The sequence below is a fragment of the uncultured Psychrobacter sp. genome (assembly GCF_947500265.1).
In the GTDB taxonomy this organism is placed as follows: domain Bacteria; phylum Pseudomonadota; class Gammaproteobacteria; order Pseudomonadales; family Moraxellaceae; genus Psychrobacter.
On record NZ_CANMRN010000006.1, the window covers coordinates 1 to 57,671 of the forward strand.

A 57,671-nucleotide genomic window follows, 5' to 3' on the forward strand; every position below is an offset into this window, starting at 1 on the left:
CCCGAACTCAGAAGTGAAACATCGTAGCGCCAATGGTAGTGTGGTTCGCCCATGTGAGAGTAGGTCATCGTCAGCTCCTTATACTTAAAAAGAGTCATCCTTAATTGGGTGGCTCTTTTTTTTATCTTTTATTCCTAGTGACCTACGTAGCAAATCCTATTTAAAGGTGAGTAAGGAGTAACGGTTGTCTGGGAGACAGTCGTCTGCAGCGCAAGACGAAAGGCTATGCCTGTAGATAGCTCTTGCGCTGTCTAGCAAAGTAATGCTTTTCCTTAACGGTGCTCTTCTCGTTCGTCAGCTCTCTATTCTAGATAAAGCCCCCAACGCTCATGCGATGGAGGCTTTTCTTTGTGTGCGGTTTGGTGACGGATCTACTGATTTCAGTCTAATTTATTCTAGCAAGCGTATTGCAGTATTGATTATAGAAAAACTTGAAGGTATGCTATTTTCTATTAGAAGCGCTTATAACTTGTAGAAAGCACTACATTAAAGACAAAGCCGTCATTAGACTAATAAGGAAGTATGCGTGTCGATTTGGTTGCTAGTTCTAATATCATTTTTGCATATTACTATTGGCGGGGCTTTTGCTTTTGGGTTTCTTTTTTATATATGTGCAGAGGGAAGCCCAAGCTTAACCAAAATTGAGAATAATATTCTTTTTACCTTGCTGATCGGATATGCAGCTTCGCTTGTAATCAGTGTTGGAATGGCTGTTTATTTTTACGTATTTATTACTAGCGATTTATATTATTGGTGTTTTGCCATACCGTGGGGACTACTGATCCTACTATTAGGTTATTGGGCATATATTTTAGCGAAATTTAATGCATTCTGAGGATACTATTGGTATGTCTGGCCTGATTCATTACTTTTCAAAATAATTCACCTATCTCAGGTATCTCTTCAAAATCGAATCCTAACTGTTCATCTTTACGCTGTCTCATTTGTTCTATACGCAGCTTACGTCCTGCGATAAGCCTTAGCACCTCGCGTTGCTGCTCTGTCGTCATGTCATGCCATAGCTGGCGCTCAGTTCGACTACGCAGGCAACCAAAGCAATAACCCTTCTTATTGCTTTGACAAAGACCAATACATGGATTGGCAATCTCGAACAGCTCAAACTGTTGATTCATGACTCCTCCATAATGACTACCGTCATTCCTTTGACCTGCATAAAATCACTGTACAACCTTATTATGTCGCAAATACTGACTAATAGTGTGCCATTTAGTGTGCCATTTTATTATTATTATTTCCGTCTAGCGGGTGCTATGCTTAGCTTTGATAGCCTTTATAAGATAATCATAACAAAATTAATAAGTGAGATGATACGTGAACTTGATTTATATCCATGGATTGGACAGTGATGCTAATTCGACCAAAGGGGTGTTGTTAGAAAAATATTGCCAGCTTCATTATCCTGATATTAATGTGCTGCGTCCTGATTTAAATAAAACCCCCGCTCAAGTGTGTGAGCAACTACTGTCTTTGATCGAAGTGCTAAGTAATGGTGAAGATAGAAAATCAGCAGATAAGCAGACTGAGTTATCAAATACAGTATTAATCGGCAGCTCGCTAGGTGGGTATTTTTCCACTTTGATAAGCAATCAGATAGGTTGCCCAGTTTTATTGCTTAACCCTAGTGTCCAGCCCCATATCACCTTACAGCGTTTCTCTAATCAATCAGTATCAAGTCAAGATAACTTAAATGAGTCATCTACTAGCAAAGTCCTGCATACGACAGCGGGTGGCTGGAGTATTACGCCTGCAGATTTACAGTGGTTTGCAGATCATCAGCTGTTATCAGTAAATTATCCCGATAAAGTTGCTGTGCTATTAAAAGAAGGCGACGAGTTGTTGAATTCTGAATTGTCTAAATGTTTTTATCAAAGTCATGGCGCATCGGTAACGGTGCAAGTAGGTGGCGATCATCGCTTCAGTGACTTTGATGAGCAGTTGCCCATGGTGATGAATATCTTACAGAATTTAGTTCAACCTTAAATAGACGACATTATATGACGTAAGCGATGGAGTATTAACGTTAACGTCGCCATTTTTCGTTATAATGGTTTAATAGAATTAAACGCACGCGAACAGTTAAGGATGCATTTGTGAGTCAATATAATGCGCAATCATTAGAAGTTTTAGAAGGTCTTGAGCCAGTCCGTCGTCGTCCAGGTATGTATACCGATACCACGCGCCCGAATCATTTGGCGCAAGAGGTTATTGATAACTCAGTTGATGAGGCGTTGGCTGGTTATGCTAAAACCATCAAGGTGCAATTGCATAGTGATGGATCGTTGTCTGTCGAAGATGATGGGCGCGGTATGCCAACTGATATTCACCCTGAGTTTGGTCAATCTGGTATTGAGCTGATTTTGACCCGATTACATGCAGGTGGGAAGTTTTCGACCTCTAATTATGAGGTGTCAGGTGGTCTACATGGAGTGGGTATCTCTGTCGTCAATGCGCTATCAACTCGCGTTGAAGTTACGGTATGGCGTGATAGCACACAGTTCGACATGGCATTTGAAAATGGTGCACCAGTTACGCCATTAACGGAAGCGGTCAGCTCAAATAAGCGTAAACGTGGCACTAGAGTACACTTTTGGGCAGATGGTAGTTTCTTCGATACGCCCAAATTTAATGTAAAACAGCTCAAGCACAATCTAAAAGCAAAGGCTGTTTTGGCCGCTGGACTGACGATTGAATTCACTGACGATATCAATGATGAAAAGGTCGTTTGGCAGTTTACGGATGGGGTGGTCGAGTATCTAAACGAACAATTAGATGGTTTGGAAACATTGCCTGAAGCACCGTTTTATTATAATTATGATGCGAAAGCGGGCGAACGAGCTGCTATTACTTTTGCCTTGTCTTGGTTGCCTGATGGTGGCACGCCGATTCAAGAAAGCTATGTGAACCTGATTCCAACAGCTCAAGGCGGTACGCACGTCAACGGACTGCGTACGGGCATCTTAGAAGCACTGCGTGAGTTCTGTGATATTCATAGTTTGCTACCACGTAGTGTGAAGCTAACCGCAGAAGATGTCTGGGACGGAGTGAACTATATCCTGTCTCTGAAGTTCTCTGAGCCACAGTTTTCTGGACAGACCAAAGAGCGTTTATCTAGCCGTGAAGCGGCGGGCGCTGTACAGACATTGGCAAAAGATGCCTTTAGCCTATGGTTAAACCAGCATGCGGACATGGGTACGCAAATCGCTGAATTGGCAATTAATAAAGCAGGTCGTCGTCTAAAGTCTGCCAAAAAAGTTGCCCGTAAAAAGATTACTCAGGGACCAGCATTGCCTGGTAAGTTGGCCGATTGCCGTGGTGATTTACGTGATGGTGCTGAGCTGTTCTTAGTAGAGGGTGACTCTGCGGGTGGTAGTGCTAAGCAAGCAAGAGATCGTCATTATCAGGCGATATTACCTCTGCGCGGTAAAATCCTAAATACATGGGAAGTATCATCAGATACGGTGTTATCAAGTCAAGAGATTCATGATATTGCCATTGCTATCGGTGTCGATCCTGCCTCTGATGATTTGTCTGAGCTGCGTTACGACAAGATATGTATCTTAGCGGATGCTGACTCTGATGGACTACATATTGCGACATTGATCTGCGCACTGTTTGTGAAGCATTTCCCTGCGCTAGTGGATGCGGGTCATTTGTTTGTGGCCATGCCGCCATTGTACCGAGTGGATGTGGGTAAAGAAGTTCACTATGCACTGGATGAGCCGGAGCTTGCACATATCTTGGCTAACGTACCGGGCAATAAAAAAGCTCAGATTACACGCTTTAAAGGACTTGGTGAAATGAGCGCTGAGCAACTACGTGAGACGACGATGAGCCGTGATACACGCCGCCTAGTACAGTTAGATATGGATGACATGGTACTGACCAATAGCGTAATGGATATGCTACTGGCTAAGAAGCGTGCCTCTGATCGCAAGTCATGGCTTGAGAGTAAAGGTGATTTGGCCAATATTTCTTAACACTTAGCAATAAATTTAGAGAAGTATGTGTATAGAATATCGGGATAGGTCATTACTTATATTTATGGCTAAACGATCTATCACATAATAAAAGCACGCAAAATTTAGCCTAGCCACAAAGGCTTAATGGTATTATGTCAGTACCTTTCATTATATTGTGCTGTCATGATACCGAAGATTTTTAACCGCTCTAAGTCTGTTGCTTCTCAACCTGTGCGCTCCAAAGTACTCCCAAAACTTAGCAAAAAGCATTTGGGAGACAAGGTTCCAAAGCGTGGTAATAAGTTTGCGCCTGTTATTGCATCTGCGCTGTTAAAGGCAGCAGGTTGGCGTACGGTAGGCGAGATTCCAAATATCTCACAAGCTGTAGTGCTTGCTCTGCCCCATACTTCTAATGTGGATGGTATTTATGCGATTCCAAGTCTGTTTGCATTAGATATCAAAATCAGCATTATGGGCAAGCACACGCTATTTAAAGTGCCTGTATTTGCGCAATTATTAAATTGGATAGGGGTCATTCCTATCGATCGTGGTAATAAAGGCTCTGTGCTGCAAGCCAGTATTGATAAGTTCAAAACTGGTGAACCCTTATTTTTGGGATTATCACCAGAGGGGACACGGCAATATACTGAGTCGTGGAAGACAGGTTTTTATTATTTAGCGGTGGGTGCTGGTGTACCGATTTTGCCAGTAGCGATGGACTACAATACTAAAGAAATACGGTTTATGTCGCTGGTTTATCCTACAGGTGATATCGAAGCAGACTTACCAAAAATATATTCTCAATATAAAGGGGTGTTACCAAGACACCTTGAGCGTTTGTCGCAGCCACTACAAGATATCAATAATGCAGCTGAATAAGCTAAATGGTATAAATATTAGTTCCATTAGTTAAGTTAAAATCATTGGTTGTATGACAGGTGCGAAAACTCAAAGTTGTCTACAACTAAGTTCTAATAATTAATTTTGAAAAAGCCCCTGATATGATGGTATCAGGGGCTTTTTTTGAATAATATTTGGATGTTTATCAGTGCAAAAGTCTAAAACTGTGGTTGGCCGTTAGAAGCGCTAACACCACCGTCGACAGGTAGATTGACACCAGTAATCATGGAGGCATCATCACTTGCTAAAAAGGTAATGGCAGCGGCGATATCTTCTGGGGTTGCCAAACGTCCAAGCGGACAGCGGGCTAAGAACTTATCCGTTTTAGACTCGTTATCTTGGATAGCCGTGGTCATATCGGTTTTAGTGACGCTTGGATTAACCGCGTTGACGCGAACACCATCTGAACCATGATCCAATGCTAATGTACGGGTTAAATTGGTTACACCCGCTTTAGCGGCATTGTAAGCAGCCATATTCCAGTCACCACCTACGCCGGAGAGCGATGAAATATTGACGATATTACCCTTTGATGCAATCAAATGAGGCATAGCCGCTTGAGAGACGTAGAAGGTCCCGTTTAGATTTACATCGATAGCAGAGCGCCAATCATCAGCAGACAATTCTGTGATCTTACCTTGAGTTGCTTTGCCAGCATTGTTTACCAAGATATCAATCTTGCCGAATTTGTCGATAGCGCGCTCAACCATCTCTTGTACTTGGCTTTGGACACTGATGTCGCATGTAATAATGAGATAATTATCGGTATGAATCCAGGTACGATCTTGCGGCAACTCTTTGGCAGTTTCTTCTAGTGTTGCTGCCGTACGTCCTACTAAAACCACACTAGCGCCTTCCTCGGCAAAGCGAATGGCAGTTGCACGGCCAATACCAGAACCTGCACCCGTTACGACGACGGTCTTTTCTTTAAAACGCTTCATAATGTTTAATCCTTATTATTATATAATAGTCATTAAAAATTCGATAATTAAAATTTCAATGACTACGGTTTCGATAAATATAACTAAGTACAGTTCGTCATCTATAAACTTGCACGCAAGCAATACTGCTTTGATATCATCATAACAAGTGATCGCTTTGAAAGCGACTGTCTCTGATAGTGCTTATGTAGCATAATTTTGCATCATTCAAATATTTGTAATACGCGATAATGATGTTGTTATTATTACGAGCTGGCATGTGCGATATTCACCATACGATAATAGAAGGTTGGAATTTGTGTCCCATTCGATTACTACTATGCCCGACTGGGGCTATCTGACGACTGAGCTAGTCAGTTATTTACAAGCAGATGCTATGGCAGTGACTTTAGCAGGCATGCATACGATTGAGCATGAATATAATGCTCAGTACATCGCTCGTCACTATCAATATCAGTTACCACTTGGCAAATTACAGCTGTTGGAGCTGACACTATATCTACCCTATGATACAGAATCAGCTGATATTGAGGCTGTACGTATGACTGCGGTCAAGTCAGCACTTACGTGGTACAGGTCATTATCGACTCAAAATGAAGACAATACTTCAGTTGGTTATGAAGCTATGATTTTTGACATTCAGCTTGTCGGAGGAAGTATCCGTCTTAATCAAGGTGATAACGGTGACAGTGCAAATAATTCAAACAGTGCTCTACAACGACTTAAACACAATTTTGGGGTCCGTTACTTTTTAGAAGACTTAGTTGTCGACATGAGCGAAAGCATGCAGCAGCTGCAAGTCTTTAGCTGGGATGATTGGTACTTGATAGCAGCAGCGGTACGAACCCCATGTGAGTTGTGGCGTTTCTTGGCTTATCATTTAGAACAGCTGAGGCAGTCGGCTGTAAACCATATTCCAAGTTTTGAGTCAGAAGACGCTTTGGTTGAGCGCTTTTTACAAAGCCCAGATTTGTTTGCCCCTGCCATTGTAGTCGACAATGCGCTCATCAAAAATGAAGTACAAGACGAACCTAACTCAGCATTGGTCGCCATTACGCTTGCCTACAAGAACCAAAGTTCAACTGCTCAGATGTACCATCAGCATATGATACAAGCGGCCACGATATGGTCTCAGCTAAGTATGCAGATGATAGATACGTATGGTAAAAAGCACGCAGCTAATAACGACGACCAAACAGCAATACCACTCGCTCACTGGCAACGACAATTGCTAGATGAATCTTTGTTTTCACGTCACGAGCTTATTCGTACGCTATATAGACACCCTAAACAGAGCGCAGCACTGCAAAAAGACGGCTATGTGGTACATCAACATTCTTATGAAAGTTTGGGACGACATTATGTACTGGTGTTTTATGGTCAAGAGCCAAAAGGACCCAATAGCAAATCCGCTGTCCAACCAAAGCTAGCGAAGATCGCACAGGACGTTGCCACGCGTTTGCCAATTATTGAACTACATCATGTAGTCGTGCTTGGTATTGAGTTTATCACTGAGAATAATGAGAATTTTTTCGATATTGATTTGTGGATTCAGCCAGTCGATGCGATGACTCAAAGGGAGCGCCAACTTACTAAGCAAATGCAAAAGCTAAAGCAACAGGAGTTAGATAAGCAAAATATGCCACCTGCTAGTAGCGTGGAAGATGGTAAACCTGCGAAGGCGCAAAAAGAAAAATTACCTCAAGTACAGATGAGCTTGACGATTCCAGCGCGAAAAGATAAGCAGTAGATTGTAGCGTGAAATTGTTTGAATGAACTTTTATACTAAGAGCTTCGATAACAATAACCACAGATTTATTAATATAATTAATGACATAAAAAAAGACAGCCTAGGCTGTCTTTTTCGTATCTAAACTAAACAATCAAAAATACTTATTTATTGATATCGTCATTGAGACCGCTACCAGGAAGTACGTCATCACTGTTGTAGATGTCATTAGTATCAACACGTGGTGTATCAACTACATCGGTACGTAAATCAGTGGTAGGTGTACTAGCAGCAGACGGCGTGTTTTCACGAACTGAATCAGCAACCTTTTCTTGAGTTGATGAACTTGGCTGTAGCGCAGATTTTGCTTTCGCTTCAGTACGTTCATGGTCCATCTTGTCCTGCATTTTACGTAGGAAGCGAGCTGCAGCTTCTTGACCACCAAGACCAAATGATAGAGCAAAGGCAACGGCTACCGCGCCTAGTGTTAGACCAAATGCTAGGTTAACGATTGAATCGGCAATACCCATCGCTTTTAGACCCATTGCTAATACTAGGCCCATGATTAATACACGTACGATGTTTGCTAGGAATTGTGAACCTTGCTCAGAACGTTCAACCACACCTGCAATGATATTGGCAAGCCAGAACCCGATGAATAGGATAATTGCGCCTAGGATGATGTTTGCACCGAATGCGATAAACATCGTAATAATAGCTGAGATAGGCTCGAAACCTAACAAGTCAGCAGCTGCAATAGCGGCGAATAGCATAGCGAAGAAGATAATCGCATAACCAACTAGGTCAGAGACTTTCTTATCGCCCATGGTTTCTTGTAGACCAACTTTCGCAGGTAATTGATTGATTTGAGTGTTCTCAATCAGACCTTTGATGATGTTGGCAACCATGCGTACAACATAGAAAGTTACTACTAGGATCGCGACTGCCATAAAGATGTTTGGCAATGCTTCCATGATTTTGTTAAGCATATTGGTCGCAGGGCGAGCAATTACTTCGATTTTTAGTGCGTTTAGAGCAGCAATAATGGTTGGAATGATAACCACAAGAAATGCTAATGAACCAGCAATGTTAGGTAAGCTGTTTTGCTCACTTAAACCTGCTTTTGATGCCAATTCTTGTACATTAAAAGTAGAAACAAGATTGGTTACGATGCCGCGTACGACTTTGGCAATAATATAACCAACGACGAAGACTACACCAGCGATCAAGATATTAGGGATGAAGCTAAAGATTTTGTCGACCATATTAGTTAATGGAGCGAACAAGCCATCAAGCTCTAATTGACCAAGTACCATGGTCAATACAACCAATAAGATGAACCAGTAAACCATATCAGCAATCGTGCTGCTCATTGGTTTTACACCAGCTTGTGCACTTAAACGCTCATCCATAGAGGTTTTCGCAAGAGCTGCGTTGATCGCTGTGCGTGCAACAGTAGCCACGACCCAACCAATCACACCAAGTGCGATAGCGCCGATAAGATTAGGGATAAATGCCAATACTTGATTAACCATATTTGCGAATGGTGCTGAGATAGAGTTTAAGTTTAATTGGCTAAGTGCGCCTGAGATAGCAATGATGAAAATAAACCAGAAAACAATTTTGGAGATGATACCTTCAAGGTCGTAGGTCTTACCAGTTGAAGAGTTCATACGTTGATTGAGATTAACTTTAGAGAGTACGCCGCGTACCAATGCTGCGATACCAAGGGCTACTAGCCAACCAATAACGAATATCAAAATAGCACCAATGATGGAACCGATAGGTCCACCGAGATAGCCGTTAAAAGATGTGTACATTGGGTTCATCTTATCCTCCTTGAAGCATCTTATATAACTCGCCAAAAACAATGTTCATACAGCGATTAGTGAGCAAGACATACAGATGGTTGTCATAAATAGTATTTTTAGAATCAGTTATATAGAGATATTATCGTTTTTGAGCATAAATTATTATCAGCAGTATCTCTTATTTATATTACAGTGACTTCGCTATGGATATCTGCTTATTTTTGATAAAAATTAACGCTCGGTTACTTATCTCCTTAACTAATTCAGCTTAGCTGATGTACTGATGGATTTAAAGACAGAAAGCTTTACCTGTTACTATATTTGTGTGATAACTTGTTATTATGATAGAAGATATTAACATAGACTATACATTGACCCGATAATTTCGTGCAAAGCGTGGTTCCCAAAACTAAGATTTGTTATTATAGAGGAATGTGACATCTCGCCACTATTCTTACAATTAGAGAGTACTTTATGAAAAAAATCACTACTTTAGGCGTCAGTGCACTTGCTAGCGCTATGTTGTTAGTAACAGGCTGTAGCACCAACAATGGCAATCAAGAAACAGCCGCTCAAAGCGTTTCCATTACTGAACAAAGCTCAGCTAGTGAAAAAGTAGGTTATAGCTTAGGTTTCATGATGGCAGAAGGCAACAAAGACGCTGTCAAAGATCTAGACCTAAATACTTTTGAAAAAGGCTTCCGTGATGGCTACGAAGGCAATGAATCAGCATTGACCCAAGAGCAAATGCAACAAGTATTGATGGACTATCAAAAAGAGCAAGAAGAGCAGTTTGTTAAAGACATGGAAACCAAAGCGACAGAAAACAAAGCCGCTGGTACTGCATTCTTAGCAGAAAACGCTAAAAAAGAAGGCGTGAAGCAAACAGAGTCTGGTCTACAGTATAAAGTTATCAAAGCAGGTACTGGTAAATCACCAAAAGCAACTGACGTGGTGGAAGTAAACTACGAAGGTAAATTGCTTGATGGTACAGTATTTGACAGCTCTTATGAGCGCGGTGAGCCAATTGAGTTCCCACTAAACCAAGTAATCGCTGGCTGGACTGAAGGTTTACAGTTGATGAAAGAAGGCGGAAAATACGAGTTCTATATCCCTTCAGACATCGCGTATGGCGAAGCGGGTAACGCTGGTATCGAGCCTAACAGCACGCTTATCTTTACTGTTGAGCTATTAAAAGTAAAATAAGTATCTAAAGCAAATATTGTTTAATTTAGGTACTTAGCCTACAAAAAAGCCTTCATATAGTTATGAAGGCTTTTTTACGACTAATATTTTACCTTAGATTGATATAGACCTTACAAAGACGATATCAAGTTGGCGATAAATTATAGATTCTTTTGAAAGACTTTAGAGTTACGGCCATTATGGTACTTCTCTAAACGTGCTTCAGGCAAAGCGCTGGCTTCAACCTCAGCGAAGCCTTGCTCGACGAACCAATGCGCGGTACGAGTGGTCAAAACAAATAGCTTGTACAAACCATGGCTACGCGCTTGCTGTTCTAGAAACGCTAGTAAATCTGCGCCGCGGCTACCACTACGATACTCAGGGCGCACGGCAACACAGGCAACTTCCGCTGACTCTGAATCTAGCGTATGCAATGCTGCACAGCCCAAAATCATACCATCACGCTCAATCACACTATAGTTATCAATCTCTTGCTCCAAGCGCTCGCGTGAACGACTGACCAAGATGCCTTGTTCTTCTAGAGGTGACAGTAGCTCAATAAGACCAACCACGTCATCGATATTTGCACGGCGAATTTCTTCATAAGGATCATGGCTAATCAGCGTGCCAGAACCATCACGTGTGAATAGTTCTTCTAGTAATGCGCCGTTTTTGGCATACGAGATAATATGCGTGCGATGGACGCCTTGACGACAGGCCAAGCTTGCACAGTTCAAGAAATAATTGATTTCGCAATTTAAATCACGATCACGTAAGAAGCGATCAACTTCATTAGGAATCATTTCACGTAATAAACGATCATCGTCGTTGATACCCGCTTCTTCACCTAAGAATATAAGCTTGTCAGCACCGAGTGCTACAGCAGCGCTTAGGGCCACATCTTCCGCCAATAAGTTAAATACTTCGCCAGTTGCAGAATAGCCCATCGAGCCTAGTACAACGATATGGTCATGAAGTAGGTTGTTTTTGATGGCTTCCACATCGATAGAACGCACTTCACCCGTCATTTGGTAATCAATACCTTCACGGATACCGTATGGGCGCGCTGTCACAAAATTACCAGATATCGCATCGATACGCGAACCATACATCGGAGAGTTGGCCAGCCCCATTGATAGCTGAGCTTCAATCTGTAAACGAATAGCACCAACGGCTTGTAAGATAGATGGCATCGCTGCACGTGGCGTAATACGGATGTCTTGATGTAGCGGCGATTCAATGTTAGCGTCTTTTAAGTTCTTTTCGATTTGCGGTCGTGCCCCGTGTACCAGTACTAGCTTGATACCCAAGCTATGCAACAAGGCAAAATCATGAATAAGTGTGCTGAAGTTCGCATGATTGACCGCTTCACCACCAAACATGATCACGAAAGTTTTGCCGCGATGGGTATTAATGTAGGGTGCAGAGTTACGGAACCAATGGACGTATTCAGGGTTAATCTGGGGCATGGAGCTAGTAGTCATAATGGGAGCAGTAGTCGTTAGAATAAGAAAAGGGGCGCAGCAAAAAAATGCCTAACGCTAAAGATTTACCATAGCAAAAAACGCGGTTATGAGCTATCTTTTATTTCAGCTGTATTCAAGCATCCTGATTGCCAATCGCTGATATACACAACCTCAACACTGGGTTAATGTACGTACAAATGCTTTTTGTTATGCTAAGCGCTATTGCTTTACAGATGCTGAGCGAAGATAATCAGGTTAGATAAGTGAGTTCATGTGTTTCATAGATTGCATGAACTATTTCACAGCGATATCTTATATACATCGTAATGCTTTTTATCTGTTGAACAAATTATAAAAATAACTTAAGTTGCACCATCTGTGTTTTACCGATATATCAACCAGGGATAATGAAAATCATGAAAAAAAGTAACCAGTTTGCTAGCCCGTTCAGTGCTTGGAGCGGCCACCGCTTATTTCACGTTGTTGCCGGTACGCTCATCGGTGCAATGGTAGTTACACAAGCCTCAGCGATGCTACCAACACCAGAGCAAGCGGTTGATAGCTCAATGGCTATTCACACAAATGCCAACAAGAGCAGCAATTCAAGTGCTCAAGCGGTCAACAGCAGAATTACGGCGTCGTTGGTCAGCGTTGATGCCAATGGTCAAGAAGTACTCGTCCCTGTAGATACAAACACGCGTTTACAGTCAGGTAATGTATTGGAATATCAAGGGTACTTTACCAATACCAATGCAGATCGCGTACGTAAAATGACCGTTACGATGAGTATCCCAGAGCAGGTAGAACTATTAAAAACGGTTGCTCCTGAATTCCCGTATGGCAGTGTAGATGGCAATAACTTTGCTCGTATGCCATTACGTACCAAAGTTGATAATCAATTACAAGACGTCGCGCTTAAATACTATAAAGCGGTACGTTGGGACTTAGAAGGTGTAGGTCTAAATGATACCGTCGCTGTAAAATACCGCGCGCGCGTTAAATAGTCCTGAATTTTGGGACTAGAATTTAGCTAGCATTGATGTAGTTAGCACTGAAAACTATCCATTTAGTACTGAAAGCTATCAATAAAAAAGCACCACAGTTTATAGCTGCGGTGCTTTTTTATGGTGTGTCAGGGCGTTTGATGATTTTACTGATAAGTAATTGATGATAATCAATTACAGCGTGGCATATTTGCTACCAGATTTCTCTTGGATAAGTTGTTTAATAGCATTGATTTGTGGCGTTGTTGCTTGAGCGCCTGCTTGTATTAAATTGCGGCGCTGCCTAGTATCTATCGAACTGTTACGACCGACATTGGGAGTAATAACAATATCCGCTCGATCCCGCTCATTCTGACTTGATGCGGAGCGCTTAGCAGGCAGGTTGGTAGCTAGAATATTGGTTTCTAGAAAGCCCCAAAAGTCACTCAATGAGTTCATAGTCGGTATTTGATTATTAGTACTACCATTGCCTTGAGCTCCCGTCACATCTACAGCAATGACAATATCAGCACCCAAGTCATAGGCGCTATCTACGGGTACTAAACTGACCACACCGCCATCGATATATTTTTTACCAACCTTTTCAGGAATGCGCGGGGCAATAAAAATATTGGGTACGCTACAGGACGCTTGTACGGCAAGCCCAGCATTGCCAGTGGTAAAGACTGTTTTCTTTAGTGTGTGTTTCTCTGCTGCGATTGCCGCAAAAGCAATGGGGAAATCTTCTATGGCACGCGCATTCACTTTACTATTGATAAAGTTTTTTAACTTAATACCTTCGATAAAACCTTGATTGGACAAGGTAAAGTCTGTGAGCTGGCTATCTGTAGTGGTCAGTGCCAATTGCTCAAGCTGTGCAGGTGTGTAACCACTGGCGTATAAGCTACCGATCAAGCTACCTACACTCGTACCGACCACCAATGTTGGTTTGATACCGTTTTCCTCTAGAGCTTTGATGACGCCCACATGGGCAAACCCTTTTGCACCGCCACCACCCAATACCAGTGCGACAGTAGGGGCCTTAATAACTGGCTCTGGTGTGGCAGGAATAGTCGATGGCAACGTGCTACACGCATTAATATACAAACCGAGAATTGGTATTAAGCTCAACCTCAGTAATTTTAGATTATGACGAATTAGGTTGTGACGAAACTGACGAGGCAAAATAGAAATAAGCATAGAAAAACACCTTATGAAATTGCCAGAATTCAAAAAATTAGACATCAGTTATTGGTATGATGAGAAGAAGCGGTTTGTCTATAGTAGATGGACTGTATAGATGCTATTTTACTAAATAGCCTAGCATAAGCAATTGTATTGTCAGCTATAATGAAATGAGTCGAATTTTTATATGTACTATCGTTATCGCTACTCTGTGGTACAAGTCATCATGTACAGCCTATTAAAAATGCTCGATTTAGCATACGAAAATTAAAAATAATATTGTTAGGATCTTTAATGCCAATATCGGAGAGTCATGCCTCAGCCAACTCGTCAGATCACTTTAGATCTGACATACCGCTATCAGCACTAGATATGCCAGTATCTGCACTAGCAGGTGTAGGGGTAAAAGTCGCAGAGCAGTTGGCGCAATTGAATATCAAGCGGATATTCGATTTGCTATTACATTTGCCTCGTGATTATGAGGATCGTAGTCGACTGGTATCAATCGCCGATGTAGAGCATGGACAGTCAGCGCTAATTACCGGTCATATCGTCCATGTCGATACTAAGCGCAGTGGGATGACTGTGACGGTGGACGATGATACGGGTACGATATCGTTACGGTTTTTTAAGGTCTATCGTGGTCTGGTACAGACCATGAATTTGGGAACGCGCTTACAGCTATTTGGTGAGGTCAAAGTCAGCCGCTACGGTAAGCAGATACATCATCCTGAATATCAAATTATCACTGATAATACAGTCATGACCGATACGGGATTGCAGCCTATTTATCCTACTGTCAAAGGCTTACATCAAAACAAGCTGCGCACTTTAATTAAACTGGCATTGCAAACGGTTCGGAGCCAAGGTCTGCCGATGACATTGTTTACGGCTGAAGATTTTGCAGTTGTATCTGATTTGCCATTAGTGCCTTTTGAGCCATCCAAATCAGCGGTGTCAGAGGCCGAATATACCGAAGATATTTTTTCGACGTTAGCACGCAGTGTGCCTGATAATGCGATTGGCAATAGCGTATACAAGCCCAATCCTTCTACCTATCAGGCAGATAATGACATACATAATGTCGCTGCCAGTATTGCTCAGCACAATGTCTATAATTTAACGATATTTGAAGCATTGGTACTGCTGCATACGCCGCCTACTTATACCAGTGCGTCTCAGCAATACAAACTATTCACTCAACTCAGTGCTCGTACGCATGCTGCCTGCCAGCGCTTGATTATTGAAGAATTGACTGCGCATCAACTCAGTTTGCTATATCGTCGCCAGCAGCTACATCAGCATAAAGCACCCAAATGCACTACCAATAGTCCTCTTGCTGATAAGCTATTTTCTGCATTGCCTTTTGATTTAACGGGTGCGCAAAAAAGAGTGATGAAAGACATTACTGCGGATATGGCGACCTCAATTCCGATGCTACGACTGGTACAGGGAGATGTGGGTGCTGGCAAGACGTTGGTGGCAGCAGGGGCGGCAGGTTATGCGCTCGATAGTGGCTGGCAGGTAGCGGTAATGGCACCGACCGAGATTTTGGCAGAGCAGCATCTACTGAATTTTAAGCAATGGTTTGAACCATTGGGCATTGGTGTCGGTTGGCTCGCAGGTAAGCAAACGGCCAAACAGCGCCGCGAAGCTTTGGAAGCGGTTGCAGAAAATACCGTGCAAGTGGTGGTCGGTACTCATGCACTGTTTCAGGAGCAAGTTCAGTTCGCTAAGTTAGGTTTGGTTATCATTGATGAGCAGCATCGATTCGGTGTTGAGCAACGCATGGCATTGACCAATAAAGGCGTGGCTAATAGCACCCCGCACCAGCTAATCATGACCGCAACACCGATTCCAAGAACCTTAGCAATGAGTGTCTATGGCGATATGGATACCTCAATCATTGATGAGTTGCCACCGGGGCGTACGCCAATTACGACGGTAACTATCGATCGCAATCGACGCGATGAAGTCATAGAACGTATTGCGATCAATTGCGAAGCGGGCAGGCAAGCGTACTGGGTATGCTCACTAGTAGAGGCATCTAGCGTATTGGATGCGCAGGCAGCTGAAGCTACTTATGAGGACTTAAATGAACGTCTAGATATTCGTATTGGACTGGTACATGGCAAGATGAAGTCTGCCGATAAGCAAGCCATCATGCAAGAGTTCAAAGCAGGTAATTTGGACTTATTGATTGCGACGACTGTCATCGAGGTAGGGGTTGATGTGCCCAATGCGTCATTGATGGTTATCGAAAATGCGGAGCGTTTAGGGCTATCACAATTGCATCAGCTGCGCGGGCGAGTCGGACGTGGCTCGACTAAAAGCTTCTGTGTACTGTTATATCAAAAGCCGCTATCAGAGACAGGTACTGAGCGACTAAATGTCCTACGCGATAGTACCGATGGTTTTGTCATTGCTCAAAAAGACTTAGAGCTACGTGGGCCAGGAGAGCTGTTAGGTAAACGTCAAACGGGTAACGTTGGTTACTATCTGGCTGATCTGATCCGTGATGAGCAATTATTTGCTATTGCTCAGCGGTTAGCTAAGCATTTGATAGCAGACCCTGCGCGAAAAACAGATGTCAGTCAATTGATTCATCGCTGGATGCCTGAGGCAAGTCGCTATACCAATGCCTAGCGTTTAGTACCCAGTGTCTAGTAATCAGTGCTTAGTATCGGTATCGGCAAGTAGGTTCAGTATGTCATCGAACCTAGCTCTGGATATAATCAAACAGTATGGCCGCAAGGTTAAAATTATTTATAGACAACACTCCATCCATAGTCAGCCGTTGAATACATCAGAGATTCAGCGATTGACTACATGCGCTCTTATTTCTTTAAATCGGTCGATATGCCTTGAACATTGCACAGATATTCGGTCTAAGTTTCAATTAAATTTATGAACGCTAGACCCTATATATAAAAATAAGATGATGGCTAAATATATGCTATTCTCGATAATTTGATGAACTATTATAATAATAAACAGTGCTTTAGAGAACATCGTAATACTCGCTGTAAGTAACGCTCATAGCCATATATCAGGCTGTCCAAACATTGCTTCGATTGCGTGCCACTTTTTATTATTGCTGTGAATGATTGAGATTTTTAGTCATTCTATATCGAGTATTTCAATATTGACTGTACCTACAGAGAGTTATCATGAGCGATTTTGAAGAAACCCATTCTAAGCCGTCAGCTGAATCTGAGTTGCCGCCGTATCGTCAAACTGATACTGTATCTAAAAGGCCATCTGCAAAACCACCAATATGGTTGTGGCCCGTGTTGGCAGCCGTGCTAGTGATAGGGGTGCTGCTTGGCAAGTATTGGGGCAATGATAGTAATGCAGCTACAGATGAGTCAGCAACTTCTAATTCTGTCGCAAACGATCAGGCAACTGGTAGCGATGCCAGTATTGAGCAATCAGTACTCTCAGTAGAAACAGTCAGTCCAAGCCAAGATGATATCGGCAGCACCCTCAGTGCCGATGGAACCATCAATGCTAAAGATACTGCGAACGTCAGTGCAAAAGTCAATGGTGTAGCTATCGAGCGTATTTTGGTCGAAGAAGGTGACCGGGTCAGAGAGGGTCAGGTCTTAGCCGTGTTTGATACGGATGCTATGGAGCAGCAAGTGCTACAGGCGCAAGCGGATGTCGCAGAAGCGGAAGCCACCCTGGCCAATGCTAGCGCTGATGCTGCACGTGTGCTGCCATTGATCGATATCGATGCCATCAGCAAACAAGAAGCCGACCGCTACCGTACCTCGGAAGTACGTGCCAGAGCTTCTTTGCAAGCATCCAAAGCTCGTTTGAGTAATCAGCGTTTAACGTTAGAGAATGCAAAAGTCGTCGCTCCTGTCAGCGGCATTATCAGTGAAAGAATGGTAGAAGTCGGTCAAGTGGCAGGCGGGGATCCGTTATTTACGATTATTAAAGGCGGGGTTTTGGAATGGCGAGCAGATATAGATCCTAAGCTTATCGGTGATATCAACGTCGGTACGCCTGTACAAGTCAGTCTACCGGGTGGTGATACTGTGATGGGGCAAGTAAACCGCATCGCACCCACCGCAGACAACAACCGCCAAATTACGATTTATGCCAGCCTAGCTGCCAACTCAAAGATACGTGCAGGCATGTATCAAACAGGCGAATTCCTATTAGGAAGTACCAGTACGCAAACGATTCCTAATAGCGCCGTGGTCAGTAATGATGGTTATGATTATGTGATGCTCGTTACCGAATCGACTACTCGAGACGATCGATCAATGGGACGTATCAAGCAGCAGCGAGTCACATTGGGTGAGCGATTGGGCGAGAGCGTAGCAGTGTTAGAGCCCTTGCCAAGTGACAGTCGTATCGTAAAACAGGGCGGTAGCTTCTTAAATGATGGTGACCTAGTGCGCGTTATTGATGGTGTAACTCAAACCAGTAAGCCAGTGCAGGCACAGCCATGAGCTTAAACGTCTCCGCTTATTCGATAAAGAACCCGCTCGTTGCTATCTTACTATTTGTGCTGCTGACGTTGGGCGGCATTTACGGTTTCATGAAAATGAAAGTCCAGCAGTTTCCGGATATAGACTTGCCAGCGGTGGTAGTCACGGTGACGCTACCGGGTGCTGCGCCCTCACAGCTCGAAAACGATATCGCCAAAAAGATTGAAAACAAACTGACCAGTATCGAAGGCGTGAGTCATATTCGCACCACGCTACAGACGGGTGCGGCGACCATTGCCACTGAATTTACCTTAGAAAAAGATATTCAAGAAGCGGTAGACGATGTGCGGTCAGCAGTCGGTGAAGTACGTGGTGATCTACCAGCTGCGGCTAATGATCCTATTATTACCAAAGTCTCTACTGCTGGATTTCCAGTGGTTACTTACTCTGTCGCTGCTGAAAATATGAGCGTGGAGGATCTATCTTGGTTTGTTGATGATACCGTTACCAAGCGGCTATCTGATATACCAGGTGTTAGTACCGTGAGCCGTGTTGGCGGGTTGCAGCGTGAAATCACAGTTGCTGCTGACCCAATTGCGTTAAGTGGTCTGAAGTTTTCTATTTCGCAATTATCGCAGCAAATCGCTGGTATCCAGCAAGACAGCTCTGGCGGGGAAGCGGAAGTTGGCAATACCACTCAGACCATCCGTGTTCTCGGTGCCGTTGAGCGAGCAAATGAGCTAAACGATTTGCAAGTGGCTGTCCCTACAGGAGGCACACAAGCTTTAGGTCGTATGGCAAAAATCACTGACGGCGCAGCAGATCCAAGCTCGATTGCTAAGCTAGATGGTAAAACAGTGGTAGCATTTAACATCACTCGATCGCGCGGTGCCAGTGAAGTCGATGTGATGGAACTGGTTGATGAAGAGCTTGCTAAACTGACAGCTGATGTCGGTAATATCAGTATTGAAAAAGTCTATGACCGAGCCACACCCATTGCAGAAGATTATGAAGCCTCATTAAGAATGCTCATCGAAGGTGGGCTGTTGGCTGTAGTGGTAGTCTTCCTGTTTTTGCGCAATATTCGAGCGACTATCGTTGCCGCGGTCGCTTTGCCGTTATCAGTCATTCCAACCTTTTTGGGTATGTATCTGTTTGGCTTTAGTCTTAATATCATCTCATTACTGGCATTGTCGTTGGTCATTGGGGTGTTGGTCGATGATGCAATCGTTGAAGTCGAAAACATCATACGCCATCTACGCATGGGTAAGACACCCTATGAAGCGGCGATGGAAGCTGCTGATGAAATCGGTCTCGCCGTTGTCGCGACTACTTTTACGTTGATTGCGGTATTTTTACCAACGGCCTTTATGGGCGGTATCGTTGGACAGTTTTTCCGTCAGTTTGGTTGGACGGCTGCCTTATCAATTTTTGCCTCGCTGATGGTAGCGCGCCTGATTACCCCTATGATGGCAGCTTATATCTTACGACCTGAGAAAAAGCACACCGAAAAACAAAGCTCGATGATGAAGTACTATCTTAAGATTGTGTCTTGGACCCTACATCATCGCTGGATAACCATGGGTGCAACGCTTGTTTTATTTGTAGCATCGCTAGCTCTGGTTAAGCTGTTACCCACGTCATTTATCCCTGATAATGATATCGATCAAACTCGAGTGGCTATTGAGCTGACACCTGACGTGTCGTTGGCAGATACTGAGCGTGTGGCGGCGCTAGCAAGTGCTCGCATTTTAGCCATGCCTGAGGTGACCAATATCTTTACCTCAGTGGGAGAGGCGCAGGCATCAATGGGTGCGTCGGATGGTGGCGGCGGTAAGGCTGAAAACATCGCAGGCTTGGATATCGTACTTGCCCCGCGTGCAGAACGAGGCACCAAGCAAGAGATAGAGCGCAAAATTAGTAAGCTAATGACAGAAGTGCCAGGAGCACGGTTTACAGTCGGGCTATCGAGTGGTGGTGAAAGTGGCTATAACTTTTCATTGACTAGTACCAATCCGCAACTGCTTGAACAAACTGCACAAAAAATCATGTCTGAGATTCGGGGGCTACCAAGTGCAGGCGCTGTGACCAGTGATCGCAGTCTACCACGCCAAGAGCTAACGGTAACGCCAGATAGATTGGCAATGGCGGATAAAGGGGTCACGACGCAAGATATCGCTACGACTTTACGTGTGGCGACCGTAGGCGACTACGAACAGCAATTGTCCAAGCTCAATCTTGATACGCGCCAAGTACCAATCGTCGTACGTCTACCTGATGTGGCTAAGCAAAATGTTAGCCAACTAGAAGGTTTGTACGTGCCGAGCACTATGCCTGCCGGTCAAGGTGTGCGCGTCGGTGAGGTTGCTACGCTAGACTTTGGCACTGGGCCTGCACAAATTAGCAGATTGGATCGAGAGCGTGCTATTAGTATCACGGTACAACCTGCGAGTGGCGAGCTTGGCGATTTGGTGCAAGCGGTCAAAGCAGTGCCGACCATGCAGCAACTGCCGCCTGCAATTACCATCATCGATCAAGGCCAAGCCGAAAACATGGCAGACCTCTTTAGTGGCTTTATCATTGCGATGTCCGTCGGTGTGGTTTGTATTTTAGGCGTACTTATTCTACTTTTTGGCCGTTTGTTGCAGCCTTTTACCATTCTGATGGCGTTACCTCTATCGATCGGTGGGGCGTTTGTTGGCTTGGTGATTACCAATAGCAGCTTATCGATGCCTTCGATGATTGGCTTTATTATGCTCATGGGTATTGCGACCAAAAACTCTATTCTATTGGTCGATTATGCATTGATTGCCCAGCGCCGAGGGCTGGCGCGTTTTGAGGCTATCGTAGATGCATGTCGCAAGCGTGCACGGCCTATTATCATGACAACTATTGCGATGGGTGCAGGTATGTTGCCATTGGTATTTGGTTGGGGCGATGCAGATCCTACTTTTAGGCGACCGATGGCAGCAGCGGTACTGGGTGGTCTGGTAACCTCTACGCTATTGAGCTTGGTTGTTATTCCTGTCGTCTATACTTTGATGGATGACCTATCAGGATGGTTTGCTAAATGGCTGGCTCCACATGGTAAGCCTAGTGACCCCTAATAGTTACTTCTCATAGAGAGCCAAATAGCTAACCAATTAATGAGCCAAGACACGACACAATAATAGCAATCTGGAAAACGATGTATGATTAACACGCTCTCAATTAGGTCATATACTCGTCAAACTAGAGGGCATTCTCATGACTTTCATCAGATTGTTTTGCCTTTGCGAGGTGCAATAAATATCGAAGTTGGGAGCTATACTGGAAAAGTTATCCCAAGCGAATGTGTTGTGGTTAAGACAAATGAAAAGCATTACTTTAGCGCTGAAGAGAATGCAAAGTTTATCGTTGTGGATACAGATTTATTGCCAGAAAATGTGCTTCATTCATCACAAATTGTCTTTTCTATAAGTGCGCCATTGTTGGTATTTTTGGAGTTTTCAGAAAGTCAGTTAAGGTATCAAATCAACCCTGAAGTCGAGAAGTTGATGTTTGATACCTTTTATAAACTTCTAGAACAACAAAATCTATTTGTGCAATATGACGCTCGAATTAGAGAAGTCGTCGCATATATTCACCACAATTTTGCTAAAAACCTTTCTGTCGAAGTGTTGGCGGATATCTCTTGTCTCAGTGCCACACAGTTTAAAAAGAACTTCAAATCGCAAACAAGCCAAACCGTCACTGAGTACATTACAAAGATCAGAATGCAAAAGGCTCAAGCTTTGTTACTACATACTGATTCACCTGTCGCTATCATAGCCGAACTGGTTGGTTATACGGATGTTAGTGCTTTTAGCCGCCGCTTTTCTAAATATTTCGGTATTGCCCCTTCCAAATTAAAACACGTCTAACCAGACATACAAACCGTCCAACCTGCAAAAACAGTAGTCTATAACTCTCTATAATAATGTTATTCATTATAACGTTAGAGGTAGCTACTATGCTGCAGAATAAATCTAGTCTAAGTGCTATTTTATGTGTGATAGCTGCCAGTGTCCTTTGGGGAACGACAGGTACAGCGTCTGCTTCTATACCTGACGTTAGTCCATTAGCCGTTGGTGCGTTTTCGATGGGGATAGGCGGTGTATTGCTAGTATTGAATGCTAAGAATAATTTATTAAGCGATAGACAGAAACTACTTTCTAAACCCAGTCTCTTATTCATTGGTAGCCTATGCGTTGCTATCTATCCTTTGGCTTTTTATTCTTCTATGAGATTGGCTGGTGTCGCTATTGGTACAGTGATCTCAATTGCTAGTGCACCATTTTTCACTGTTATCATGGAGCGTCTGATTAGCAATAAAATAGTCACTAGTCGATGGGTGGTAAGTTTTATATTTGGTGTGGTTGGCGTTATTTTTCTGACTTTAGGGAAAACCCAATATTTAGATATAAACGCACAAGCAAATAATCGAATACTAGGCGTGTTGTTAGGGTTAGTTGCAGGATTGGCCTATGCCACATACTCATGGACAGCACGTCAAATGATAGAGAATGGGGTAAACTCGAAATCAGCGATGGCCAGTATGTTTGGTCTGTCGGCGATTTTATTGTTGCCATCATTATTATTAACAGGGGAAAACCTGTTTTTAGATGCAAAACATATAAGCGTTGCCCTATATCTGGCAATTGCGCCGATGTTCTTTGGTTATTTACTTTTTGGTCAAGCGTTGAGAGTAATTGAGGCGAGCAAAGCGACGCTTATCACGTTATTAGAACCTATCGTGGCCACTATATTGGCTATCATTATAATCGGTGAAACATTCTCTCCTATCGGCTGGCTAGGAATGTCACTCATGATAATCTGTCTTTTATTGCAGGTAATGAAGACGCCAAAAATAACAGGTTATCCAAGAAGACATGCATTATATAAGTAATCAAACAATATAAGCAACAAAGTAACATAAGTAACAAAGCAATATTTCTGACGATAAGCAGTATTTTTGATGAGTGATTGCCTGCTAAGTATGACTCTTTGTATGACGTTAGTCTAAAACTGGTAAGTTGAATGGATTAGTTGGGTCAGTCTTTGCTATAGTCTGTCCAACCAAATTAATTGAAGAAATTGTTTATCTCTTATAGCGCTATTTTAATTTTACTAATAGATAAGTAGCTATTAGAACGATAAACCAATCTCTACAAACTAACCTCTAAAAAAATTAGAAAATAAGGAATAACTATGATTAATGCATATGCAGCAAAAGAGAAAGGTGGCAAATTTGAGCCTTATGAATATGACCCAGGTGCTCTAGGCGATCATGAAGTAGAAATCGAAGTACATAGCTGCGGTATCTGCCATAGTGATTTGTCAATGTGGCAAAACGAATGGGGTATGACTCAATATCCGTTTGTCGGTGGGCATGAGGTTGCAGGTAAAGTCCTCAATAAAGGCAAGCACGTTAAGCATCTAGAGTTGGGCGATAAAGTCGGACTTGGCTGGCACAAAGGGTATTGTAACGTTTGTGATCTATGTATCGATGGAGACCACAACTTATGCCCTGAGCAAGAAGGTACGATCATTGGTAACCACGGCGGCTTCGCAGATAAAGTACGCGCAAAAGATACTAGCGTCATCAAGATACCTGAAGGGCTTGATTTTAACGCGGTAGGACCACTGTTATGTGGCGGTGTCACAGTATTCAACCCACTTATGCAGTACGACATCAAACCAACTTCTAGAGTGGCTGTGATTGGTATTGGTGGCTTGGGTCATTTGGCATTGCAGTTTGCCAATGCATGGGGCTGTGAAGTGACGGCATTTACCAGTGAATCAAAAATGGAAGAAGCAAAAGAGATGGGCGCTCACCATTCACTAAACTCAAGAGACGATAGCGAAATTGAAAAAGCTGCAGGTTCTTTTGATTTAATCATCTCAACAGTGAACGTCGATATGAACTGGGATGTTGTGATCAAGACGCTAAGACCAAAAGGTAAGCTGCATTTTGTTGGACTGCTAGAAGCACCATTAGAAATATCGGCTGCACCAATTATTATGGCTCAAAACAGTCTATCAGGCTCGCCAGTTGGCTCACCAGCGACGCTACGTAAAATGCTAGATTTTGCTGCGCGACATAATATTCAGCCAGTCACTGAAACATACAAAATGTCTGAGATTAATGAAGCATTTGAGCGACTAGAGAGTGGTAATGCTCGCTATAGAGTGGTGCTAGAAAGAGACTAAACGTCGTTACAGGCAACTCAATGTAGCCACTAAATAAGCACAATAATAGTGATACTCTAATTAATAGATAGAGTGTCACTATTTTTTTGTATTAAAATTCTACTTTCTACCAGTTTTTAATACATGCGAATTATTTGGAACTGGGTCTAAGTGTTTTTATTTGATTCTTTACTGATGTAGTTCTTACTGCTTTTTTCTAAACTGCTAGTAGGTCGTTTTAAAATTATAAAAAACCCCTGCTACTGAGTTTACAATAGCAGGGGTAAATACTTGTCTTTTTTCAGATGTCAGCAAGTAATAAAGTATCATACTGATATGATCGTAAAGTATTGATTTTACTACTCGTCAATTAACACTAAAAATAATAAAGTATCATACTGAAAAGTGATAATACAATAGCTTAGTGCGTTTACGAGTAATAAAGTATCATACTTACTATTTCGAAAAGTTAATTTAAAATCAATGTTTTTAGTTTGATGCTAAAAAAGCCCGTTATTAACTGTCCACTAAATGGGTAATTTGAACGATCATTATTTAACCCCTTGTTCTTTAATGATTTTTACGAGTTTAGTTACCAAGTTACCTGTGTCGAGATGCTTTCCTTTACCTATGTAGTTCAGTGGGGTCAGGCCTTATAGATCATTTGCAAGTTTTGACTCTTAACCTGTAAGAATAGCTATCAAAGTGCATTGTCTTCCAAAAACCCCCATGAATAACCCTAATTCAAATATAGTGTTATCGCGTGTAGCGGGGAACTCTTCATTTTTTGAAATCACAATATTATCACCGCTCATAATAGCTAAATCGAAGTTAGAGGTTGTAATTGTTTCCGCTTTCTACATTATACAGTGAACCTAAAATAGATAATTGTAGGTTGGTCATTGGTTGTAGAAGTATTCATAAGAAAGATATCTCCTATCTAATCAATAGTCTTGCTGAACTAATAACATAGGTGATTTAATTCTACAGACATCATTCACCTACTTGTAATTTTGCCAATTCATTCCAAAACCGTTCTCCTGACTCATGTAAACGGGCCTGATAGCGATATGCATAAAAAGAAATAGGTAAGACCAACTCATAATTACCAATAATTGTTAGTTGCTTTGTTTCAAGTTCCTTTTCTATAGCATAGTCAGGTAGCCAAGCAATACCTTTTCCGTTTATTACCTGTTGTTTCAACAAATCTGTCATTGATGAAGAGAACACAATATTAAGATTTACTTTCGACCTAACTTTTTCAATTTGTCTACCCATATAAGAATTGCGACTATACGATAAATAAGGACAGGGCTTTTCTTCTGAAAACTTATATAGTGGTAAGCCTTTATTGTCGCAGGCGGATACCGGTAATAATTTTGCTTCACCAATAAGTAATGATAAGTAGGGTGGTAGGTTCAATAATTCATTATGAAATGAAAGCAATATGTCACACTCACCATCTTGCAAAGCTTCGATCGCACGATCTACATCGATAGCCTCAATATTCAAAATTGAAGATCCTATGATATCTGATGCAATGTCATGCAATTTAGAGGCAAAACTATTAGCTAGTGAATGCGCCGCCGCAACCTTGATTACTCTTCCATCAAGATTTGATAGCCCCTTCAAATGGTTTATCGTCTCTGTTATTTGTCCCATTAAGTTTCTAGCTGATGTTCTGAATACACTACCTACAGGAGTGAGGCTAATTGGCACATTACTTCTATCAATGAGTTGCGAGCCTATTGTTTCTTCGAGTGATTGAATTCGACGACTAAATGCCGGTTGCGTCATATTTCGGATTTGTGCTGCTTTTGAAAAGCTTCTAACTTCTGCAAGAATAAGAAAATCTTCTAGCCATTTACTTTCAATATTCATAACTACTTCCTCTAACATTATGCAATTTATGCATATGGTTAAGGATAATAGCATTTATCAAAAGACAAGTAATCATATAGATTAGTCCCTATCGTTTATATTCTGGTTTCTCAAAATGAATAAAATATTGGGCGTACTAGGTGGTATGGGACCTTTAGCTACAGCTGAATTTATGAAGAAAGTGATTACTCTTACTCCTGCTAAAACAGACCAAGAGCATATACCCATGCTTATAAGGAATATACCTCAAGTACCAGATAGAACGACTTTTATCATGACTGGAGAGAATGATCCTTTTGAACAATTAAAAAATGGCTTTCAAGAGCTTAGTGTGGCCGGAGCCAACTGTATCGTTATTCCATGTAATACTGCTCATTTTTGGTATAGAAGGTTAACGCAAGACAGTAACATTCATACGATAAGTATCATTGATAGCGTAGTGAACAAAATTTGTGATATTGGTTATAAAAATATTGCGGTATTAGCAACTAATGCAACAATCAAAGCTCAGCTCTATCAGGAAGTTTTGGAAGCCAAAGGCATTCATGTTCTTATTCCTAATGAAGAACAACAAACGTCTGTTATGAATGGAATTAATGAAGTTAAATCTGGGAATATTGAAAATGGTACGAAGTTAATAGAGCCTATTTTCAATGCCATGATACTTCAGAAAGCTGACGCAGTGATATTAGGATGTACAGAAATTCCAATTGCATTAGCTCAACTTGAAAAAGATATGCCAAATCAATGTTTAGACTCATTAGATATACTTGCTCAGCAATGTGTTAACTGGGCTAAGGAATATGTTTAAAAAAACGTGTTAATTATATCAATTTGAATAATGGAAATATTATGGACAGAGTTAATGAAATGGAAGGAAACAATAATGAATGATACAAACATAAAACAAGGCCGTTCCAATTTTTGGGGTCGACTCTCACTTTGGAAAAAAATCCTGATAGGCATGGTATTAGGAATAGTTGCCGGTGTGATCTTAGGTCCCGATGCTGAAATATTAAAACCAATCGGAACACTCTTTATCAACGCCATTAAGATGCTAATTGTGCCTCTAGTGTTTTTCTCGCTGATCGTAGGCGTGACCTCAATGAAGGACATTCGCAAAATGGGTCGTATAGCTATAAAAACAGTCACTATTTACTTAGGAACGACTGCTATAGCGATCACTATTGGTCTTGGTTTAGGCTTCCTATTTGAACCAGGGAAAGGGCTTAATATGGTTGTAACTGACGTTGCTGCTGCGAGTGAAGAAGCGCCGACCTTTATTGAAACTTTGCTTAACCTAGTACCCCAGAACCCAGTGGGTGCACTAGCGGCGGGCGACATTTTACAAATAATAGTATTTGCTCTGAGCTTAGGTGTGGCATTAGTGCTTTGCGGTGAAAAAGCCAAACCTGCTATACAACTGTTTGAAAGTTTGGCTGAAGCTATGTATAAACTAACCGAGCTGGTTATGAAACTGGCACCTTATGGTGTTTTTGGTTTAATGGCTTGGGTAGCTGGTAAGTATGGTTTAGATGTCCTAGTGCCATTAATCAAAGTGATTGCCTTAGTTTACATTGGTTGCTTAATTCATGTGCTCGTGTTTTGTACTAGTTTATTGAGTATCTTGGGACGCCTTAATCCTATGCGTTATTTGAAAGGAATAATTAACCCCGCTGTAATTGCTTTTACTACAACTAGCAGTTCAGGTACTTTACCAGCTACTATCAAGGCGGCGCGTGAAGAGTTGGGTGTATCGGAAGGCGTATCTAGCTTTGTTCTTCCGGTGGGAGCTACTATAAACATGGACGGTACAGCGCTTTATCAGGGTGTCTGTGCACTTTTTATCGCTCAAGCATTCGGTATTGACCTTGCTTTTTCTGATTATGTTTTAATTATCATGACATCGACTTTGGCGTCCATTGGAACAGCTGGGGTTCCTGGTGCTGGTCTTATCATGCTATCTCTAGTTCTCACTACTGTAGGTCTGCCACTAGAAGGTCTGGCCATAGTCGCCGGTATTGACCGTATACTCGATATGGCACGAACTAGTGTCAATGTTTGCGGTGATTTGATGGTTTCTGTTCTAGTCGGTAAGAGTGAGAAAGAGTTAGACGAGTCAATTTACAACTATTCTGGACAAGGATTAAATATAAACAAAAGTTTATAAAATAATTATAAGTTGGAATGTAAATGTATTAATTTTAATAGATAGTTGTCAAGTTGAGCACAAAGACTAGGTTATGTGCTCAATAGATTTTAGTTATTTCAATTTTAATAACTATATTCATGATGACAATTGTAGTTATAAAATTCATTTTGCCGAATAGAACTATAATCTTGCTAAGATTGACCTCTACCTTCTTTAAGCCATTCTTCTTGTTTTTTAAGAGCATAAAAAACCCTTGCTAATGTTGATTTAACAATAGCAGGGGTAAACTTCACAATCAATAGTATGATACTTTGTTACCCGCAGACAAGAGCTGTCGTAGAGTAGTTTTTCTTATTCTACCGTGACTGATTTTGCCAAATTGCGTGGCTGGTCGACGTCTGTACCACGCATTACTGCTACATGGTATGACAACAGCTGCACAGGCACGCTGTAGACGATAGGGGCAAGCGTCTCGCAAACATCGGGCACATATACTAAGTGCAGTCTATCTTCAGCGACCATCTGACTGGCTTCGCTAGCGAAGACAAATAGCTCGCCATGACGCGCATGCACTTCTTGCATATTGGCTTTTAATTTATCAAACATACTATCTTTAGGTGCCAATACGACGATGGGCATGTCTTTATCGACCAATGCCAATGGACCGTGTTTGAGTTCACCTGCCGCATAACCTTCTGCATGAATGTAAGAAATTTCTTTTAGCTTTAACGCGCCTTCTAGCGCAATCGGGAACTGTAGACCGCGACCTAAGAATAGACAGCTCTTCTTATCTTCAAAGCTTTCACTCATGGTCTTGATAGGAGCATCAAGGTTTAAGCTGGCGTAGAGTTGTCCTGGTAATTGATGTAACTCACTTAATAACGTATTTAAGTGTTCGTCAGTCATGCGCTTCTGCGTGACGCCAACTTTTAATATCAACAATATCAATGCTACAAGCTGAGTGGTAAATGCTTTGGTAGAGGCGACGCCAATCTCAGGCCCTGCCAATGTCGGCAAGAAAATATCTGTTTCGCGTACCAACGATGACGTCGGTACATTACATAGTGCCAAGCTGACTAAGCCTGCTGGCGTTTGCTTCTGAATATCACGTAACGCTGATAAGGTGTCAGCCGTTTCACCAGATTGAGAAATACAGATGACCAAAGTATTATCGACGACGACAGGATTGCGATAGCGGAATTCGCTGGCAACCTCGACCGAGCAAGGTATACGAATAAGGCTCTCAAACCAGTATTTTGCGACCATACCGGCATGATAACTGGTACCACAAGCAATCACTTGTACATGACGAATACCTGATAATAGTGCCTCATGACGCTGTAAAAAATCGTCGCGTAGTTTAGTCGTTTCGCCATTATCCAAAGCCATCTCTATCGTACGAGCGACAGCATCTGGCTGCTCGTAAATCTCTTTGAGCATATAATGCTTGAACTCGCCTTTATCGGCATTGTGCTGAGTTGCATCAATCTCATGTATCTGACGTTGGACTTCAACACCATCTGCATAAACTTGAATGCTATTGCGAGTTAATTTGGAGATATCACCTTCTTCTAAGTACATAAAGCGGTTAGTCACCGGCAGCAAAGCCAACTGATCTGATGCGATAAAATTCTCACCGATACCGACACCAATCACTAAAGGTGAGCCTAGACGTACAGTAATGAGTTCATCAGGGCAATCTACGTGTACGATACCCAATGCAAAAGCACCGTGCAGTAGCGGGATAATGGTACGGACCGCTTCTAACAAGTCAGGCGTTTTTTTGTAGATATCATGGATTAGATGCGCCACAACTTCAGTATCTGTCTGTGAAGTAAAAACGTAGCCTTTGGCTATTAGCTCTTCTTTTAGTTCAGCGTAGTTTTCGACGATGCCGTTATGCACGACCGCAATTTTGCCTGACACATGTGGATGCGCATTACGCTGTGCTGGCTCACCATGAGTTGCCCAGCGCGTATGAGCAATACCAATATGACCATCAAAAAACTCTGGGTTGGTAGCGACGGCATTAACCAGTGCCTGTACTTTACCTACTTGGCGCTCACGGTGTAGTTCACCATCACGAATAACAGTCAGACCAGCTGAGTCATAGCCGCGATATTCTAAACGCTTTAGGCCTTCAAGTAAGATATTAGCGATATTTCGCTCAGCAACGGCGCCTACAATTCCACACATGGCTATTCCTTAGATTCAAATTTTAGTAGTTCAATATATAATAGTGCAAGATCAAATAATTTGGTCGGATATTAATGATGAGTCATCAAACGACAAATATAATGAAGCAGTACCACAAAGATTGCTGTACTGCTTAAATTGGTTCAAAAATGACTGAAGTTGGCTAAACCATCAATGAGCAATTATTTTTTAGTGGGTCGTTGAAAGTCATTTTTTTGTACCTGACGCGCACGACCGAATGCCAACGCACTACTGTCAACGTCTTTGGTAATCACAGAACCAGCGGCCACAGTAGCAGTATTGCCAATCGTCACTGGTGCAACTAAGCTAGCATTGGAGCCGATAAAGGCGTTATCTCCAATGATAGTTTGCGACTTATTAGCACCGTCATAATTACAGGTAATAACACCAGCACCAATATTAACGCCTGTACCGACAGTTGCATCACCGACATAGCTTAAGTGATTTACTTTACTGCCTTGACCAATAGTCGATTTTTTAATTTCGACAAAGTTACCAACTTTGCTGTTATCAGATAGTACGGTATCAGGACGCAAGTGCGCAAAAGGCCCAATATCAACACCAGCACCAATATCAGCGCGATCGATCACACAGTAAGGTTTGATGTAGCAGGCATTACCAATCTTGGCATTTTTAATAATACAGCCTGCTTCGATATAGACGTTGTCACCTAAGGTACAGTCACCTTCAAATACCACATTAACGTCAATAAACACATCTTGACCAGCGGTTAACGTACCACGGATATCGACACGAGTAGGGTCGGCAAACTGTACGCCAGCTTCTTGTAAGTCAGCAACTAGCTTACGTTGCCAAGTGCGTTCTAGACTAGCAAGCTGTTGACGATTATTAACCCCTTCAATTTCAAACGTATGCTCAGGCTCAATTGCCGCGATAGTAATACCATCGGCAACTGCCATTTTAACGATATCCGTCAGATAATATTCTTGCTGTGCATTATCGTTAGAAAGCTCAGGCAAATATTTGTGCAGTAACGCATTATCGACGCAGTAGATACCGCTGTTAATTTCTTTAATACTTTGCTCTTCAGCATCGGCATCTTTTTGCTCAACGATGGCTTCAATATTACCTGCTTGGTCGCGTTTAATACGACCCAAGCCAAATGGATTATCGACTGTCAGCGTCAGCATAGACATGCCATTAGTATTGGCAGTTTTTAATGCTGTTAGCGTCTGACAGCTTACCAATGGCACATCACCGTAAAGAATGAGACTTTGTCCTGACTTAGGTAAATCAGACAGTGTCACCTTGACCGCATGGCCAGTTCCCAATTGCTCAGTTTGAGCAACCCAAGTAATCGATGCTTGTGTATATTGATTGGTAATCTCTGACTTTACTTGATCACCGCCAAATCCATGAACAATGATGGTTTCATCAACAGTTAACTGATGACAAGTATCTAGTACATGACCTAATAAAGACTTCCCAGCCAATGTCTGCAATACCTTTGGCTTTGCCGATTGCATACGTGTGCCTTTACCGGCAGCTAAAATAATTACAGAAAGAGGAGATGTCATAATAGGCTCGCAAATGTAACAAAATATAATATTGGATTATAGCGCAAATGTTCATTTATAAAAATGCTGTGATGTGCAGGCTTTGTAATTTGAATACCAATAATTTAAGTAAGTAAAATCAAATATATAAGACAGCTAAAACTGTAGTAAATATTTCTGTGCGCTAATATCAAAAAGACATGAACATCATCACAATGATGTAAATAACCAACCAAATGACCGCTGCCATGATGCCTGCAATAATATCATCTAACATGACCCCAAGACCGCCAGCAACTTTTTTGTCTGCCCAGCCAATCGGTGGCGGCTTTAAGATATCAAATACGCGAAATAGGATAAAGGCGGTCGGTAGCCAGCCCCAAAACATAGGCATCATCATTAACGACAATGTGTTTTCAGGCTTAGGAAATAAGTAAGACAAAATGTAAGATAACGGTAATAAGGTAATCCACATGCCTGCCCATTCATCCCACACAATATGTGGATCATCGTGCACCTGCATTAATTCAGAAGTACGCCCACAGATCCAGATACCAACCAAACAAGATAAAATAGTCAGCAGTAAAAAAGGAATAAAACCTAGACTTATGAGGGGCACGCCCACAATCAGCCCACCAACGGTACCCCAAGTGCCAGGTGCACGGCGTGGTAAACCACTACCTAAACCTAGCCCAAGCCAATAGACTGCACGGTCAAGCATACTAGCACCGACCGGTAATGGTGGGCAGTCATTTGCTTTACGGATGTCAGGCTTAGATAAGTCGTGATCAGTCATGGATTAGCCTGTAAAGTGTTGGTAGCCAGCAAGATTGGGCCACGTTAAAAACGGTGCGGGCTGAATTGGCGTCACTGGCTGATTTTGATAAAACAGTTCAAGACGTGAGTTATCAGGAGACTTGGTCTCTGTCGCTATAGGATCTGCTAGTGCAATTACCTCACCGATACAGGTAACAGACGTGTTGCCAGTAGGCGGTTTGATATGTGCAGGTATGGTAAACGCTAATTCGTAGTCATCGCCGCCCGCTAGTTGACATAACAAACGCTCAGATAACTCTACCGTGGCTAGTAACTCGCTACTCGGTAGCTTATCTAAATGGATGCGCATACCTACAGAGCTTTGCTGACAGATATGACCAAGATCTTGATAAAGACCGTCGGAGATATCTATCATCGCTGTTGCACCCATCTTTGCCAATGCTGCACCTAGTGCAATACGCGGCGTTGGCATATGTAGACGATGCGCCAACTCGATACCTTGTGCGCTGTCAGGATGCTGTAAGGCGAAAGCGGCATCACCAAGTGTGCCTGAGACATAAACCTTATCACCCACTTGTGCACCTGAGCGATAAACAGCTGGTGTATCTGCGGACAGCAATCCCTGAGCACTGATACTAAGTACTAAGCGTTCACTGCGCGTGGTGTCACCACCTATCAGCGTCACGCCAAACAGCTGGCACGCATGAAACAGCCCTTTGGCAAATTCAGTGAGCCATTCGTGATTTGCTAGACGTTCAGGTAATGCCAGCGCTAGCATAATGCTATGTGGCGTCGCACCCATAGCAGCGATGTCTGAGACATTAACGGCGACTGCCTTATAGCCAATCGCAAACGCTAATTCGTCGACTCTTTGCCAGTCAGCATGAAAGTGACGACCTTGAACCAGTGTATCAATACAGCTAACCAAGCGTGATCCTGCTGGCAATGCCATCACAGCCGCGTCGTCACCGATACCTTTTTCGATACCAGTTAATGGCGCATGCGTGGCCTGCATCTGTGAGAATATACGCTCAATCAGCTCAAACTCGTTCATGATTAATCTTAGTCTTTGGTATCGTTAGCGTTTTTCTTGCTCGCCTTAAAGTCACTGATATTTGCACTGGCTTTACTGGCACTACTGCGTTTAACGTTAGCTTTGTTAGCACTGATACGCGGCTTGTTTGATGCAGTCGGCTCATCGACGATAGGGCTTTCTGTTTCAGCAGCAGTTTCGATATTATCGGCTGAACTTACTTCAGGCTGTTTAGCCGCCGCTTTTTGTGACGTACGTAGATTGGCATTGGTATCTGCTTGTACCTCTAAAGCGCGCAGCTCACCGGCCATTTTATCCAGTACCGCATTAATCAGCTTGTGAGCATCAGTCGCCCCAAAATGATTATTTAGCTTCATTGCTTCATCAAGCACGACCTTGTAAGGAATCTCTACACGGTTTTGTAGTTCGTACGCGCCAATCAACAAGATAGCGTGCTCAACAGTATCTAACTTATCAACCTCACGATCGAGATGCTGACTGATAAGCGCATCGAGTGCTTCAATCTGCTCTGGGATGTCACGCATCATTTCATGATAATAACCGATATGGACGGTATGCATGGCATTGGTTGCACGCGTGCGAGCAGCAATATCGTGCGGAGCATTGGCTTTCCAGCCAAGCTTACCATCTACATCAAAGCGGCGATCAGTAACGAGCCATTCGTATAGGCCTTGCATCGCAAAGCGACGTGCCTTACGGATAGCAGTGTGACTGGTCTTGTAAGAAGACTCACTCATATCGAATGTTTGATCACCCGCACTACTGCTCGCTATACGGGTAGCTTCAGCTTGTCCATCATTGGCTTGTGCAGTTTTCGCAGCGCTAATAGCGCGCTTGAGTTGGTCAGTCATAGGGGGTCTGTACCTAAATTTTTGAGATGATACCCAGTCAAAATATAAATTAACAAAGTAGCTTTTTAGCTATGCTTATTCAAAATTTCAAAGGATATAGAAATACGGCGAAAATTCAAAAAGTAGCCAATTGTTTCGATAGCTGGCTAGTGCTATAAGGTGCTGTTATTACTAAATAGCAGCACCAGTTAAACTAATAAATTTGAGCTTTAAAGCTTACGCTTCATCGATATCATCAATATCAAGTTGTGACAAAACAGCGATCATTTCTAGTACAACCATCGCAGCTTCAGAGCCTTTGTTGCCCGCTTTAGTACCAGAGCGCTCGATAGCTTGCTCGATGCTATCAGTAGTGATGATACCGTTAGCAACAGGGATATTATAATCCATTGCCACAGCGCTCAAACCTTTGGCTGACTCGCTAGCTACAATATCAAAATGCGGCGTGCTGCCACGGATGATTGCACCCAGTGCCACAATCGCGTCAAAGCGATCTGATTCAGCAGCACGTTGGGCCACAAGTGGTAGCTCAAATGCGCCAGGCACACGAATAACAGTAATGTTGCTACCCAATACACCATGACGGAGTAGGGCATCGATTGCACCATCAACCAATGACTCAACGACAAAACCGTTAAAACGACCGACAACGATACCAATGCGAGCATCAGCGTTTTGATGTAGGTTACCATCGATATGAGTCACGTCGTTGCGCTGCTGTTGTAAATTCGACATAAAAAATCCTTTGCTTAATAAGCGTTCAATTGAAATATAGGCGTCAATAAATAGCTAAATAGTCTGATGCGTTCAATCGACTCGGTCGCCTATTATTTTGGCGTTGCCCTAGTTAATTGAACGAAAATAAATGGTTAGCGCTATGATAGCATTTTTTTGGGTTTTATTTGTATATTACGAGCGTGCTAAAGACGCATCTGTATTCCTTGTGCTGCCATATATTCTTTGGCTTCTTGCACCGTGTACTCACCGAAGTGAAAAATACTGGCGGCAAGTACGGCATCCACGCCGCCTTCTAGTACGCCTTCTGCTAAATGTTGCAGGTTACCAACGCCGCCTGAGGCGATAACTGGTACATTAACGCGGCTCGTAATTTGCTGCATGAGCGCCAAGTCGTAGCCTTTTTTGGTGCCATCACCGTCCATCGAGGTGACCAGTAATTCACCAGCGCCCAGCTCAGCCATTTTGCTCGCCCAAGCAATGGCATCGATCCCCGTTGGTTTACGGCCACCATGGGTGAAAATCTCCCAACGTGGTACGACAATACCATTGACGTTGATATCAGCGACGCGTTTGGCATCGATAGCAACGACGATACACTGATTACCAAATTTCTGCGCGGCTTCACCAACGAACTCCGGCGTAAATACGGCTGCTGAGTTAATCGCCACTTTATCCGCGCCAGCATTGAGCAAATTGCGGATATCAGCGATTTTACGTACGCCGCCGCCAACGGTCAGCGGAACGAATACCGTTTCTGCCATGCGTTCAACAGTATGATAAGTGGTATCGCGCTCATCATTGGTCGCAGTAATATCCAAAAAAGTAATCTCATCAGCGCCTTGTTCGTTGTAGCGTTTGGCTACTTCAACAGGATCGCCTGCGTCTTTGATGTCGACAAATTGCACGCCTTTGACCACGCGGCCATTATCAACGTCCAAGCAAGGAATGATACGCTTTGCTAACATAGGGTCTTTCACCTTATAATCAATTCATAGGCGCTAGTCTAGCAAAATCACTGCTATTTCAGGCAGGTTTTCGCAAGATTATTACGCTTTTCACCATAGTTTTATCATGCGCGGTACAATTGCTGTCATTACCGCATAAATTTATCCTATTTAACTTCTTATCCAATTGCTATAAGTGAGATGTCATGTCTGTCTATACCCAGTTAACTGATGACCAGTTTGCCGCCTTTTGCCAAAGCTTTGGCGTGTCTTTTGCCCGTGCGATTCCGATCACTCAAGGTATTAAAAACTCAAACTGGTTTATTCAAACGACTGACGATGTAGACGGCACATACTCTTACGTATTTACTTTATTTGAAGAACGTCCGCCTGCTGATATCGAAAAAATGGCCGTTATTCTTAATCAATTAAATGGCAAGCTACCAGTCGCCGCGCCGCTAGCCGTCATTGAATCAAATGGTTCGCAAACGGATAGCGATGATAAACGCTATGTTATCCATTATGAAGACAAAGCGATTACGCTAGTACCATGCTTAGCAGGCTCACATCCGGATCAAACCACGCAAGCAATGTGTCATGATATTGGCGCGGCATTAGCCATGCTGCATGAAACGCTACAAGCACTACAACCAAGTGAGCAATATGGCGTGCCTTTGTACCCATGGGCAGATGTGCGCGACCGTGAAATGCAGTTTATGCCAGGTGACGAAGCCAAGCTGATGAGCGATATCTGGCGCTCTTATTCAGAATTGCCACTGGCAACCTTGCCAAAAGGCCTGTGCCATTTAGATATGTTTGCTGATAATACCCTGTGGAACCTACAAAAAGGCGAAGCGCGTTTGACGGGTCTACTAGACTTTACTGAAGTCAGCGTTGAGCATTACGTGATGGATATTGCCATTACTATCAATGATTTTTGTACCACGTGGGGCGTTGCAGAGCAAGGTGAATCCGTTAACTTTGACCGTAGTAAAATGGCAGCGTTCTTACAAGGTTATGAGTCGATCCGCTCGCTAAATAACGACGAAAAACGTGCGCTACCTGTTATGCTGGCAAAGGCAGCAGTGATTTTCTGGTTATTACGCCTAAACGTGATTCACTACAATCGTACCGAAGGTCGTACGGGTGATAACATCATGGTCAAGAACCCTGACTTAATGAAACGTTTGGCCGCTTATCATTGGGCGCATGTTGAAAAGTCGCAAAATACCGTATTTGTACTACTAAGCAAACCAGATAATCAAATAGTCGGCGTGTTTAGCAGTATTACGCAAGCTGAGCAAGCGCAGGAAACATTAAATAGTAGTGAGTTTGCAATCAAAGAATATACGCTAGATCAATTGTCTTAAGCATTGCTGATTCATTTATTCTAGTACCAATGCTAGTACTAATTTTAGTACCGAAACCTTAGAGGCGACCCCATGACCGATCAAGTTGATAACTGGCACAAACTGGCGCGCTACGATACCAATATGCAAGGTGAGCTACACGCCAACCTACTACGTAATAACGGCATTACCGTGTCCTTGCAGCCGCTTAGCGCTATCCCAGGTATGAACTCGGGTATCGTTCTTTGGGTAGAAAGTACCGATCTGGCAGAAGCTCAGCGCATTTTGGATACCATCCCAACTGATGGTGCCGCCTTACTGGATGAAATGAGTGATGCTGACTTTGATGCGCTATCTACCGCTCAAAGCAACGCTCCTCAAGGCAACTCGACAATAAATGATGAACCGAGCATAAACGATGATTTGCTCAATAATAACAATGGCGGTAACGATTAAATGTGTCAACTCTTAGGAATGAACTGTAATACCCCAACCGATATTGGTTTTAGCTTTGCAGGGTTTCGCAAGCGCGGCGGGATGACGGACAGTCATGAAGATGGCTTTGGTATTGCCTTTTTTGAGCGCAGCGAATGCAGCAATAATGATAAAACCAACGATGAGACGGCAAATGACTCAACGGGCTTGCGTTTGTTTCATGACAATCGTCCAAGCCATTTGTCACCAGTCGCCGATTTGGTCAATAACTACCCAATCAAAGCTATGAATGTCATTGCGCATATTCGTAAAGCGACACAAGGGCAGAACTGTTTGGCCAACACCCATCCATTCGTCCGTGAAGTATGGGGCGAACAGTGGGTATTTGCGCACAATGGGCAGATGAATAGCGAATTTATCAAACGCTGTCAGCGCTTACAAGACAACGGCAATGCCTCACACTGTCAGCCAGTCGGTTCAACTGATTCTGAGATGGCATTCTGTTATTTGGTCAATCGTCTAAAGAGTAGCTTTAAGTCGCGTCCTGATGACAAAACGCTGTTTAATTTTTTGACCACGCAGTGTCGCTATCTATCGGCCAATGGTCTATTTAATTGCTTAATATCGAATGGCAGGTGGCAACTGGCTTATGCAGGTAGCTTACTGTTTTATCTCACGCGCAAAGCGCCATTTGGTGAAGCGAAACTCGCTGATGATGATATGGCGATTAACTTTGGTGATGTGACTACAGATACAGATAAAGTCACTATTTTAGTCACCGTGCCATTGACTGAAAACGAGAAGTGGCAGCAGTTGGCGGTCAATGAATGCTTAATCTTTCAAGATGGTGATGTCATTTATAAAGACAGCCCGAGCCAGCGCAAGTTTTTGACGGTTGATGAAGGGATTGCAATTGCACGAGCCGTTGGAGCGAGTGTTTAGGGAACGATAAATAACTAAAATTGTTTAAATATAACTTCCACAACACCGTTTAAACTTTTCACCCGACCCACAAATGCACGGTTGCTTTTGGCTGACAGTCATCGCAACCGTCGGGTCTAAGAAATACCAGCGCGCATCTTGATTAGCTTTGCTTTTTACCTTTACGAAAGTAGAAAGTTCATGATGTACCTGTATTTTTTCTGCTAAACCACCTGATGTTTCCTCAGCGCTTTTAAAATAAGCTTTAAATTCAACCTGTGCATGACATTTACCCAGCTTTGGCGTGTGCTCTACAATCTCTAGTCCTGCCCAATCCGTCTCTTTCGCCCAACTTTCAATCGCTACAACATCAAGTAATGCTTGCTGAGCAGGCACTGTGGTCTTGACGATATACGCTGGTTTCACCAATGCAAAGGCACTATAGCGCGTGCGCATAAGCCGTTCGGCTGTCTCCGCTTTTATACCATCTGCTTTATCAACCTCATCATTATAAAACGCACCATTATAAAAAGCATCGTGATAAGGCTGGCAGCAGTCTTGATAGGATAGCGGAGCGTCTGTCGTCTCTGTTGTTGGATTGATTTGGCAAGGGCAAGTATCTGGGTAAGGTTGCATGAGTTACTCTACTTTTTGTTTGGGCTTATTCGTTTAGGCTCAGTGGTCTTATGATAACTTTATTGCAGCATGCTTTTTATTAATTCTGGCAATATACCAACTTTGAGCTGCGCCCATGCAGAAGGGTCACTTAGTCGTGACCAAAACATCTCAAAAGGCGGAGCGGCATATACCAGTAGCGCCAGAATAGTATATAAGAGCAAATACCACCATTTGTCTTTTGGCTGATAAAACTTCATCGCTGTACCCGATGAGCGCTTCATTTTCATATTGGATAAATTGACGCTATACAGCTCGTCCAATGACAAATGCACTATCGCGCCACCAAATAAAAACAGCCCATAAAACCAACTGGTCGTCAGTGGTAGGTGCAAGCCATAATAACTTAGGCATGTCAGACCCAATCCCAGTATTGCCATATACGGCACAGAGTGGATGACGCCGCGATGCACCGTCATAGTAGTAAAAATATGAAAGACGACGTAACGCATAAAACCGTAGCCAGCCAGCCACAATACTATCAATGCCAGTAAGCTCAAGTCACTACGCCAATGCATGACCAGCCCAAAGGCAAATATAAACGAGGTGATATTAAAACCGAGCTTAATCGGTGTTGAATTATCAGAGTCCAAGTCTGGCAGCAATCCACCGATAGTACCAAGCGCTACGCACACCAAAAATCCCGAATCATCAATCAATCCAGCTTTATAAACCGTCAAACTCAGTGTGCCGCTGACCATAAATGCGACATTTAAGTGGGTATTAAAATTTGCCATAAAACTCATTCATCCATAGCGCTCAAAAAGACCTTTCAAGCGGCGCATCTAGCAGTAAAAAAGCGCACCATGATACCATAGACCGTCCATACGTCTAATAGAGATAGCCTGTAAGAGAGAGCTTCTATGCCTGCCAGTGATTTACCCGCCACACTTAACTCTGTTACTCATACTAAGCAGCTACCTGTAGTAGAAGGTCAGCTTGATAACAGCTTTGCTGAGATTGATTGGCAAGCGCCTTGGTTGTCGCATATTACTCAATTGAGTTATATCAGCAACACGATTGAATGCCTTAGTCGCTCGAAATCACAGAGAAATAGCTTAGATAATTTAGGTAATTTGGGTGATTCAGAAAGTTTGGATAATGTGAAAAGAACAAATAAGCATGATATAAATGCTTCTGACATCAGTACGCCTGACACGATTGCCAAGGTCTTAAAAGCGGCGATGGCGCAGCAGGCTGATCACTTACAACAGCCGTTACCGCATACCAAACCTGCTCATGACCACAGATCTCAAACGCTACAGTTTGTCTCTCAAAATGCATTGCCTGAAGGGGAAGCATATGAGCATTTCATCGGTACAACTGGCAACATCCCGACGCGTGATAATTTGCATGACTTGTTTAATGGCAGCATTTGGCTGACCTTTCCGAAGACTAAAGCTATGCTCAATTACTACCATATGCTAGAAATCGCCAAACAAGGCATTAGTGAGCGTCGAGGGCGTGTGCGCGACACTATTACTGTCTTTGATGAGAATGGCGCAGTGCTAGTGACTTCTGATGCTAGTATCGGTGAGGCATTGGTTGATTTTGACTGGCAGGCAAGTTTGGTGAAGCCGCGTGCTAAATGGGACAACCCAACTCAGCCTGATAACAGCGCTCAAGCCGCAGTTTATATCTTTGGGCATGCACTGCTTGAGCAGTTGGTACATCCTCGCAAACCTCTATGCGCTCACAGCATTGTCATTCACGTTGCACAAGAATTCTTTACCTTATCATTAGCTGAACGTATGAGTTATTTGGATGACAAAGTTGCCGAATATATGGATACATTATTATCCAATGATGACGTCAAACCGCGCCAGCTTGCGCCGTTACCGATTTTAGGGGTACCGCATTTTTGGGCAGAAAATGCCAATACTGGCTTTTATGAAGACAGCTACGTATTCCGCAATGGACGACGTAAAAAAGACAAAAAGTAAATAGAAAGATATTGCTTAAGAATAGCTCGCTAAACCGTTGTTACGTTTACGATTGTGCCACGATTCGACAACGTCCAGACGTTAACAAAGCCTTGTATGTTTGTTATGGTAAAAGGGAGTTTCTGTTAATCACTACAGATATGATTATCTCTTTTGTTAACACTGACTCATATCAGACAGTTTTGCGAAACTGCGATATTGATTCAAGACAGATCAATCATTTATTGAGCCACTAGTCATACATAAACTTATAATAATTTATGTCCAGGATTTATAACAACGATAAGGAAGCTATCATGAGTGATATTTTTGATGTAAAAGACACCCTTTCGGTTGCTGGCAAGGAACATGCCTACTACAGCCTGCCAAAGCTTACCGAAACTTATGAGCATATCAAGACACTACCATTTTGTATGAAAGTGGTACTAGAAAATCTATTGCGTAACGAAGACGGCGGCCAGTCGGTTGGTAAAAACCATATTGAAGCGGTTGCCAACTGGGATGCAGGGGCTGAGGCGTCAAAAGAAATCGCCTTTATGCCAGCGCGTGTGGTATTGCAGGATTTTACTGGTGTACCATCAGTAGTCGATTTGGCGGCGATGCGTGATGCAGTGGTCGAGCTTGGCGGTAAGGCTGAGCAGATCAATCCGTTTATTCCTAGTGAACTGGTCGTCGATCACTCTGTACAGGTCGATGCTTATGGCCGCGAAGATGCGCTAGATTTGAATGAAAAGATTGAATTTAAGCGTAACAATGAGCGCTATGAATTTTTGCATTGGGGCAAGCAAGCCTTTGAAAACTTCGTCGTGGTACCGCCAGCGACAGGTATCGTGCATCAGGTCAACCTTGAGTATTTAGCCCGTGTCGTGATGGCAGCGGACGTCGATGGCGAGCTGACAGCTTATCCAGATACGGTATTTGGTACAGATAGTCATACCACGATGATTAATGGTATCGGTGTACTTGGTTGGGGTGTGGGCGGTATCGAAGCTGAAGCTGCGATGCTAGGTCAGCCGTCTTCGATGCTGATTCCACAAGTGGTCGGCTTTGAGCTAAAAGGCAAGCTAACTGAAGGCGTCACGGCAACCGATTTGGTACTACGTGTGGTTGAAATGCTGCGTGCACATGGTGTGGTAGGTAAGTTCGTCGAGTTTTATGGCGAAGGCTTGCACAGCATGCCGTTAGCGGACCGCGCTACCATTGCCAATATGTCACCAGAGTATGGCGCGACTTGTGGTATTTTCCCAATTGATCAAATGGCGATTGATTACCTGCGTCTATCAGGTCGTGACGAAGAGCAGATTGAGCTGGTTGAAAAATATGCTAAGGCGCAAGGCTTATGGCATGATGCCGATACACCTGCGGCGACTTATTCGAGCAAGCTAGAATTAGATCTATCGTCAGTACAGCCAGCACTTGCTGGTCCAAACTTGCCACAGCAGCGTATCAATTTGTCTGATATGCATGAGAAGTTTGGCGAAACGCTAGAAAAAATGACCAAAGATCGCAAGTCAGAAGTAGAAGGCAAAGTACGCTTTGATCAAGAAGGCGGCGAGCAAGAGCAAGCTGAACACTTGGCAGCTGAACCGAATATCGAAGTTGATACCAGTGATGACAATGCAGGTTATGCGCCAGCAAACAATGTCTTCTCAAATGTCAGCATCGATGACAAGCAGCACAAGTTACGAGACGGGTCGGTAGTTATTGCCGCCATTACTTCTTGTACCAATACTTCAAACCCAGCAGTAATGATTGGTGCAGGTCTAGTGGCCAAAAAAGCGGCTGCCAAAGGGCTTAAAGCCAAACCTTGGGTTAAGACATCGCTCGCACCGGGTTCTAAAGTCGTAACCGATTATTTAGAAAAAACCCATCTAATGGATGAGCTAGAAAAAACGGGCTTCTATCTAGTAGGGTATGGTTGTACGACTTGTATCGGTAACTCAGGGCCATTATCAGAAGAGATCGAAAAAGGCATTGAAGAAAATGATTTGGTCGCGGCGGCGGTGCTATCTGGTAACCGTAACTTTGAAGGTCGTATTCACTCACACGTGAAGGCCAGTTACTTGGCATCACCACCATTGGTTGTCGCCTATGCACTAGCTGGTACAGTCGATATCGATCTGACCACTCATCCACTAGGACAGGATCAAGATGGCAATGATGTATTCCTAAAAGATATCTGGCCGACTTCAGAAGAAATTAACGAGTTAATTGCCAACAATATTGATGCTGATATGTTCCGCAAAAACTATGGCGAAGTATTTGATGGTAGTGCAGCGTGGAACGCGATTAGTTCAGCGGATAGCCAACTATATCCATGGGATGAAGGGTCAACTTATATCAAAAACCCACCGTTCTTTGATGGTATGACCATGGAGCCAGAAGGTATCCCTGATATCGAAGGCGCGCGTATTCTAGGTCTATTTGGTGACTCAATCACCACCGATCATATCTCACCAGCAGGTAATATCGATCCGGCCTCACCAGCAGGTAAGTACTTGCAAGAGCGCGGTGTGATGGAAGCAGACTTCAATAGCTATGGTTCACGCCGTGGTAACGATGCAGTCATGACCCGTGGTACCTTTGCCAACATCCGTATCAAAAATACCATGATGGGCGGTAAAGAAGGTGGCTATACTTATTACTTCAAGGATGACAGCGCTACGCTACAAGATGGCGAAGAAATGCCTATCTATAATGCAGCGATGAAATATAAAGAAGACAAGCGTCCGCTCGTGGTACTGGGTGGGGCAGAGTATGGTTCTGGTTCGAGCCGTGACTGGGCAGCTAAAGGTACTATCTTGCTAGGCGTAAAAGCGGTGTTGACCAGCTCGTTTGAGCGTATTCACCGTTCAAACCTAGTCGGTATGGGTGTGCTGCCATTGACGTTTAAAGACGGTCAAAATGCAGAGACCTACAAACTAGATGGTTCTGAAGTGCTGAGCATCACAGGTCTGGACAATGGCGAGAGTAAAACAGCCACGGTTACGGCTACACGTGCTGACGGAACGGCAGAAACCTTTGAGGTAAATGTCGGTCTACAAACGCCAAAAGAGCGCGAATATGTGCGTCATGGCGGCGTATTGCACTATGTACTACGTCAACTGGCTGCTGAGAGCAAAGAAGCAGGCTAGTAATGTATTAGACTTAGTATGAAAAAAGCCCAATCTCCGTCAAAGTAGGGGATTGGGCTTTTCTATGGAAGACGTTTCTTCTTCCTGTTACTTTACCTTTTAAGCCTTCTCAGTCAGCAGCTTAATGCCTAGCCCCATAAATACGACACCACTTATTTTATTCATCATGGATTCAATTTTTGGATTCTCTCTTAGTTTTTTGCTGAACTTTGATGCCAGCAGCGCCAAACTCAAGCACCATATAAAGCCTGTGGTAGCAAAAGTCAGTCCCAACATCAAAAATGACAGCATGCCATAAGTATAACTAGCGTCGATAAACTGAGGAAAGAACGCCAAGAAAAATAAAGCGACTTTTGGGTTAAAAGTATTGGTCAACACACCTTGCTTATATATTTGCCAACCATCTACAGCCTTTTGGTTAGTCACGTCCTGATCTTTGGATAAATTGTTTGCTATCGAGCTCGAGTTTTTGCTCAGTAGCATTTTTAGACCCAAATAGCACAAGTAAGCCGCACCGATATATTTGACGATCATAAACGCCGTAGGGGAATTGGCAAGCAATACGGACAATCCTAGCGCCGCCAATAGGGTGTGTACCAAAATACCCGAAGTAATGCCAAGAACAGAATAAAATCCTGCTGTTTGCCCCTGTGAAATACTACGGGTGATGATGTACATGCTATCCGTACCTGGCGTGAGGTTTAACAAAATAGCCGCTAAGATAAACCCCAGATAATTCTCGATACCAAACATCGCAATCACTTCCCTTTAATCACGCCAAGCCCCATCATTTATAGTATGTGGCTGCACTTTATCAATACGCTTATCAGATCGATATTAACGAGTATTAGATAGGTTGGCAATAGCGCTATCAACAGTAAGCTAGCAGCTATTAATAATAAGCTAACGACAACAGAATAGAGGATGTTGAGAAACGACAGGCATAAAGAAGCCCAGTCACCATATGATGACTGGGCTTCTTTATTGTTCGCTTATTAGTCTAATCTGATGCTAAGCAAAAGTGCTAATAAGTGACGCCGAATAGTGGCGTCCCCAGGGGGATTCGAACCCCCGTTACCGCCGTGAAAGGGCGGTGTCCTAGGCCTCTAGACGATGGGGACGCATAGAGTGTTATAACCAGTGGTTACAACGGTACTTCACAATATCAGATAGCTTAGTAAATAAGCATTGCCTAGGTGCTGATATCGTCCTACTAGCGAGTATTTATTATTACGTTTCAGTAATACTGAGCGTTGCTATAAATAAGTATGGTGGAGCTAAACGGAGTCGAACCGTTGACCCCTTGCATGCCATGCAAGTGCTCTACCAACTGAGCTATAGCCCCTCGCTAAGAGTGTGCGTATTTTATGTAAGAGCGGCAGTCTTGTCAACAACTATTTTAAAAATAATGCATAAATATGCAAAAAAAAGTGATTTAGCCTGTTTTAAAGGCTCAACAAGCCCAAATTAGCGTGGATTTTGCTTAATGGCAATCTCTTTTAGGGCTTTATCGGTATAAAACTCTTCTTCGCTACCATCAGAAAAAATAATCGCACAGCATTCAGTTGGCATATATTGACCGCCTTTTTCTCGGATCGTTCTGATACCTTTGACGCCAATGATGTCATATTTGCTCAATTTATCTAGATTATGCTTGGTGTAACCGCAGTAAGTGCTGTATATCCATTTTAAATCTTCGAAGTCTTGGCCCTTGGTCAGGGTCAAAGTTGCATCAAACAGCTCCTTTACGATGGCATCATAATATTTTTGGGCTTCTTTTAGCGTGTTAAAGACATAATCTTTGCTTTCTATCGTGACGGTTTTGGCGGCCATGTTTATTTCCAATTAAAATATTTAATAAAAGATATCTAATAATTTGAGGTAGTAGTAACTGCGCTTAACGAAAAAAGGGCCAGAGATGGCCTGACCCTTTTACATTCGACAAGTTTAGCTAGTTAACTGTTTAGTAGATAAGCTATTCAGCTTCTAAACTATTCAGCAGCAGTTAAGAAATCTGGCAACTCTGCCGCTTGTTTCTCAAGTTTTTTCAGTTTCTTTTTACCGAGGCCACCCAGTACGTCAACCGCATGGCGCAAGCGTGTCAGCGTCATATCAGCACCGATAATCGCCATAGAGTTCATGACTGGCGTCGATGAGGTGCTACCAGCGATAGCGATAAAGAACGGCGCCATAAAGTCACGCATCTTGATATCAAGGTGAGCAGCAAGGCCTTTTAGCGTGGCATAGATGTTTTCTTCTGACCACGTTGGTAAGACTTCTAATTGCCAAAGCGCTAATTGCAGCATCTCGATAATTTGCTCAGGGGTGAGCGATTTATGAGTGAAGCTCTCAGCATTGATGTCAGGTAGGTTTTGGAAGTAGAAACCACCCCAATTAACCGCATCAGACAATAGCTCGATACGTGGCTGAATCGCCGCTGCGATAGCAGTCAGTTTGTCACTGTTGCTGGCCCACTCAAGGATTTTATTCTTTAATTCTTCAGGGCTAAGCGCACGTAGCCATTCTGCATTGAGCCAGTTTAGCTTTTCGATATCGAAGATAGGGCCACCAAGCGACACACGCTGAATATCAAAGCTGGCAATCATTTCTTCTAGCGTAAACTGCTCAGCATCATTGGGCATTGAGTAGCCCATACGGCCGAGGTAGTTTAGCAGTGCTTCAGGTAGCACGCCTGCATCACGATAGTAAGTGATAGAGGTTGGGTTTTTACGTTTAGACAGTTTTGACTTGTCCGGGTTGCGCAGTAGCGGCATGTGGCAAAGGGTCGGCATTTCCCAACCAAAATAATCATATAGCAGTTGATGCTTAGGCGCAGAGTTCAGCCACTCTTCACCGCGCATCACATGAGTGATTTCCATCAAGTGGTCATCGACGACGTTGGCTAAATGATACGTTGGCATGCCGTCTGTTTTTAGCAGTACTTGCATATCGACTTGAGTCCAAGGGAACTCAACGGTGCCACGTAGCATGTCTTGTACCTGACAAGTGCCTTCGGTCGGTACGCGCATACGAGTCACATGCGGTTTGCCCTCACTTACCAATTGCTCGGTTTTTTCTGGTGCAAGATGAGCACAGCGACCATCATAACGAGGGGTCTCGCCATTGGCCATTTGTTCAGCGCGCATAGCGTCTAACTCTTCACTGGTACAAAAACAGCGGAACGCATGGTCTTTTTCTATGAGTATCTCAGCGTGCTTTTTATAGATATCGCTACGCTCGCTCTGACGATAAGGGGCGTGTGGGCCGCCAATATCTGGGCCTTCTGCCCAATCCAGACCAACCCAACGTAAAGCGTCCAAAATCATTTGTTCTGATTGCTCAGTTGAGCGAGTCTGATCAGTGTCTTCGATACGTAAGATGAATTCTCCGCCATGCGCTTTGGCAAAAGCCAAGTTAAACAGGGCAATATAGGCAGTACCTACGTGAGGAAAGCCAGTTGGTGATGGGGCGATACGCGTGCGCACAGGGCGCGTGCTGTCAGTAGAGGTTTGCATGATAAAAGTCTCAAAGTTTGCTATCGATATAAGCTATCAGTATAAATAGCGATGAAAGATATGAAGTTGATGTTAAGAAATAGCGTAAAATATAGCGCTAGTATAACAGAGACATGTGATATTTTTAATGAAAAGCCCTTCTAGTGCTTGACTACAGGTGTATCCTTGCGATAATAATGCTAAGCAAGTCATAACTTGTTTATTTTCATCTAATTACTGGCCAGTACGGTCGTCATCTATTGAGTTGTTTGTGTCCCTATCAAAGTCTAAGCCAAAATCGAAAGCCAGTCCTTCTGCCGCCGCTGATCTCTCTGAGTCAGTGTCCAATCCTTCTGCTGTAAAGGATGCGTCTACGCAAGATGTCGATCTGGATGTTACTCACGCCCGTCATGAGGGCGATATCACGTCTGATGAATTAAGTTTTGTCCATGATGCGGTGTTACTGCAAGAGACTGTCGCTGCGGTGCTCGGCGTAAAATCCTTGCCCAAGCAAAAAGCAGGCGACCAAAATAGCTTAAATATAAGTGGCGTCTACGTTGATGTGACCTTTGGTCGAGGTGGTCATAGCCGACTGCTATTAAGTCAACTTGCCGATGATGCAACACTGATTGTCTTTGACAAAGATCCGACAGCCATCAGCGTGGCGCAAGAGCTAGCAAGCAAAGACAGCCGCGTGCGTGTGGTTCACGATAGTTTTGCGACGTTGACCGACAGCTTGGCTGCTATGGGCATCACTGAAGTTGATGGATTGATGGCAGATTTGGGCATCTCATCACCGCAGATCGACGATGGTAGTCGCGGCTTTAGTTTTATGCGCGATGGGGCAGTAGACATGCGTATGGACACCAGCCGTGGCCAGTCAGTTGCCGAATGGCTTGAAAAAGTCGATGATGAAACGTTGGCCAATGTGCTTTATGAGTTTGGCGAAGAGCGTCATAGTCGCCGTATTGCACGCGCTATCAAACAGATGGAAAGCTACGAGTCTACGCTTGAGTTGGCAGAAGTCATCAAAGTAGCGCATCCCAACTGGCAGCGCGGCAAACATCCAGCGACTCAAAGCTTTCAGGCCATGCGTATTTTCATTAACAATGAGCTGGGCGATGTTGACGATTTTTTAGCGCAAAGTATTCCTATCTTAAAATCAGGTGGGCAGCTTGCGGTCATTAGCTTTCACTCATTAGAAGATCGCCGTATCAAGCAGTTTTTGCAGCGACATAGCAAAGGGCAATATCCAGAAGACGAAAACCTGCCAATGCCGCCGAATCGTCCGCGCTATTTCAGCAAGCCAAAACGTGTTGGCCCAAGCAAAGCTGAGACGAGTCAAAACCCGCGTGCGCGCAGTGCATGGTTGCGTATGGCAATTCGCACCGACACAGCTTATGAGCAGATGACAGCACCATAGAACATCGTGCTGCTACAAATTATAGTCGAATATGATTGATGAGTTGTCTAAGATTGCTAATGTTTGTCTAAATGATGCGCAAATGTCCTAATGGCTACGCCACTGTTAAAAATCTGTAAATATTGTCTGTTAGGCTCAGCAGTTGGTTTTTATCTGCTTAATAGTTGCACGGGTTTATATGTAGTATAGCCATGCAACGTGTTTGGTTGTGGTATGACATATTGATAGCCATGAGTTGTGATGACTTGTGGCTCCTGAATATATTAGCTATCGGATGTGATCTTTATATTCGTTTTTTTAGGTTTAGTTTTTACACTTATAAGTGTCTTTGGTTTTATATTTATCGATGGTATGACCGAATAATGACACGTTCATCTTTCGCAATCCGTTATCTACTCTACCGTTTACGTTCACCTTTTTGAGATCGTCATGGCAATATCTGACAAACCTGCGAATCGCCGCACTGCTACACCTTATAATACCGATGTCGGCGAGCTGTTCGTGCGCCGGTTTAATGTGGTGAGCATTTATGTGGTCGTGCTACTGCTATTGGCAGCCACGATTGTATGGAGTGGTATCAAAACTGCCGAAGAAGTTCAGCAATATCATCAGGACTACAAAACCTTGCAAGACATGAAAAAACAAGAACGTAAGCTACAAGTAGAGCATCAGCGTCTATTGATTGAGCAGCAAACCTTTAGCGCCACTCCGCAGATTGCCAGTCGAGCGGTTGCTGAATTGGGTATGTATTCGCCAACATTAAAGGATAAGTTGATTATTCAGCCTGGTGTCGCTACTGCATTGGTACCAGTGGTTACGGAAGACTCAGAGGAAGATATGTCTGACGTGATTGGGCCACGTGCCTCTACGGACATCTCTCCTGAAGAACCAGCGACGGAGGCAGGACAATGAGTGAGAAAAAGCCTAAATCCACCGCAAAAAACACCAGCAAGAAACCAGCCAGCGGCAAGGTAACCAAACCTCTCCGCCGAGCCAGTGCTGCTAAATCTGGTCAGACGAGCAGCAAGCCTGATAAAGCTGCAAGCAATCGTAAGGCCAAGTTGTTTGGTCGTATCAAAAAAAGCGACACCCAAGGCGCTTATACCAGTGTAAAAAATCGCAAGAGTAAAATGGTTTTTTCGAGCAAAGCGTCAGGTGCTTCTGCTCTCGGTGGTTTTGAACAAGACAAAAACCGTTTTCGTATGGTCTGGGGTCTGGCGCTGGTCATATTAGCGCTACTGATTAGCCGCGCTTATTATATTCAGGTTGCCAACGCACAGTTTTATCAAGACAAAGGCAATGAGCTCATTACCAGTGAGCGAACTCAAAAATCTTATCGCGGTATGATTACCGATCGTAATAATCTACCGCTTGCGGTCAGTGCACCGCTCGCGACGGTTTCATTCAGTCCGCATGATTATTCGCGTGAATATTACGAGCTAAAGCGCATTATCATCACCAACCCTAGCAGTCCCCAATTACAGGCACGTATGCAAAAGCGTCTGGATAATATGGACCTGAACAAGCTGGCCGCTGCTGCCAATATCTCGGTCAATGAACTAAAGAAAGTTACGGCCATTGATGACAGTATCGATGTGACCGATGAGAAAGCCGTAAAAGCTGCTTTGCCATCTGGTGCGGGCTCACACTATTTGCCACTGCTTAATAAGGTCACGCCTGAGATTGCCCAAAGCGTCAGCTCGCTTGATTTCCCTGGCGTCTACGAAAAGAATTTCTTTCAGCGTTATTACCCGCAGCCACAGTCTAACGCACAGCTGCTAGGCTTTATGGGTCAAAATGCCAAAGATCCTGAAGGCGGTTACGAAGGCCGTGCTGGTATTGAGCGTCAGTATGAAAAAGATCTGGCAGGTGATGACGGAAAAGTACTGGTTCTAAAAGACGCCAAACAAAACAGCCTAAAAGAAATCAAACAAATCGAGCCAGAAGTACCTGGTAAAGATGTGGCATTGACGATTGATTCGCGCTTACAGTATTTGCTGTATAAAGAGCTAGAAAAAGCTGGGCGTTTGCAAAAAGCACGTTGGTCAACGGGTATGATCGTTGACGTACAAACTGGTGAAGTATTAGCACTATCGACATGGCCGTCGTTTAACTCAAACAACCTCAACGAGATGACGGGTGAAAACCAGCGTAACCGCGCACTGTTAGATGTGTTTGAGCCAGGTTCGGTGATGAAACCGTTTACCGTGGCGGCAGCGCTAGACTCGGGTAAATATACGCCAACGACCTTGATTGATACCAACCCTGGTTCGATTCGCGTACGTGGCTATACCATTCGAGATCATAACAACTTGGGTATGATTAACATGGCCACGCTATTACAGAAATCCAGTAACGTTGCCTCTACCAAGATTGCGCTATCATTGCCAGCCGATGCTATTAGTAATATGCAACGACAGTTTGGCTTTGGCTCAAAAACACCTTTGCAGTTCCCAGGTGAGGGCAGCGGTTTGATCGTCACGCCAAAAGAAAAAGAAACCTCGCGCCGTGCAACGGTTAGTTATGGTTATGGTCTACAAGTGACATTAGCACAGGTTGCACAGGCGTACTCAGCCCTAGCAGCAGGTGGAGTCATGCATCCATTAACTTTAATTAAAGATGACAAGTCGCAGCCAAGCAAACGCATTATGGCGCATGAGCAAGCAATGTCTATCGTACAGATGCTTGAGAGCGTGACTGAGCCTGGTGGTACGGCGAAAGCTGCTGCCATCGATGGATATCGCGTGGCAGGTAAGACAGGTACGTCACGCCGTATCAATCCAGATGGTGGTTATTATACCGACCAGTATCGTAACGTCTTTGCTGGTATGGCGCCTGCATCCAATCCAAAGCTGGTGGGCGTGATGCTTATCGAAGACCCGCGCGGTCAGATTTATGCTGGTCTAACGGTCGCACCTGTCTTCCATAATGTAATGAAAGAAGCATTGCGATTGTATAATGTGCCTTTGGATAAGCCACTAAAAACGGAAGCGCAGTAAGCGTTCAATTATTTTAAATGTTCAGTTCTACTGAGCTGACACGTTTTAACTGTTTAGGATTTATCTATGACTATATCATCGCTAGATAGCGCTACTGTTACTTTACAACAGCTTATAAATGCCAATAAAAGCCAGCAGCAAAAACTGGCTGAGCAGCTTACAGCGATGATAGCAACATCGATTCAGGAAGCATCCAATCAAGCGAGTTTAGATCAAGCTCAATCTATTGCCCATATTCCTTTTCAACAGTTTCGCTTGGATAATCGCCAATTGGAAGCGAATGACGTATTTGTCCTGTTAAAAAGTCAAACAGCCAATTCTGAAAAAAGTCGCGATTATTTATTGCAAGCCGCTGAACAAGCCGCGTTTATTCTCTCAGAGATTGACCCTAGCGTTTTGCTTAGCGAAGCAAACAATCACTCAAATACCAGTAGTGAACCGCAGACAGATAGTATTGCTAATGCACCTCAGCAACTAGCAGCATTACCATGCCCTGTATTGTACGTTCCTAATATTCGCGACTTTTTGGGTAGCTTAATTCAAGCGCGCCTGCAATATCAGCAGCCAGTGACCCTACCGACCGTGGTTGCGGTGACTGGTACGAATGGTAAAACAACCATCAGCCAGTTAGTAGCACAGCTTATTCAGATGATGGGTCAGAGTAGCGCGGTGATGGGTACGGCAGGTAATGGTAGACTTGGCGCTCTGGTGCAAGCCAGTCATACCACGGGCGATGCGTTAGCTGTCCAACAGTTCTTACATCAGATGGGAACAGAGCAGGCAGAAATATTGGCATTAGAGGCTAGCTCTCATGGGTTGGATCAGCAACGTCTACAAGGGATGCCAGTCACTGTAGCGCTTTATACCAATTTGAGTCGTGACCATTTAGACTATCATGCTGATATGGCAGAATATGCCGCTGCCAAAGCCAAGCTATTTGATAAAGCGCATTTCCCAGATTTGACCCATGCCATTATCAACATCGATGATGAGCACGCTCAGGTTATGTTAGATACGGCAAACGCTAGCGGTTTGACGGTATGGACATACAGTTTGGATTCATTAAAAGCTGCTACTTTTGTTGCCGCTGATATTACGCCGAGTCTGCAAGGCGTCAAAATAAATCTGCGTATTGAGTTTGGTAATGAGAAAACTGACAACATAGAGATTGTCAGTCCATTATTAGGTCGCTTCAATGTAGCCAATTTGCTCGCAGCGATAGCAGCCGTCGTAGCACTTGATACTGACTTGGCTATGAATATCGAGCGTATTGCGCCTGCTGTTGCACAGTTGCAAGGTGCGGTTGGGCGTATGCAGCGTGTACCGTCAAATGATGGCTGCTTTATCGTTGATTATGCGCATACTCCAGATGCGCTAAGCCAAGTGCTGGCAAGCTTAAAAACCCACTGTAAAGGTCAGCTATGGGCAGTATTTGGTTGCGGTGGAGATCGTGATGCAGGCAAGCGACCGTTGATGGCGCAAGCAGGTCTGGCAGGTGCTGATCGAGTTGTTTTGACTGCAGATAATCCACGTACCGAAGACCCCAAGATGATTTTGCAAGATATGCAGGCTGGTATGACCGCTGAGCAATATCAACGAACCCATATCGAGCCTGCCCGCCAAACCGCTATTGAATATGCAGTTAGTCACTCAGGTGTGGATGATATCGTAGTCATCGCAGGTAAAGGTCACGAAACCTATCAAGAGATTAACAACGTTCGCTATGATTTCGATGACAGTGTTGTTTTGCAGCAGGCATTGAATCAAGCGGGACGTGTGTAATTAATTGGCTTTCGATACATGAATTAGTAAAAATTGATCATTAAATATAAAAATTAAGTAGTCATCATATAAGGTAATCATTATGACAGCCGACACCGATAATACTGTCCAGTCGCAAGGGCTTTATGTTTGGCAAATGGACAATCTGCTCGCAGCGACCACGTCGCTCGATGGGCATTGGCAACTACCACAAGGCCATGCAGCAGAGCAGACTGCTTTAGCCAGTAAGCGGATAGCCACCGATACCCGCACGATAAAGCCAGGCGATATATTTTTGGCGCTAAGCGGCGATAATTTTGATGGACACGATTACATCGAGACAGCGATATCAAAAGGCGCTGTTGCCGCTGTTGTCTCGCGTCCTATATCGTTGTCCGGCTCAAATGCTATTCCGCAATTGGTAGTCAGCGATACCCGTTTAGCGTTAGGTCAATTGGCAGCGTATCGTCGTCAGCAGCACAAAGATTTAACTGTGATTGCGATTACGGGCTCTAGCGGTAAGACTACTTGTAAAGAAATGCTAGGCAGTATTTTTGGTAGATTGGCACCAACCTTGATCACTCGTGGTAACCTCAATAACGATTTGGGTGTACCAATGATGTTGCTTGAGTTATCAGACCATCATCGTTATGCTATTTTAGAGTTAGGCGCAAACCATATTGGCGAGATTGCTTATACGACTGAAATCGTTCAGCCTGATGTGGCCTGTATCTTAAATATTGGCACCGCGCATTTGGGTGAGTTTGGTAGCCGTGAAGGTATTTGCCAAACCAAGGCTGAGATTTACCATACGTTGACGGATGCGCAGTTTGCAATTGTTCCTGATAAGGATGATTTTACCAATCAGTTGCGTCGTATCGCTGAAAAGTACACCTCGCATGTGATTGGCTTTGGTAATACGGATGTAAGTGCAAGCCATCTAGACGTAGAGCCTGAACGTAGTGAGTTCAAACTACATATCGGTAACCAAATCCATGATATCAACTTGCCATTGGCAGGTGAACACAATGTCAATAATGCCTTGGCTGCTGCTGCCTGTGCGCATGCGCTAAATATTGCAGTGAGTGACATCGTCATTGGGCTAGAAAATGCGCGTCCTGCTAAAGGTCGTCTAAATAGCCAGATACTTGGTATGCATCGTCTCATTGATGATACTTATAATGCCAACCCTCATTCAGTACGTGCCGCCGCCAAAGTATTGGCCGCGCAAACAGGTACGCAAGTTATGGTACTGGGCGATATCGGTGAGTTAGGCGAGGCGGCCATCAGTGAGCACCAAAGCTTGGGCCGTACTATCGCAACCACAGGTATCAATGTGCTGCTTTGTGTTGGCGAATATGCCCCTTATACCGTCGCGGGTGCGCAAGAGGTATCTGATATCAGTGCTCATGCCTTTACTGACAAAGACAGTTTATTACAGTATTTACAGCCGTATTTGCAAGCGCAACAAGCTAAGCCTTGTACTGTGTTGTTCAAAGGCTCTCGTTCCATGCGAATGGAAACACTTATTCATGCGCTAGTAGAGGAGTAGGCGGTGTTAGTTTGGTTATTCGGCTGGCTTGGCCAGTATTATACGCCGTTTTCTGCGGTTTCTTCGTTGACGCTGCGAGCATTGCTTGCCGTTGTTACCGCCCTTGTATTTAGCATGATGTTTGGTGGCCGTGTCATTCGGCACTTGCGATCGCTCAAATACGGTCAGGCCATTCGTAACGACGGGCCTCAGTCGCATTTGGCCAAGACTGGTACGCCAACCATGGGCGGGGTATTGATCCTAAGTGCGATTGGCATATCGACGCTGCTGTGGGCACGATTGAACAATCCCTATGTTTGGATTTTGCTCGTGGTTATGGTTATCTTCGGCGCCGTAGGTTGGGCTGATGATTGGCTAAAAATTAAGTACAAAGATCCAAAAGGCTTAATCGCTCGCAAAAAGTACTTTTGGTTGTCTATGGGCGCACTGTTTGTCGGTGTTTCTTTGTACTATATTGCCACGCTACAACCCGATATCAACACCACGCGTGAGATGCAGGATCTGCTATTGCCAGTATTCAAAGACTGGATGATTCCATTTTCAGCAGTGCCATTTGGTATTGGCTTCATCATCTTTACCTACTTTGTGATTAATGGTGCTTCTAACGCAGTCAATCTAACCGATGGTTTGGATGGTTTGGCGATTTTGCCAGTCGTTCTTGTCGCTGCAGGTTTGGGCGCGATGGCCTATGTATCAGGCGATGTACGCTTTGCTGATTACTTGCATGTACCTTATATTCCTTATAACTCCGAAGTCATCATCGTTTGTGGTTCAATGGTCGGAGCAGGTCTTGGTTTCTTATGGTTCAACGCGCATCCAGCACAAGTATTTATGGGTGATGTTGGCGCGCTAGCACTAGGTGCAATGCTAGGTACTATCGCCGTGATGACCCGTCAAGAGATTGCCTTTGCGATTATGGGTGGTCTGTTTGTCGCAGAAGCGCTATCAGTTATGTTGCAGGTTGGTTCGTACAAACTGCGCAAAAAACGCGTCTTCCGTATGGCACCGCTGCATCATCATTT

45 protein-coding genes and 2 tRNA genes (1 of these 47 running past the window's edge) are annotated in these 57,671 nt (G+C 43.6%); 26 read left to right on the forward strand and 21 right to left on the reverse strand.

Annotated elements, in window-relative coordinates; genetic code table 11:
- Nucleotides 1–526: 526 nt before the first annotated feature.
- Nucleotides 527–835, forward strand: a complete 309-nt coding sequence (locus Q0788_RS09535; protein ID WP_298810087.1) for a hypothetical protein — start codon at nt 527–529, stop codon at nt 833–835.
- Between the two features lie 37 nt (nt 836–872).
- Here the strand turns inward: Q0788_RS09535 and Q0788_RS09540 are convergent, their stop codons facing one another.
- Nucleotides 873–1,133, reverse strand: coding sequence for a DUF1289 domain-containing protein (locus Q0788_RS09540; RefSeq protein WP_165596742.1), 261 nt, complete (start codon nt 1,131–1,133; stop codon nt 873–875).
- 199 nt (nt 1,134–1,332) lie between these two features.
- On the opposite strand from Q0788_RS09540, the gene Q0788_RS09545 reads away from it, so the two are divergent.
- From Q0788_RS09545 to Q0788_RS09555, 3 genes are all read left to right on the forward strand, one after another.
- Complete coding sequence (locus tag Q0788_RS09545; RefSeq protein WP_298810089.1) at nt 1,333–2,001, forward strand: YqiA/YcfP family alpha/beta fold hydrolase; 669 nt, start codon at nt 1,333–1,335, stop codon at nt 1,999–2,001.
- Between the two features lie 110 nt (nt 2,002–2,111).
- Nucleotides 2,112–3,998 carry a DNA topoisomerase IV subunit B gene (gene parE / locus Q0788_RS09550; protein ID WP_298810091.1) on the forward strand — a complete coding sequence of 629 codons (1,887 nt, stop codon included), beginning with the start codon at nt 2,112–2,114 and terminating at the stop codon, nt 3,996–3,998.
- A gap of 165 nt (nt 3,999–4,163) precedes the next feature.
- Nucleotides 4,164–4,859: a lysophospholipid acyltransferase family protein gene (locus Q0788_RS09555; protein WP_298810093.1), complete on the forward strand. Its 696-nt coding sequence runs from the start codon at nt 4,164–4,166 to the stop codon at nt 4,857–4,859.
- 179 nt (nt 4,860–5,038) lie between these two features.
- On the opposite strand, the gene Q0788_RS09560 is transcribed toward Q0788_RS09555, so the two are convergent.
- A complete protein-coding gene (locus tag Q0788_RS09560) occupies nt 5,039–5,821 on the reverse strand; it encodes an SDR family NAD(P)-dependent oxidoreductase (RefSeq protein ID WP_057762139.1) in 783 nt (260 codons plus the stop codon).
- A gap of 298 nt (nt 5,822–6,119) precedes the next feature.
- Between Q0788_RS09560 and Q0788_RS09565 the strand changes: the two genes are divergently transcribed.
- Nucleotides 6,120–7,571 (forward strand): hypothetical protein, encoded by a 1,452-nt coding sequence (locus tag Q0788_RS09565; protein WP_298810096.1) that lies wholly within the window; start codon nt 6,120–6,122, stop codon nt 7,569–7,571.
- 143 nt (nt 7,572–7,714) lie between these two features.
- Here Q0788_RS09565 and Q0788_RS09570 read toward each other — a convergent pair whose 3' ends face one another.
- Entirely contained in the window at nt 7,715–9,379 is a 1,665-nt protein-coding gene (locus Q0788_RS09570) for a mechanosensitive ion channel (RefSeq protein ID WP_298810098.1), read from the reverse strand.
- Nucleotides 9,380–9,835: 456 nt separating this feature from the next.
- On the opposite strand from Q0788_RS09570, the gene Q0788_RS09575 reads away from it, so the two are divergent.
- On the forward strand, nt 9,836–10,567 hold the full coding sequence (locus Q0788_RS09575) for an FKBP-type peptidyl-prolyl cis-trans isomerase (protein ID WP_057762133.1): 732 nt from the start codon (nt 9,836–9,838) through the stop codon (nt 10,565–10,567).
- A 140-nt stretch (nt 10,568–10,707) separates the two neighbouring features.
- On the opposite strand, the gene argA is transcribed toward Q0788_RS09575, so the two are convergent.
- Nucleotides 10,708–12,030 carry an amino-acid N-acetyltransferase gene (gene argA, locus Q0788_RS09580; RefSeq protein WP_057762129.1) on the reverse strand — a complete coding sequence of 441 codons (1,323 nt, stop codon included), beginning with the start codon at nt 12,028–12,030 and terminating at the stop codon, nt 10,708–10,710.
- Between the two features lie 398 nt (nt 12,031–12,428).
- Here argA and Q0788_RS09585 point away from each other — a divergent pair, with 398 nt between their 5' ends.
- Nucleotides 12,429–13,016, forward strand: a complete 588-nt coding sequence (locus Q0788_RS09585; protein ID WP_298810100.1) for a hypothetical protein — start codon at nt 12,429–12,431, stop codon at nt 13,014–13,016.
- 174 nt (nt 13,017–13,190) lie between these two features.
- Here the strand turns inward: Q0788_RS09585 and Q0788_RS09590 are convergent, their stop codons facing one another.
- Complete coding sequence (locus Q0788_RS09590; RefSeq protein WP_298810102.1) at nt 13,191–14,195, reverse strand: patatin-like phospholipase family protein; 1,005 nt, start codon at nt 14,193–14,195, stop codon at nt 13,191–13,193.
- A 279-nt stretch (nt 14,196–14,474) separates the two neighbouring features.
- On the opposite strand from Q0788_RS09590, the gene recG reads away from it, so the two are divergent.
- The 6 genes from recG (at nt 14,475) to Q0788_RS09620 (ending at nt 24,853) form a co-directional block, all read left to right on the forward strand.
- Nucleotides 14,475–16,826 (forward strand): ATP-dependent DNA helicase RecG, encoded by a 2,352-nt coding sequence (gene recG, locus Q0788_RS09595; protein WP_298810104.1) that lies wholly within the window; start codon nt 14,475–14,477, stop codon nt 16,824–16,826.
- Nucleotides 16,827–17,350: 524 nt separating this feature from the next.
- Nucleotides 17,351–18,643, forward strand: a complete 1,293-nt coding sequence (locus Q0788_RS09600) for an efflux RND transporter periplasmic adaptor subunit (RefSeq protein WP_298810106.1) — start codon at nt 17,351–17,353, stop codon at nt 18,641–18,643.
- Nucleotides 18,640–21,729, forward strand: coding sequence for an efflux RND transporter permease subunit (locus Q0788_RS09605; RefSeq protein WP_298810109.1), 3,090 nt, complete (start codon nt 18,640–18,642; stop codon nt 21,727–21,729). The genes Q0788_RS09600 and Q0788_RS09605 overlap by 4 nt, the downstream gene beginning before the upstream one ends.
- Before the next feature lie 84 nt (nt 21,730–21,813).
- Nucleotides 21,814–22,524: an AraC family transcriptional regulator gene (locus tag Q0788_RS09610; protein ID WP_298810111.1), complete on the forward strand. Its 711-nt coding sequence runs from the start codon at nt 21,814–21,816 to the stop codon at nt 22,522–22,524.
- Between the two features lie 89 nt (nt 22,525–22,613).
- The gene (locus Q0788_RS09615) at nt 22,614–23,549 is read left to right on the forward strand and encodes an EamA family transporter (protein ID WP_298810113.1); all 936 of its coding nucleotides are present in this window, start codon (nt 22,614–22,616) and stop codon (nt 23,547–23,549) included.
- 302 nt (nt 23,550–23,851) lie between these two features.
- The gene (locus tag Q0788_RS09620) at nt 23,852–24,853 is read left to right on the forward strand and encodes an NAD(P)-dependent alcohol dehydrogenase (RefSeq protein WP_298810114.1); all 1,002 of its coding nucleotides are present in this window, start codon (nt 23,852–23,854) and stop codon (nt 24,851–24,853) included.
- 659 nt (nt 24,854–25,512) lie between these two features.
- On the opposite strand, the gene Q0788_RS13905 is transcribed toward Q0788_RS09620, so the two are convergent.
- On the reverse strand, nt 25,513–25,677 hold the full coding sequence (locus tag Q0788_RS13905; protein WP_367179722.1) for a TIR domain-containing protein: 165 nt from the start codon (nt 25,675–25,677) through the stop codon (nt 25,513–25,515).
- 148 nt (nt 25,678–25,825) lie between these two features.
- A complete protein-coding gene (locus Q0788_RS09625) occupies nt 25,826–26,713 on the reverse strand; it encodes a LysR family transcriptional regulator (protein WP_095570662.1) in 888 nt (295 codons plus the stop codon).
- 115 nt (nt 26,714–26,828) lie between these two features.
- Between Q0788_RS09625 and Q0788_RS09630 the strand changes: the two genes are divergently transcribed.
- The gene (locus Q0788_RS09630) at nt 26,829–27,524 is read left to right on the forward strand and encodes an amino acid racemase (protein ID WP_298810117.1); all 696 of its coding nucleotides are present in this window, start codon (nt 26,829–26,831) and stop codon (nt 27,522–27,524) included.
- Between the two features lie 75 nt (nt 27,525–27,599).
- Nucleotides 27,600–28,883 (forward strand): dicarboxylate/amino acid:cation symporter, encoded by a 1,284-nt coding sequence (locus Q0788_RS09635; RefSeq protein WP_298810119.1) that lies wholly within the window; start codon nt 27,600–27,602, stop codon nt 28,881–28,883.
- Between the two features lie 333 nt (nt 28,884–29,216).
- Here Q0788_RS09635 and glmS read toward each other — a convergent pair whose 3' ends face one another.
- The 7 genes from glmS to hisF all read right to left on the reverse strand — a co-directional run bounded on the left by glmS (nt 29,217) and on the right by hisF (nt 36,984).
- Entirely contained in the window at nt 29,217–31,061 is a 1,845-nt protein-coding gene (gene glmS, locus Q0788_RS09640) for a glutamine--fructose-6-phosphate transaminase (isomerizing) (protein ID WP_298810122.1), read from the reverse strand.
- Between the two features lie 182 nt (nt 31,062–31,243).
- The gene (glmU, locus tag Q0788_RS09645; RefSeq protein WP_298810124.1) at nt 31,244–32,620 is read right to left on the reverse strand and encodes a bifunctional UDP-N-acetylglucosamine diphosphorylase/glucosamine-1-phosphate N-acetyltransferase GlmU; all 1,377 of its coding nucleotides are present in this window, start codon (nt 32,618–32,620) and stop codon (nt 31,244–31,246) included.
- A 169-nt stretch (nt 32,621–32,789) separates the two neighbouring features.
- Nucleotides 32,790–33,395, reverse strand: a complete 606-nt coding sequence (locus Q0788_RS09650; RefSeq protein WP_298810126.1) for a phosphatidylglycerophosphatase A — start codon at nt 33,393–33,395, stop codon at nt 32,790–32,792.
- Between the two features lie 3 nt (nt 33,396–33,398).
- Nucleotides 33,399–34,430, reverse strand: coding sequence for a thiamine-phosphate kinase (gene thiL / locus Q0788_RS09655; protein WP_298810129.1), 1,032 nt, complete (start codon nt 34,428–34,430; stop codon nt 33,399–33,401).
- An 8-nt stretch (nt 34,431–34,438) separates the two neighbouring features.
- On the reverse strand, nt 34,439–35,281 hold the full coding sequence (gene nusB / locus Q0788_RS09660; protein WP_298810131.1) for a transcription antitermination factor NusB: 843 nt from the start codon (nt 35,279–35,281) through the stop codon (nt 34,439–34,441).
- Between the two features lie 216 nt (nt 35,282–35,497).
- Complete coding sequence (gene ribE / locus Q0788_RS09665; RefSeq protein WP_057762077.1) at nt 35,498–36,016, reverse strand: 6,7-dimethyl-8-ribityllumazine synthase; 519 nt, start codon at nt 36,014–36,016, stop codon at nt 35,498–35,500.
- A 185-nt stretch (nt 36,017–36,201) separates the two neighbouring features.
- Nucleotides 36,202–36,984 carry an imidazole glycerol phosphate synthase subunit HisF gene (hisF, locus tag Q0788_RS09670; protein WP_298810133.1) on the reverse strand — a complete coding sequence of 261 codons (783 nt, stop codon included), beginning with the start codon at nt 36,982–36,984 and terminating at the stop codon, nt 36,202–36,204.
- 185 nt (nt 36,985–37,169) lie between these two features.
- Here hisF and Q0788_RS09675 point away from each other — a divergent pair, with 185 nt between their 5' ends.
- From Q0788_RS09675 to Q0788_RS09685, 3 genes are all read left to right on the forward strand, one after another.
- Nucleotides 37,170–38,333 (forward strand): homoserine kinase, encoded by a 1,164-nt coding sequence (locus tag Q0788_RS09675; protein ID WP_298810136.1) that lies wholly within the window; start codon nt 37,170–37,172, stop codon nt 38,331–38,333.
- A 72-nt stretch (nt 38,334–38,405) separates the two neighbouring features.
- Complete coding sequence (locus Q0788_RS09680) at nt 38,406–38,768, forward strand: hypothetical protein (RefSeq protein WP_298810138.1); 363 nt, start codon at nt 38,406–38,408, stop codon at nt 38,766–38,768.
- Nucleotides 38,769–39,689, forward strand: coding sequence for a class II glutamine amidotransferase (locus Q0788_RS09685; protein WP_057762068.1), 921 nt, complete (start codon nt 38,769–38,771; stop codon nt 39,687–39,689).
- A 24-nt stretch (nt 39,690–39,713) separates the two neighbouring features.
- Here Q0788_RS09685 and Q0788_RS09690 read toward each other — a convergent pair whose 3' ends face one another.
- Together Q0788_RS09690 and Q0788_RS09695 are read right to left on the reverse strand one after the other, a co-directional pair.
- On the reverse strand, nt 39,714–40,304 hold the full coding sequence (locus Q0788_RS09690) for a YchJ family protein (RefSeq protein WP_298810140.1): 591 nt from the start codon (nt 40,302–40,304) through the stop codon (nt 39,714–39,716).
- 59 nt (nt 40,305–40,363) lie between these two features.
- Entirely contained in the window at nt 40,364–41,080 is a 717-nt protein-coding gene (locus Q0788_RS09695) for a metal-dependent hydrolase (protein WP_298810142.1), read from the reverse strand.
- 126 nt (nt 41,081–41,206) lie between these two features.
- On the opposite strand from Q0788_RS09695, the gene Q0788_RS09700 reads away from it, so the two are divergent.
- Nucleotides 41,207–42,286, forward strand: a complete 1,080-nt coding sequence (locus tag Q0788_RS09700) for a DUF3025 domain-containing protein (protein WP_298810145.1) — start codon at nt 41,207–41,209, stop codon at nt 42,284–42,286.
- A 296-nt stretch (nt 42,287–42,582) separates the two neighbouring features.
- Nucleotides 42,583–45,420, forward strand: coding sequence for an aconitate hydratase (locus Q0788_RS09705; RefSeq protein WP_298810147.1), 2,838 nt, complete (start codon nt 42,583–42,585; stop codon nt 45,418–45,420).
- Between the two features lie 99 nt (nt 45,421–45,519).
- Here the strand turns inward: Q0788_RS09705 and Q0788_RS09710 are convergent, their stop codons facing one another.
- The 5 genes from Q0788_RS09710 to gltX all read right to left on the reverse strand — a co-directional run bounded on the left by Q0788_RS09710 (nt 45,520) and on the right by gltX (nt 48,938).
- Nucleotides 45,520–46,173, reverse strand: a complete 654-nt coding sequence (locus tag Q0788_RS09710; protein ID WP_298810149.1) for a LysE family translocator — start codon at nt 46,171–46,173, stop codon at nt 45,520–45,522.
- A 292-nt stretch (nt 46,174–46,465) separates the two neighbouring features.
- Nucleotides 46,466–46,541, reverse strand: a tRNA-Glu gene (locus tag Q0788_RS09715).
- A 148-nt stretch (nt 46,542–46,689) separates the two neighbouring features.
- A tRNA-Ala gene (locus tag Q0788_RS09720) sits at nt 46,690–46,765 on the reverse strand.
- Nucleotides 46,766–46,887: 122 nt separating this feature from the next.
- Entirely contained in the window at nt 46,888–47,253 is a 366-nt protein-coding gene (locus Q0788_RS09725) for a hypothetical protein (protein ID WP_298810152.1), read from the reverse strand.
- Nucleotides 47,254–47,411: 158 nt separating this feature from the next.
- A complete protein-coding gene (gene gltX / locus Q0788_RS09730; RefSeq protein ID WP_298810353.1) occupies nt 47,412–48,938 on the reverse strand; it encodes a glutamate--tRNA ligase in 1,527 nt (508 codons plus the stop codon).
- A gap of 397 nt (nt 48,939–49,335) precedes the next feature.
- On the opposite strand from gltX, the gene rsmH reads away from it, so the two are divergent.
- The 6 genes from rsmH to mraY form a co-directional block, all read left to right on the forward strand.
- On the forward strand, nt 49,336–50,337 hold the full coding sequence (gene rsmH / locus Q0788_RS09735) for a 16S rRNA (cytosine(1402)-N(4))-methyltransferase RsmH (RefSeq protein WP_298810354.1): 1,002 nt from the start codon (nt 49,336–49,338) through the stop codon (nt 50,335–50,337).
- Nucleotides 50,338–50,766: 429 nt separating this feature from the next.
- A complete protein-coding gene (locus tag Q0788_RS09740; protein ID WP_298810153.1) occupies nt 50,767–51,249 on the forward strand; it encodes a cell division protein FtsL in 483 nt (160 codons plus the stop codon).
- Nucleotides 51,246–53,336 (forward strand): penicillin-binding protein 2, encoded by a 2,091-nt coding sequence (locus Q0788_RS09745; RefSeq protein ID WP_298810156.1) that lies wholly within the window; start codon nt 51,246–51,248, stop codon nt 53,334–53,336. Before Q0788_RS09740 ends, Q0788_RS09745 begins: the two co-directional genes overlap by 4 nt.
- Before the next feature lie 66 nt (nt 53,337–53,402).
- Nucleotides 53,403–55,118, forward strand: coding sequence for a UDP-N-acetylmuramoyl-L-alanyl-D-glutamate--2,6-diaminopimelate ligase (locus tag Q0788_RS09750; protein WP_298810159.1), 1,716 nt, complete (start codon nt 53,403–53,405; stop codon nt 55,116–55,118).
- Nucleotides 55,119–55,200: 82 nt separating this feature from the next.
- Entirely contained in the window at nt 55,201–56,649 is a 1,449-nt protein-coding gene (gene murF, locus Q0788_RS09755; RefSeq protein WP_298810161.1) for a UDP-N-acetylmuramoyl-tripeptide--D-alanyl-D-alanine ligase, read from the forward strand.
- Nucleotides 56,650–56,652: 3 nt separating this feature from the next.
- Nucleotides 56,653–57,671, forward strand: partial view of a phospho-N-acetylmuramoyl-pentapeptide-transferase gene (mraY, locus tag Q0788_RS09760; RefSeq protein WP_101205970.1) — the 5' portion only. The gene runs 100 nt beyond the window's last position; the window shows 1,019 of its 1,119 coding nt (coding positions 1–1,019); its start codon is at nt 56,653–56,655; the stop codon falls past the right edge of the window.

Coding starts and splice junctions, on each gene's coding strand:
- Q0788_RS09540 (WP_165596742.1), bottom strand. CDS start 1,133: ATGAATCAACAGTTTGAGCTGTTCGAGATTGCCAATCCATGTATTGGT.
- Q0788_RS09555 (WP_298810093.1), top strand. CDS start 4,164: ATGATACCGAAGATTTTTAACCGCTCTAAGTCTGTTGCTTCTCAACCT.
- Q0788_RS09560 (WP_057762139.1), bottom strand. CDS start 5,821: ATGAAGCGTTTTAAAGAAAAGACCGTCGTCGTAACGGGTGCAGGTTCT.
- Q0788_RS09570 (WP_298810098.1), bottom strand. CDS start 9,379: ATGAACCCAATGTACACATCTTTTAACGGCTATCTCGGTGGACCTATC.
- Q0788_RS09575 (WP_057762133.1), top strand. CDS start 9,836: ATGAAAAAAATCACTACTTTAGGCGTCAGTGCACTTGCTAGCGCTATG.
- argA (WP_057762129.1), bottom strand. CDS start 12,030: ATGACTACTAGCTCCATGCCCCAGATTAACCCTGAATACGTCCATTGG.
- Q0788_RS09585 (WP_298810100.1), top strand. CDS start 12,429: ATGAAAAAAAGTAACCAGTTTGCTAGCCCGTTCAGTGCTTGGAGCGGC.
- Q0788_RS09590 (WP_298810102.1), bottom strand. CDS start 14,195: ATGCTTATTTCTATTTTGCCTCGTCAGTTTCGTCACAACCTAATTCGT.
- recG (WP_298810104.1), top strand. CDS start 14,475: ATGCCAATATCGGAGAGTCATGCCTCAGCCAACTCGTCAGATCACTTT.
- Q0788_RS09600 (WP_298810106.1), top strand. CDS start 17,351: ATGAGCGATTTTGAAGAAACCCATTCTAAGCCGTCAGCTGAATCTGAG.
- Q0788_RS09605 (WP_298810109.1), top strand. CDS start 18,640: ATGAGCTTAAACGTCTCCGCTTATTCGATAAAGAACCCGCTCGTTGCT.
- Q0788_RS09610 (WP_298810111.1), top strand. CDS start 21,814: ATGATTAACACGCTCTCAATTAGGTCATATACTCGTCAAACTAGAGGG.
- Q0788_RS09615 (WP_298810113.1), top strand. CDS start 22,614: ATGCTGCAGAATAAATCTAGTCTAAGTGCTATTTTATGTGTGATAGCT.
- Q0788_RS09620 (WP_298810114.1), top strand. CDS start 23,852: ATGATTAATGCATATGCAGCAAAAGAGAAAGGTGGCAAATTTGAGCCT.
- Q0788_RS09625 (WP_095570662.1), bottom strand. CDS start 26,713: ATGAATATTGAAAGTAAATGGCTAGAAGATTTTCTTATTCTTGCAGAA.
- Q0788_RS09630 (WP_298810117.1), top strand. CDS start 26,829: ATGAATAAAATATTGGGCGTACTAGGTGGTATGGGACCTTTAGCTACA.
- Q0788_RS09635 (WP_298810119.1), top strand. CDS start 27,600: ATGAATGATACAAACATAAAACAAGGCCGTTCCAATTTTTGGGGTCGA.
- glmS (WP_298810122.1), bottom strand. CDS start 31,061: ATGTGTGGAATTGTAGGCGCCGTTGCTGAGCGAAATATCGCTAATATC.
- glmU (WP_298810124.1), bottom strand. CDS start 32,620: ATGACATCTCCTCTTTCTGTAATTATTTTAGCTGCCGGTAAAGGCACA.
- Q0788_RS09650 (WP_298810126.1), bottom strand. CDS start 33,395: ATGACTGATCACGACTTATCTAAGCCTGACATCCGTAAAGCAAATGAC.
- thiL (WP_298810129.1), bottom strand. CDS start 34,430: ATGAACGAGTTTGAGCTGATTGAGCGTATATTCTCACAGATGCAGGCC.
- nusB (WP_298810131.1), bottom strand. CDS start 35,281: ATGACTGACCAACTCAAGCGCGCTATTAGCGCTGCGAAAACTGCACAA.
- ribE (WP_057762077.1), bottom strand. CDS start 36,016: ATGTCGAATTTACAACAGCAGCGCAACGACGTGACTCATATCGATGGT.
- hisF (WP_298810133.1), bottom strand. CDS start 36,984: ATGTTAGCAAAGCGTATCATTCCTTGCTTGGACGTTGATAATGGCCGC.
- Q0788_RS09675 (WP_298810136.1), top strand. CDS start 37,170: ATGTCTGTCTATACCCAGTTAACTGATGACCAGTTTGCCGCCTTTTGC.
- Q0788_RS09680 (WP_298810138.1), top strand. CDS start 38,406: ATGACCGATCAAGTTGATAACTGGCACAAACTGGCGCGCTACGATACC.
- Q0788_RS09685 (WP_057762068.1), top strand. CDS start 38,769: ATGTGTCAACTCTTAGGAATGAACTGTAATACCCCAACCGATATTGGT.
- Q0788_RS09690 (WP_298810140.1), bottom strand. CDS start 40,304: ATGCAACCTTACCCAGATACTTGCCCTTGCCAAATCAATCCAACAACA.
- Q0788_RS09695 (WP_298810142.1), bottom strand. CDS start 41,080: ATGGCAAATTTTAATACCCACTTAAATGTCGCATTTATGGTCAGCGGC.
- Q0788_RS09700 (WP_298810145.1), top strand. CDS start 41,207: ATGCCTGCCAGTGATTTACCCGCCACACTTAACTCTGTTACTCATACT.
- Q0788_RS09705 (WP_298810147.1), top strand. CDS start 42,583: ATGAGTGATATTTTTGATGTAAAAGACACCCTTTCGGTTGCTGGCAAG.
- Q0788_RS09710 (WP_298810149.1), bottom strand. CDS start 46,173: ATGTTTGGTATCGAGAATTATCTGGGGTTTATCTTAGCGGCTATTTTG.
- Q0788_RS09725 (WP_298810152.1), bottom strand. CDS start 47,253: ATGGCCGCCAAAACCGTCACGATAGAAAGCAAAGATTATGTCTTTAAC.
- Q0788_RS09740 (WP_298810153.1), top strand. CDS start 50,767: ATGGCAATATCTGACAAACCTGCGAATCGCCGCACTGCTACACCTTAT.
- Q0788_RS09745 (WP_298810156.1), top strand. CDS start 51,246: ATGAGTGAGAAAAAGCCTAAATCCACCGCAAAAAACACCAGCAAGAAA.
- Q0788_RS09750 (WP_298810159.1), top strand. CDS start 53,403: ATGACTATATCATCGCTAGATAGCGCTACTGTTACTTTACAACAGCTT.
- murF (WP_298810161.1), top strand. CDS start 55,201: ATGACAGCCGACACCGATAATACTGTCCAGTCGCAAGGGCTTTATGTT.